General features: G+C 61.8%; 52 protein-coding genes and 1 tRNA gene (1 of these 53 running past the window's edge). 23 read left to right on the top strand and 30 right to left on the bottom strand.

Annotation, left to right across the window (positions count from 1 at the left end):
* Both ABIC09_RS26930 and ABIC09_RS26925 read left to right on the top strand, forming a co-directional pair.
* Positions 1-2930, top strand: partial view of an acyl-[ACP]--phospholipid O-acyltransferase gene (locus tag ABIC09_RS26930; RefSeq protein WP_354111142.1) — the 3' portion only. 478 nt of this gene lie to the left of the window's left edge; only the last 2930 of its 3408 coding nucleotides appear in the window; its start codon lies beyond the left edge, outside the window; its stop codon occupies positions 2928-2930.
* Entirely contained in the window at positions 2923-3612 is a 690-nt protein-coding gene (locus tag ABIC09_RS26925) for an alpha/beta hydrolase (protein ID WP_354111141.1), read from the top strand. Before ABIC09_RS26930 ends, ABIC09_RS26925 begins: the two co-directional genes overlap by 8 nt.
* Before the next feature lie 4 nt (positions 3613-3616).
* Here ABIC09_RS26925 and tcuB read toward each other — a convergent pair whose 3' ends face one another.
* Together tcuB and tcuA are read right to left on the bottom strand one after the other, a co-directional pair.
* A complete protein-coding gene (gene tcuB, locus ABIC09_RS26920) occupies positions 3617-4717 on the bottom strand; it encodes a tricarballylate utilization 4Fe-4S protein TcuB (RefSeq protein ID WP_354111140.1) in 1101 nt (366 codons plus the stop codon).
* Complete coding sequence (tcuA, locus tag ABIC09_RS26915) at positions 4704-6095, bottom strand: FAD-dependent tricarballylate dehydrogenase TcuA (protein ID WP_354111139.1); 1392 nt, start codon at positions 6093-6095, stop codon at positions 4704-4706. Before tcuA ends, tcuB begins: the two co-directional genes overlap by 14 nt.
* A gap of 157 nt (positions 6096-6252) precedes the next feature.
* On the opposite strand from tcuA, the gene ABIC09_RS26910 reads away from it, so the two are divergent.
* Positions 6253-6960, top strand: coding sequence for a GntR family transcriptional regulator (locus ABIC09_RS26910; RefSeq protein ID WP_354111138.1), 708 nt, complete (start codon positions 6253-6255; stop codon positions 6958-6960).
* Positions 6961-6970: 10 nt separating this feature from the next.
* Here the strand turns inward: ABIC09_RS26910 and ybaK are convergent, their stop codons facing one another.
* The 8 genes from ybaK to mobB form a co-directional block, all read right to left on the bottom strand.
* The gene (gene ybaK, locus ABIC09_RS26905; protein ID WP_354111137.1) at positions 6971-7444 is read right to left on the bottom strand and encodes a Cys-tRNA(Pro) deacylase; all 474 of its coding nucleotides are present in this window, start codon (positions 7442-7444) and stop codon (positions 6971-6973) included.
* Positions 7445-7610: 166 nt separating this feature from the next.
* Positions 7611-10376, bottom strand: a complete 2766-nt coding sequence (gene fdhF, locus ABIC09_RS26900) for a formate dehydrogenase subunit alpha (RefSeq protein WP_354111136.1) — start codon at positions 10374-10376, stop codon at positions 7611-7613.
* Complete coding sequence (locus tag ABIC09_RS26895) at positions 10373-12076, bottom strand: NADH-ubiquinone oxidoreductase-F iron-sulfur binding region domain-containing protein (RefSeq protein WP_354111135.1); 1704 nt, start codon at positions 12074-12076, stop codon at positions 10373-10375. Before ABIC09_RS26895 ends, fdhF begins: the two co-directional genes overlap by 4 nt.
* Before the next feature lie 154 nt (positions 12077-12230).
* Positions 12231-12515: a hypothetical protein gene (locus ABIC09_RS26890; RefSeq protein WP_354111134.1), complete on the bottom strand. Its 285-nt coding sequence runs from the start codon at positions 12513-12515 to the stop codon at positions 12231-12233.
* Between the two features lie 80 nt (positions 12516-12595).
* Complete coding sequence (locus tag ABIC09_RS26885; protein WP_354111133.1) at positions 12596-14251, bottom strand: OFA family MFS transporter; 1656 nt, start codon at positions 14249-14251, stop codon at positions 12596-12598.
* A gap of 317 nt (positions 14252-14568) precedes the next feature.
* Entirely contained in the window at positions 14569-14832 is a 264-nt protein-coding gene (locus tag ABIC09_RS26880; protein ID WP_148755395.1) for a sulfurtransferase TusA family protein, read from the bottom strand.
* A 44-nt stretch (positions 14833-14876) separates the two neighbouring features.
* A complete protein-coding gene (locus tag ABIC09_RS26875; protein WP_354111132.1) occupies positions 14877-16133 on the bottom strand; it encodes a molybdopterin molybdotransferase MoeA in 1257 nt (418 codons plus the stop codon).
* A gap of 9 nt (positions 16134-16142) precedes the next feature.
* Positions 16143-16670, bottom strand: a complete 528-nt coding sequence (gene mobB, locus ABIC09_RS26870) for a molybdopterin-guanine dinucleotide biosynthesis protein B (RefSeq protein ID WP_148755393.1) — start codon at positions 16668-16670, stop codon at positions 16143-16145.
* A gap of 209 nt (positions 16671-16879) precedes the next feature.
* On the opposite strand from mobB, the gene fdhD reads away from it, so the two are divergent.
* Positions 16880-17770 (top strand): formate dehydrogenase accessory sulfurtransferase FdhD, encoded by an 891-nt coding sequence (fdhD, locus tag ABIC09_RS26865; RefSeq protein ID WP_148755392.1) that lies wholly within the window; start codon positions 16880-16882, stop codon positions 17768-17770.
* Entirely contained in the window at positions 17760-18434 is a 675-nt protein-coding gene (gene mobA / locus ABIC09_RS26860; RefSeq protein ID WP_354111131.1) for a molybdenum cofactor guanylyltransferase MobA, read from the top strand. Before fdhD ends, mobA begins: the two co-directional genes overlap by 11 nt.
* On the opposite strand, the gene ABIC09_RS26855 is transcribed toward mobA, so the two are convergent.
* Genes ABIC09_RS26855 through ABIC09_RS26840 form a run of 4 tightly spaced genes read right to left on the bottom strand, consistent with a single transcriptional unit; the run spans position 18401 to position 23527 of the window.
* Positions 18401-19522, bottom strand: coding sequence for an FAD-dependent monooxygenase (locus tag ABIC09_RS26855; RefSeq protein WP_354111130.1), 1122 nt, complete (start codon positions 19520-19522; stop codon positions 18401-18403). The two genes, mobA and ABIC09_RS26855, sit on opposite strands and share 34 nt — an antisense overlap.
* 52 nt (positions 19523-19574) lie before the next feature.
* Positions 19575-21524 carry a molybdopterin biosynthesis protein gene (locus ABIC09_RS26850; RefSeq protein WP_354111129.1) on the bottom strand — a complete coding sequence of 650 codons (1950 nt, stop codon included), beginning with the start codon at positions 21522-21524 and terminating at the stop codon, positions 19575-19577.
* A 13-nt stretch (positions 21525-21537) separates the two neighbouring features.
* Complete coding sequence (locus ABIC09_RS26845) at positions 21538-22644, bottom strand: molybdopterin-binding protein (protein ID WP_354111128.1); 1107 nt, start codon at positions 22642-22644, stop codon at positions 21538-21540.
* Between the two features lie 55 nt (positions 22645-22699).
* Entirely contained in the window at positions 22700-23527 is an 828-nt protein-coding gene (locus ABIC09_RS26840) for an ABC transporter substrate-binding protein (protein WP_354111127.1), read from the bottom strand.
* A 69-nt stretch (positions 23528-23596) separates the two neighbouring features.
* On the opposite strand from ABIC09_RS26840, the gene ABIC09_RS26835 reads away from it, so the two are divergent.
* The 3 genes from ABIC09_RS26835 to ABIC09_RS26825 all read left to right on the top strand — a co-directional run bounded on the left by ABIC09_RS26835 (position 23597) and on the right by ABIC09_RS26825 (position 26150).
* A complete protein-coding gene (locus ABIC09_RS26835; RefSeq protein ID WP_354111126.1) occupies positions 23597-23914 on the top strand; it encodes a hypothetical protein in 318 nt (105 codons plus the stop codon).
* Between the two features lie 9 nt (positions 23915-23923).
* Complete coding sequence (locus ABIC09_RS26830) at positions 23924-24817, top strand: substrate-binding domain-containing protein (RefSeq protein ID WP_148755385.1); 894 nt, start codon at positions 23924-23926, stop codon at positions 24815-24817.
* A gap of 103 nt (positions 24818-24920) precedes the next feature.
* Positions 24921-26150: an ABC transporter substrate-binding protein gene (locus ABIC09_RS26825; protein ID WP_148755384.1), complete on the top strand. Its 1230-nt coding sequence runs from the start codon at positions 24921-24923 to the stop codon at positions 26148-26150.
* A gap of 19 nt (positions 26151-26169) precedes the next feature.
* Here ABIC09_RS26825 and ABIC09_RS26820 read toward each other — a convergent pair whose 3' ends face one another.
* Positions 26170-27147, bottom strand: coding sequence for a TAXI family TRAP transporter solute-binding subunit (locus ABIC09_RS26820; protein WP_354111125.1), 978 nt, complete (start codon positions 27145-27147; stop codon positions 26170-26172).
* A gap of 107 nt (positions 27148-27254) precedes the next feature.
* Between ABIC09_RS26820 and ABIC09_RS26815 the strand changes: the two genes are divergently transcribed.
* Complete coding sequence (locus tag ABIC09_RS26815; protein ID WP_187435340.1) at positions 27255-28229, top strand: Bug family tripartite tricarboxylate transporter substrate binding protein; 975 nt, start codon at positions 27255-27257, stop codon at positions 28227-28229.
* Between the two features lie 349 nt (positions 28230-28578).
* Positions 28579-28654, top strand: a tRNA-Ile gene (locus tag ABIC09_RS26810).
* Between the two features lie 552 nt (positions 28655-29206).
* Here ABIC09_RS26810 and ABIC09_RS26805 read toward each other — a convergent pair.
* The 6 genes from ABIC09_RS26805 to ABIC09_RS26780 form a co-directional block, all read right to left on the bottom strand.
* Positions 29207-30106 carry an SMP-30/gluconolactonase/LRE family protein gene (locus ABIC09_RS26805; RefSeq protein ID WP_354084955.1) on the bottom strand — a complete coding sequence of 300 codons (900 nt, stop codon included), beginning with the start codon at positions 30104-30106 and terminating at the stop codon, positions 29207-29209.
* A gap of 59 nt (positions 30107-30165) precedes the next feature.
* Positions 30166-31203 (bottom strand): ABC transporter substrate-binding protein, encoded by a 1038-nt coding sequence (locus tag ABIC09_RS26800; RefSeq protein ID WP_354111124.1) that lies wholly within the window; start codon positions 31201-31203, stop codon positions 30166-30168.
* Between the two features lie 37 nt (positions 31204-31240).
* Positions 31241-32068, bottom strand: a complete 828-nt coding sequence (locus ABIC09_RS26795) for an ABC transporter permease (protein WP_354111200.1) — start codon at positions 32066-32068, stop codon at positions 31241-31243.
* A 25-nt stretch (positions 32069-32093) separates the two neighbouring features.
* Positions 32094-32882, bottom strand: coding sequence for an ABC transporter ATP-binding protein (locus tag ABIC09_RS26790; protein ID WP_354111123.1), 789 nt, complete (start codon positions 32880-32882; stop codon positions 32094-32096).
* Between the two features lie 90 nt (positions 32883-32972).
* Positions 32973-34226 (bottom strand): CaiB/BaiF CoA transferase family protein, encoded by a 1254-nt coding sequence (locus ABIC09_RS26785; RefSeq protein ID WP_354111122.1) that lies wholly within the window; start codon positions 34224-34226, stop codon positions 32973-32975.
* Positions 34223-35275 (bottom strand): hydroxymethylglutaryl-CoA lyase, encoded by a 1053-nt coding sequence (locus tag ABIC09_RS26780; protein WP_354111121.1) that lies wholly within the window; start codon positions 35273-35275, stop codon positions 34223-34225. The genes ABIC09_RS26785 and ABIC09_RS26780 overlap by 4 nt, the downstream gene beginning before the upstream one ends.
* Positions 35276-35352: 77 nt before the next feature.
* On the opposite strand from ABIC09_RS26780, the gene ABIC09_RS26775 reads away from it, so the two are divergent.
* Together ABIC09_RS26775 and ABIC09_RS26770 are read left to right on the top strand one after the other, a co-directional pair.
* A complete protein-coding gene (locus ABIC09_RS26775; RefSeq protein WP_354111120.1) occupies positions 35353-36054 on the top strand; it encodes an IclR family transcriptional regulator in 702 nt (233 codons plus the stop codon).
* Between the two features lie 33 nt (positions 36055-36087).
* Entirely contained in the window at positions 36088-36627 is a 540-nt protein-coding gene (locus tag ABIC09_RS26770) for an amidohydrolase family protein (RefSeq protein WP_354111199.1), read from the top strand.
* A gap of 355 nt (positions 36628-36982) precedes the next feature.
* On the opposite strand, the gene ABIC09_RS26765 is transcribed toward ABIC09_RS26770, so the two are convergent.
* The 4 genes from ABIC09_RS26765 to ABIC09_RS26750 all read right to left on the bottom strand — a co-directional run bounded on the left by ABIC09_RS26765 (position 36983) and on the right by ABIC09_RS26750 (position 39398).
* Positions 36983-37183: a hypothetical protein gene (locus ABIC09_RS26765; RefSeq protein WP_354111119.1), complete on the bottom strand. Its 201-nt coding sequence runs from the start codon at positions 37181-37183 to the stop codon at positions 36983-36985.
* 220 nt (positions 37184-37403) lie between these two features.
* On the bottom strand, positions 37404-37913 hold the full coding sequence (locus ABIC09_RS26760; RefSeq protein ID WP_354111118.1) for a hypothetical protein: 510 nt from the start codon (positions 37911-37913) through the stop codon (positions 37404-37406).
* Positions 37914-38247: 334 nt separating this feature from the next.
* Positions 38248-38430: a helix-turn-helix domain-containing protein gene (locus tag ABIC09_RS26755; protein WP_354111117.1), complete on the bottom strand. Its 183-nt coding sequence runs from the start codon at positions 38428-38430 to the stop codon at positions 38248-38250.
* A 515-nt stretch (positions 38431-38945) separates the two neighbouring features.
* Positions 38946-39398, bottom strand: a complete 453-nt coding sequence (locus ABIC09_RS26750) for a universal stress protein (protein ID WP_354111116.1) — start codon at positions 39396-39398, stop codon at positions 38946-38948.
* Positions 39399-39863: 465 nt separating this feature from the next.
* Here ABIC09_RS26750 and ABIC09_RS26745 point away from each other — a divergent pair, with 465 nt between their 5' ends.
* The 3 genes from ABIC09_RS26745 (at position 39864) to ABIC09_RS26735 (ending at position 43268) form a co-directional block, all read left to right on the top strand.
* Entirely contained in the window at positions 39864-41111 is a 1248-nt protein-coding gene (locus ABIC09_RS26745; protein ID WP_354111115.1) for a sensor histidine kinase, read from the top strand.
* A gap of 35 nt (positions 41112-41146) precedes the next feature.
* On the top strand, positions 41147-41770 hold the full coding sequence (locus tag ABIC09_RS26740; protein WP_354084958.1) for a response regulator: 624 nt from the start codon (positions 41147-41149) through the stop codon (positions 41768-41770).
* 472 nt (positions 41771-42242) lie between these two features.
* A complete protein-coding gene (locus ABIC09_RS26735) occupies positions 42243-43268 on the top strand; it encodes a helix-turn-helix domain-containing protein (RefSeq protein WP_354111114.1) in 1026 nt (341 codons plus the stop codon).
* A gap of 140 nt (positions 43269-43408) precedes the next feature.
* Here the strand turns inward: ABIC09_RS26735 and ABIC09_RS26730 are convergent, their stop codons facing one another.
* Both ABIC09_RS26730 and ABIC09_RS26725 read right to left on the bottom strand, forming a co-directional pair.
* Positions 43409-44851 (bottom strand): GntP family permease, encoded by a 1443-nt coding sequence (locus ABIC09_RS26730; RefSeq protein ID WP_354111198.1) that lies wholly within the window; start codon positions 44849-44851, stop codon positions 43409-43411.
* Between the two features lie 189 nt (positions 44852-45040).
* Positions 45041-46450: a ferredoxin reductase family protein gene (locus ABIC09_RS26725; RefSeq protein WP_354111113.1), complete on the bottom strand. Its 1410-nt coding sequence runs from the start codon at positions 46448-46450 to the stop codon at positions 45041-45043.
* Between the two features lie 202 nt (positions 46451-46652).
* On the opposite strand from ABIC09_RS26725, the gene ABIC09_RS26720 reads away from it, so the two are divergent.
* Together ABIC09_RS26720 and ABIC09_RS26715 are read left to right on the top strand one after the other, a co-directional pair.
* Positions 46653-47375, top strand: coding sequence for a cytochrome c oxidase assembly protein (locus ABIC09_RS26720; protein WP_354111112.1), 723 nt, complete (start codon positions 46653-46655; stop codon positions 47373-47375).
* Positions 47339-47884, top strand: coding sequence for a HemJ family protein (locus ABIC09_RS26715; RefSeq protein WP_354111111.1), 546 nt, complete (start codon positions 47339-47341; stop codon positions 47882-47884). Before ABIC09_RS26720 ends, ABIC09_RS26715 begins: the two co-directional genes overlap by 37 nt.
* On the opposite strand, the gene ABIC09_RS26710 is transcribed toward ABIC09_RS26715, so the two are convergent.
* Positions 47848-48315, bottom strand: coding sequence for a DUF2231 domain-containing protein (locus ABIC09_RS26710; protein WP_354111197.1), 468 nt, complete (start codon positions 48313-48315; stop codon positions 47848-47850). The genes ABIC09_RS26715 and ABIC09_RS26710 overlap by 37 nt on opposite strands.
* A 99-nt stretch (positions 48316-48414) precedes the next feature.
* Between ABIC09_RS26710 and coxB the strand changes: the two genes are divergently transcribed.
* The 5 genes from coxB to ABIC09_RS26685 all read left to right on the top strand — a co-directional run bounded on the left by coxB (position 48415) and on the right by ABIC09_RS26685 (position 55045).
* The gene (gene coxB, locus ABIC09_RS26705; RefSeq protein WP_354111110.1) at positions 48415-49104 is read left to right on the top strand and encodes a cytochrome c oxidase subunit II; all 690 of its coding nucleotides are present in this window, start codon (positions 48415-48417) and stop codon (positions 49102-49104) included.
* The gene (gene ctaD, locus ABIC09_RS26700; protein ID WP_354111109.1) at positions 49101-51641 is read left to right on the top strand and encodes a cytochrome c oxidase subunit I; all 2541 of its coding nucleotides are present in this window, start codon (positions 49101-49103) and stop codon (positions 51639-51641) included. Before coxB ends, ctaD begins: the two co-directional genes overlap by 4 nt.
* A gap of 508 nt (positions 51642-52149) precedes the next feature.
* Positions 52150-52383, top strand: a complete 234-nt coding sequence (locus ABIC09_RS26695) for a hypothetical protein (RefSeq protein WP_354111108.1) — start codon at positions 52150-52152, stop codon at positions 52381-52383.
* Between the two features lie 495 nt (positions 52384-52878).
* Positions 52879-54231, top strand: coding sequence for a metal-dependent hydrolase family protein (locus ABIC09_RS26690; RefSeq protein ID WP_354111107.1), 1353 nt, complete (start codon positions 52879-52881; stop codon positions 54229-54231).
* Positions 54232-54325: 94 nt separating this feature from the next.
* Positions 54326-55045 (top strand): carbonic anhydrase, encoded by a 720-nt coding sequence (locus tag ABIC09_RS26685; protein ID WP_354111106.1) that lies wholly within the window; start codon positions 54326-54328, stop codon positions 55043-55045.
* 217 nt (positions 55046-55262) lie between these two features.
* Here the strand turns inward: ABIC09_RS26685 and ABIC09_RS26680 are convergent, their stop codons facing one another.
* Positions 55263-55448, bottom strand: a complete 186-nt coding sequence (locus tag ABIC09_RS26680) for a hypothetical protein (protein WP_354084967.1) — start codon at positions 55446-55448, stop codon at positions 55263-55265.
* A 30-nt stretch (positions 55449-55478) separates the two neighbouring features.
* Complete coding sequence (locus ABIC09_RS26675) at positions 55479-55997, bottom strand: DUF1269 domain-containing protein (RefSeq protein WP_354084968.1); 519 nt, start codon at positions 55995-55997, stop codon at positions 55479-55481.
* 638 nt (positions 55998-56635) lie between these two features.
* On the opposite strand from ABIC09_RS26675, the gene ABIC09_RS26670 reads away from it, so the two are divergent.
* Positions 56636-57271: a response regulator gene (locus ABIC09_RS26670; protein WP_354111196.1), complete on the top strand. Its 636-nt coding sequence runs from the start codon at positions 56636-56638 to the stop codon at positions 57269-57271.
* Positions 57272-57497 lie beyond the last annotated feature (226 nt).

Genomic DNA, 57497 nt, shown 5'->3' with positions numbered 1-57497 from the left:
GCCAGTTCGTGGCGGGCTCCGCCCATATGGGCTGGGTCGCATCGGCCGTGGTCGTGCTGGCCCTGTTGTCGTGGGCCTTTGCCTCCCGCATTCCGCAAACAACGCCCTCCGCGCCCGATCTGCCCGTCGATGCCAATCCCTGGACCTCGACGTTCGGCCTGTTGAAGACGCTCCATGCGGATCACCGGCTGTGGGACGGCACAGTGATTGTCTCCTGGTTCTGGCTGGTCGGCGCGATCGTGCTGTCGCTGCTGCCGGCGCTGGTCAAGGACGTCGTCGGTGGCAACGAAGGCGTGGTGACGCTGTGCCTGGCGATCTTCGCGATCGGCATCGCCATCGGCTCGCTGTTTGCGGCCAGCCTGAGCCACGTTCGCCCCAACCTCGCGCTGGTGCCGATCGGTGCCATCATGATGGGATTTGCCGGCATCGACCTTGCCTGGGCCATCGGCGTCACCGTGAAGGGGAACGACATCGCCGCGGTCGATTTCGCAACCTCGTTTGCGGGCCTGCGCATGCTGATCGACTTTGTCGCCTTCGCTTTCGGCGGCGGGCTGTTCGTCGTTCCGTCCTTCGCCGCGGTGCAGGCCTGGTCGGCGCCGAACGAGCGCGCCCGCATCATCGCTGCCGGCAACGTGCTGCAGGCCGCCTTCATGGTGGTCGGCTCGCTGTTCGTCGCGCTGCTGCAGGCGGCCGGATTGCATGTCGGCTGGATCTTCCTCGGCCTGGGTGTCGCAAGCTTCGGCGCGGTGTGGTTCGTGCTGACGAAATGGGGCAAGGAGGGCGTGCGCGATTTCGGCGGGCTCTTCTTCCGCGCCCTGTTCCGCACCGAGGTGCGCGGGCTCGAGAACCTGCCGCCATCAGGCACGCGCATGTTGATCGCGCCCAATCATGTCAGCCTGATCGACGGCCCGCTGCTGCACGCCGTGCTGCCGATCGACGCGAGCTTCGCGGTCGATACCGGGATCTCCAAGGCGTGGTGGGCCAAGCCGTTCCTGCGTGTGGTCAAGCACTACACCATGGACCCAAGCAAGCCGCTGGCCGCACGCGACCTGATCAAGCTCGTGGCTGCCGGCGAACCGGTCGTCATCTTCCCGGAAGGACGCATCACGGTCTCCGGCTCGCTGATGAAGGTCTATGACGGGACCGCGATGATCGCCGACAAGGCCGACGCCGTCGTCGTGCCGGTTCGCATCGAGGGCGCCCAGCGCTCGCATCTCAGCTACCTCGACAGCAGCCAGATCAAGCGCTCGTGGTTTCCGCGGGTGACGGTGACGATCCTGCCGCCGGTCAAGCTTCCGGTCGATCCGGCGCTGAAGGGCAAGGCGCGCCGTAATGCTGCGGGCGCAGCGCTCCAGGACGTGATGATCGATGCGATGGTCAAGAACGCCATGCTCGACCACACGCTGTTCGAGGCGCTCGGCCATGCCTACCGCGACCGCGACACCGGCAAGGTCATCGTCGAGGACGCGCTCGGCACCAGGCTGACCTATCGCAAGCTGATCCTCGGTGCGCAGGTGTTGAGCCGCAAGCTCGAAGCCGGCACCTCGGCCGGCGAAAATGTCGGCGTGCTGCTGCCGAACTCCGCGGGCGTCGCCGTCGTCTTCATGGCGCTGCAGAGCATCGGCCGGGTTCCGGCAATGCTCAACTTCTCGGCCGGCCCGGTCAACGTCCTCGCCGCCATGAAGGCTGCGCAGGTCAAGACGGTGCTGACCTCAAAGGCGTTCATCGAGAAGGGCAAGCTCGACAAGCTGATGACAGCGATCTCCGCGGAGGCGCGCGTCGTTTATCTCGAGGACGTCCGCGCCTCGATCGGTACGGCCGACAAGCTCAAGGGCCTGCTCGCCGGCAGCGCGCCGCGCGTTGCCCGCCAGGCCAACGATCCAGCCGTCGTGCTGTTCACGTCGGGCTCGGAAGGTACGCCCAAGGGCGTGGTGCTGTCCCACCGCAACATCCTCGCCAACGCCGCGCAGGCGCTGGCGCGGGTCGACGCCAACGCCAATGACAAGGTGTTCAACGTGCTGCCGGTGTTCCACTCCTTCGGGCTGACCGGTGGCATGATGATGCCGATGCTCGCCGGCATTCCGATCTACATGTACCCCTCGCCGCTGCACTACCGCATCGTGCCCGAGCTGATCTACCAGACCGGCGCCACGATCCTGTTCGGCACCGACACGTTCCTCACCGGCTACGCCCGTTCGGCGCACGCCTACGACTTCCGCACGCTGCGGCTGGTGATCGCCGGCGCCGAAGCGGTCAAGGACCGTACGCGGAAGGTGTTCATGGAGCGCTACGGCATCCGCATCCTCGAAGGCTATGGCGTCACCGAGACGGCGCCGGTGCTGGCGATGAACACGCCGATGGCCAACCGTCCCGGCACTGTCGGCCGCCTCTCGCCACTGATGGAAAGCCGGCTCGATCCGGTTCCGGGCATCGAGGAAGGCGGACGCCTGTCGGTGCGCGGACCGAACGTGATGCTCGGCTACCTCAGGGCCGAAAATCCCGGCGTGCTCGAGCCGCTTGCCGAGGGCTGGCACGACACCGGCGACATCGTGGCGATCGACGCGGCCGGCTTCATCACCATCAAGGGCCGCGCCAAGCGCTTTGCCAAGATCGCAGGCGAAATGGTCTCGCTGTCGGCGGTCGAGAGCATCGCGACGACGCTGTGGCCGCAGGCCGTATCGGTCGCGGTGTCGATCCCCGACCAGCGCAAGGGCGAGCGCATCGTGTTGCTGACGACGGAGAAGAATGCCGAGCGCAGCACGATGCAGGCCCAGGCCAAGGCGATCGGCGCCTCCGAGCTGACGGTCCCCGCGACGATCATGGTGGTCGACAAGGTGCCGCTGCTCGGCACCGGCAAGACCGACTATGTTACGGCAACGACGATGGCCCAAGAGCAGGCAACGCCTGCGTCGGAGCGCGAAGTTGCGTGACACGCGGCCAACGGCCGTTGCACCAGCGCAAGCGCGGTGCGACGGCGTGGTGCTGCTGCATGGCATTGGCGTCGGCTCCTGGACGCTGAAGAAGTTGGATCGAGCGTTGCAGCGTCGCGGCTTCGCGACGCTCAATCTCGACTATTCCAGCCGCAAGAAGCCGCTCGAGGCACTCGCGGAGGAGATCCAGGCGCCGATCGCCGCATTCGCCGAACAATGCGACGGCGCGATCCACTTCGTCGCCCATTCCATGGGCGGGCTGCTTGCGCGGGTTTACATCGCGCGATACCGGCCGGCGCGGCTTGGCCGCGTCGTGTTGCTGGGCACGCCCAATGGCGGCAGCGAGGTCGCCGATCTCCTGAAAGACCTGTCACTCTACCGTGCCGCTTTCGGCCCGGCCGGCCTGCAGCTGACCACCACCCAGGACCCGGTGCTCGCCGACCTGCCGTCACCCGATTATGCGATTGGTATCATCGCCGGATGCCGCACCATCGCGCCGATCGCCTCGGCCTTTGTTCTGCCACGCCCCAACGACGGACGGGTTTCGGTTGCCAGCGCGAAGCTGGCTGGCATGGCCGACCACGTCGTCGTCAAGGCATCGCACACCGGACTGCCGCGTCACGCCGCAGCGATCGAGCAGACGATCGCGTTTCTGTGCGACGGTCGATTCAGTCCGTCCTGACGGCTCACGCCGACGTTCGCCGCTCCTGCGCGTAACGCACCAGCGCCGCGAAGCGGTAGATGCCATGCACGAACTTGCCATAGGGCATGGTGATGAACAGCGCGAACACCGCGCCGAGATGCAGCGCCAGCAGCGGACCCATGGCGGCGGTCTCGCGCAGGAGCAGAAGCAGCACGCCGGTGAGGCCGGTCAGGAACAGCATGGCGATGAAGCCGACATCCATGCCGTAGCTGGTCTCGTCGAGAAGCTCGGACGCGCGGCGCAATTTGGCGACGAGCAGCCCGATGGGGCCGACGACGAGACCGATGCCGCCGAGCGTGCCGAGCACGACCGGCAGATCCCACCACGGATACGGCGCCTCGCGGCCGAGCAGATAGTGATACAGCGTGGCAACCGAGGTTGCCGCAAAGCACAGCAGGAAGCCATAGAACGTCAGGTGATGGAAAAGCTTGCGCCGATCGGTCGGCGTGTCGTCCTCGTTGTAGCAACCGACCCCGCCGCCATGGAGATAGCGCAGCTCGCCGGCGTCGCGGATGGCCTGGAATATCGAGCCGCCGTCGGCCCGGCCGCCGATCGGTGCGCCGATGTCGCGCCAGAACGCGCGAACGCTCATGACCAGCGCGAGGATCGCATAGAGAAAGGCAGCGCTGAACAATGCGGCCATCGCATTATGCGGCATCAGCTTGTAGAACGCGCCGGGACCGGTGTGCACGCCAAGCAGCACGCCGCGGTCGTTGAGCGCCGCAAAGCCGAGGATGAAGGCGGCCATGCTGAGTGCGGCAACGATGCTGATGACGAGTCCATTGCGTGCGAAAGCTCCGGACAGCGCCTGCGGCCACGCATAAGCAGCATAGGATTCGGCGCGCGCCACCGCCAGCGTTTGGGGAACGTTGACGTTGAACTCGTGCGGCGGCGAGAACTGGCAGTCGACGTAGCAGGCACCGCAGGAATGGCAGAGGTTGGCGAGATAGTTGAGATCGCCATCGGAGAAGGCGCGTCGCATCTCCATCGCGGGAAACACTGCGCAGAGACCCTCGCAGTAGCGGCAGGAATTGCAGACCGTCATCAGACGGTCGGCTTCGTCCAAAATTCTAGTTCCGTGCATGTTTCGCCGCTTCCCGTCCTGCGATCCGCCCGAACACGCTGCCGATGGTCATGCCCATGCCCGCGGCATACCCCTTGCCGAGCACGTTGCCAGCCATGATCTCGCCGGCGGCGAACATGTTGGCCGACGGCTTGCCGTCAGCCATCAGCATCCGCGCCTGCTTGTCTACGCGCGTGCCGAGATAAGTGAAGGTGATGCCGGGCCGCACCGGATAGGCGAGATAAGGCGGCGTCTCGATCCGCCGCGCCCAGTGCGTCTTGGGCGGCGTGATGCCTTCGGTCACGCAATCGTCGAGAATGGTGTGGTCGAAGGTGCCGGGCCGCACTGCGGCGTTGAATTCGATGATGGTCTTTTCCAACGCGGCCGGGTCGAGGTCGAGCTTGGCTGCAAGCTCGGCGATCGTCTGCCCGGCGATCGGCGGGAACAGCGTCGGCATGAAGCTCATGACGACAGTTGAATCGAAGATGATGTAAGCAATCTGGTCGGGCTGCGCCGCAACCAGCCGACCCCAGATCGCGTAACGCTTCGGCCAGATGTCCTCGCCTTCGTCGTAGAAGCGCTGCGAATGCTTGTTGACGACGATGCCGAACACGACGGAGTCGTGCCGCGTGATGATGCCGCCGTCGAATTTCGGCGCGCGGGCGTCGATCGCGACCGCGTGGCACTGGGTGGGATCGCCGACCTCCTGCACGCCCTTGTCGAGCAGCATCTTCAGGATCGAGCCGCGATTATAGGGCGTGCCGCGGATCAGGAAATTGTCTGCCGCCTCGCCCCAATATTGCTTCAGCCATTCGATGTTGGCTTCGAACCCGCCGGCCGCGGCGACCAGCGAGGTCGCGCGGATCTCGGTCTCGCCGTTGATCGGCCGCTTCAGGCGCGCGGCGACGAACATGCCGTCCTCGATCACGAGGTCGGTGACCTCGGCGTCGTATTCGACGTCGACGCCGAGCCGTTCGGCGGTGAGATAGAGCGCATTCAGCATCGCACGGCCGCCGCCGAGGAAAAACGAGTTGGTGCGGCCCAGGCTCAGCGTGCCGCCGAGCGACGGCTGCCAGCGCACGCCCTGCTCCACGATCCAGTTCAGGATGTCCTTGGACTCCCGGATCATGTGGCGGGCGAGCACCTCGTCGGTCTGTCCCCCGGTGACGAGCAGGAGATCCTCCCAGAACTCCTGCTCGGTATAGGGACCGGTCAGGATTTCGGTCGCGGCGTCATGGGCGCAACGCATGTTGCGGGTGTGACGGGTGTTGCCGCCGCGATAGAACTTTGGCGCACCTTCGAGCACCAGCACCGAGGCACCGCCGCGGCGGGCGCTGATCGCTGCGCACAGCGCCGCGTTGCCGCCGCCGATCACCAGCACATCGTATTTGCTGCCCATGCCGTCTGTCCGATGCGACGAGGTTAGAGACATTCTGCCCGCGGGCCGCCCCGGTCAAGCCGATCCATCATTGCGTACTTTTGTATACAAAGATATACATTTGGTGCAAAGCGGCATCTGTGCATGGGCAGGATGCGCATTGCGAGCCCGAGGATTCATGGCCAGACGCCCGGCAAAGGCAGGCGGATCGATCGCACGTGGCGGCGGCGTGGCGCTGGGCGAAGCGGTGTTCCGCTCGCTCTGCGAGGCGCTCCAGGCCGGCAACTACCGCGCCGGCGATCGCCTGCGTGAGGAAGAGGTCGCCCAGCGCCTCAAGGTCAGCCGTACGCCGGTGCGCGAAGCTCTGGGCCGTCTCGCGGCACGCGGCTTCGTCGAGCCCGCCGGCGGCCGCGGGCTGATCGTCCGCAACCTCGACATATCGGAGGTGCTCGAGCTCTACGCCATGCGTGAGATCATGGAGGGCGCCGCCGCGCGCCTCGCCGCCGAGCACGCGTCTGCGCCGGAGATCCACGCGCTCAGGGATATCGAGCAGGCCTTTGTCGAGGCGCCCGAGACCGATGCCGCCGGGATGGCAGGAGAAATGGCAAGAGAAATGGCAAGGCTCAACCGCGCCTTTCACGAAGCCATCTGCCGCGCCGCGCGCAACCGCTATCTCGACAATGCGTCGCGGGAATTGCAGGACTGGATCGCCCTGCTCGGCCCCACCACCTTCACCGTGACGGGGCGCCCCTCGACCAGCCATGGCGAGCATCAGGCCATCATCGAGGCCATCGCCGCACGCGATGGCGACAAGGCCGAGCAGCTCGCGCGCGCGCATATCCGCGAGGCGCTGCGTTGCCGGCTCAAGCTGTTGCAGAAACAGTAGGGCAAGAGCCCTACGCGATCACGTCCGCCACGATCGCCTTCAACGCATCCCGCACATCGGTCGGCTTCATCCGCACCTGTAGGCCGCGCTGACCGCCATTGAGATAGACCAAGTCATGGGCGAGCGCGGTCTGCCCGATCACGGTGCCGACCTGCTTGCGCTGCCCGAATGGGCTGATGCCACCGACCTTGTAGCCGGTGACAAGCTCGGCCTCCGGCGGCTTCATCATCTGCGCCGACTTGCCGCTCACGGTCGCGGCGAGCTTTTTCATCGAGACTTCCTGGTCGGACGGAACGATGACACAGACCGACTTGCCGTCCACCAGCGCCATCAGCGTTTTCAAGACGCGCGCCGGATCCTCACTGAGCGCGGCGGCCGCCTGCCGCCCGATGCTTTCGGCCTCCGGATCGTAATCGTAGGCGTGGATGGTGAAGCCAACGCCAGCGGCGGTGAGCGCGCGGGTGGCTGGGGTGACTTTGGACATGGTTACGTTTACCACCGCCCTTGCAAACGGAAAATCCGGGCGCTGTGGTGACCATGCATTGATACAGGTGTTTTGCCCGACGCTGCAAGTCGTTTCGGCAAGACCGAAAATTCCCCAAGCCTTTCAACCCCCGTTCTACTGTGCATGGGGTTGTTTTCGCGGATTGCTATTCCGCCGCGTCCCGCATCTCCGCGCGTTCGGCCCTCGCCGCGCAGAACTTGAATTCCGGGATCTTGCCGAACGGATCGAGCGCCGGGTTGGTCAGCAGGTTCGCCGCCGCTTCCGCGTAGCAGAACGGCATGAACACCATGTTCTCCGGCACGTCGCGGTCGGAGCGAACCTTGACCTCGATCGCGCCGCGGCGGGTCTCCAGCCGAATGAAATCGCCGGGCAGCAGCTTCTTCTTGCGCATGTCCTTTGGCGACATGAACGCGACCGCCTCGGGCTCGATCTGGTCGAGCACCTGGGCGCGACGGGTCATCGAGCCGGTGTGCCAGTGCTCCAGCACCCGGCCGGTGGAGAACACCATCGGATATTCGTCGTCGGGCACTTCGTCCGGCGGAATGACATGGGCCGGCACGATCTTGCCGCGGCCGCTCGCGGTCGGGAAGCCCGTGGTGAAGATGATCTCGTTGCCGGGCTTGTTCGGATCGTCGGCCGGATAGGTGACGGCGCCTTCGCGCACCAGCCGCTCCCAGCTGATGTTCTTGAGCGACGGCATCAGCTCCGCCATCTCGGTGTAGACCTCGCCCGGGCCGGCGTAATTCCACGGCAGGCCCATGCGCTTGCCGATCTCCTGGATGATCCAGAGATCCTGCCGCGCATCGCCGGGTGGCTTGATCACCTGGCGCGCGAGCTGCACGCGGCGGTCGGTGTTGGTGAACGAGCCTTCCTTTTCCGCAAAGGCCGAGGCCGGCAGGATGACGTCGGCGTGGAAGGCGGTCTCGGTGACGAACAGATCCTGCACCACGAGATGATCGAGCATGGCGAGCGCCTGGCGCGCATGCTGCAAGTCAGGGTCGGACATCGCGGGGTTCTCGCCCTCGATATACATGCCCTTGATCTCGCCGGCGTGGATCGCGTTCATGATTTCGACCACGGTCAGGCCGCGGACGGGATCGAGATCCTGTCCCCATAGCTTCTCGAAACTGCCGCGCAAATCGTCGCGGCCGACCGGCTGGTAGTCCGGCAGGAACATCGGGATCAGGCCGGCGTCGGAGGCACCTTGCACGTTATTCTGGCCACGCAGCGGATGCAGGCCTGTGCCGGGACGGCCGACCTGGCCGGTGATCAGTGCGAGCGCAATCAAACACCGTGCATTGTCGGTGCCATGGACGTGCTGGCTGATGCCCATGCCCCAGAAGATGATCGACGATTTTGCCCGCGCATAGGTCCGGGCGACCTCGCGCAGCGTCTGCGCCGGAATGCCGCAGATCGGCTCCATCTTCTCCGGCGTGAAATCCTTGATCTTCTCCTTGAGATCCTCAAAGCCCTCGGTATAGCCGGCGATGTACTGGTCGTCGGTCAGGCCTTCGGTGATGATCGTGTTGATCATCGCATTCAGCATGGCGACGTCGGAGCCCGGCTTGAACTGCAGATGCTTGGTCGCATGACGCGACAGGCTCTGCCGGCGCGGATCCATGACGAAGAGCTTTGCGCCGTTCTTGGCCGCGTTCTTGATGTAGGTCGCGGCGACGGGATGATTTACCGTCGGATTGGCACCGATCACCCAGATCACCTCGGCATCCATAGCCGCCGAGAACGGCGCCGACACCGCGCCCGAGCTGAGGCCCTCGAACAGCGCCGCCACCGACGAGGCGTGGCACAGACGGGTGCAGTGGTCGACATTGTTCGAGCCGAAGCCGGTGCGCACCAGCTTCTGGAACAGATAGGCCTCTTCGTTCGAGCCCTTGGCCGAACCGAAGCCTGCCAGCGCCTTCACGCCCTTCTCATCCCGGATATTGACGAGACCCTTGGCGGCGATGTCGAGCGCCTCGTCCCAGCTCGCTTCACGAAAATGCGTGAAGGGGTTGGCGGGGTCGACCTGGTCGTTGGAATCCTTCTTCGCATTCGGCAGCCGCACCAACGGCTTTGTCAGGCGGTGCGGGTGGTGGATATAGTCGAAGCCAAAGCGGCCCTTGACGCAAAGACGGTTGTGATTGGCGGGGCCATCGCGACCCTCGGCATAGATCACCTTCTCGTCCTTGACCTCGTAGGTCACCTGGCAGCCGACGCCGCAGAACGGGCAGAGCGAATCCACCTTCCGGTCGGCATAGGTGACGCGCGTCTGCTTGTCGTCCAGCATCACGGCCGGCATCAACGCGCCGGTCGGGCAGGCCTGCACGCATTCGCCGCAGGCGACGCAAGTGGACTCGCCCATGGGATCGTCGAAGTCGAACACGATCTTCGAGCCATGGCCGCGATAGGCCATGCCGATGACGTCGTTGACCTGGACCTCGCGGCAGGCGCGCACGCAGAGGCCGCACTGGATGCAGGCATCGAGATTGACGCGCATCGCCGGATGGCTGGCATCGGCCTCCCAGCGCTCGGCGGCGGGGAAGCGGCTCTCGGTGACGCCTGTCGTCTCGGCCCAGTGCCAGAACTTCGAATCCGGATCGTGCGAAGTCTCGCGCGCCGGCTGGTCGGCGACCAGCAGCTCCATCACCATCTTCTGCGCCGACACTGCACGCGCGGATTCGGTCTTCACCTTCATGCCGACCGACGGCGTGCGCTTGCAGGACGCGGCCAGCACGCGCTCGCCCTCGATCTCGACCATGCAGGCGCGGCAATTGCCGTCAGGGCGATAGTCGGGCGCGGGCGAATAGCAGAGATGCGGAATCTCGCGGCCCTGGCGTTTGGCCACCTGCCAGATCGTCTCGCCGGGACCGGCTTCGACCTGCTTGCCGTCGAGCTCGAACGTAATTCTGGTCATTCGGCCGCTTCCTTGAACTCGTCAGGGAAATACTTGATCACGGTGGACAGCGGATTCGATGCCGCCTGTCCGAGCCCGCAGATCGAGGCATCGCGCATCGCCTGGCTCAATTCTTCCAGCAAGGCGCGGTTCCAGACCGGCTTCTGCATCAGTTGCGCCGCCTTCTGGGTTCCGACGCGACACGGCGTGCACTGACCGCAGCTCTCGTCCTCGAAGAACTTCATCAGGTTCAGCGCGGCTGCACGCACGCTGTCCTTTTGCGACAGGATCACGATCGCCGCCGAACCGATGAAGCAGCCGTATTTCTCCAGCGTGCCGAAATCGAGCGGGATGTCGTCCATCGACGCCGGCAGAATGCCGCCGGAGGCGCCGCCCGGCAAGTAAGCGTAGAACTGATGGCCGTCGGCCATGCCGCCACAATATTCGTCGATCAGCTCGCGCACGGTGATGCCGGCGGGTGCGAGCTTCATGCCGGGATTCTTGACGCGGCCCGAAACCGAGAAGCTGCGCAGGCCATGGCGTTCATGACGGCCATTGCCCTTCCACCAGTCGGCGCCCTTCTCGACGATGTCGCGCACCCACCACAGCGTCTCGATGTTGTTGATCAGCGTCGGCAGGCCGAACAGGCCGACCTGGAACGGATAAGGCGGCTTGTGCCGGGGCAGGCCGCGCTTGCCCTCGATGCTTTCGAGCAGCGAAGATTCTTCGCCGCAGATGTAAGCGCCGGCGCCGCGGCGCATGTGCAGCGTCGGCCCGCCCGCAGGCAGCTTTGCAAGCTCGCGCTCCAAGATCTCGCGCGACGCCGGATATTCGTCGCGCAGATAGATGTAGACGTCGGAGGCCTGCACCACATGCGCGCCGATCAGCATGCCCTCGATGAAGCGATGCGGATCGCTTTCGAGATAGTAGCGGTCCTTGAACGTGCCGGGCTCGCCCTCGTCGCCGTTGATCGCCATCAGGCGCGGACCGGGTTCGCCGAGCACAGCGCGCCATTTGCGCCCCGTCGGGAAGCCGGCGCCGCCGAGGCCGCGTAGCGAAGCGTCGTCGAGCCCTTTCAGCAGATCGTCCTTCGACAATTCGCCGGAGCGCAGGCGACCCAGCAGCTTGTAGCCGCCAACGGCGACATAGGCGTCGTAGCCGATATATTTCGGCAGATGCGCATGCGTGTCGCCGGCCTTCGCTGCCGCCATCACATTGGCGACGGTCGCATGGTCGACGAAATTGTGGCCGACCTCCGCGGCCGGCGCCGTATCGCAGCGGCCGACGCAGGGCGCGCGCACGACGCGAATGCCGGGCCCCGACGCGCTCTGCAGATCCTCAAGCAGCTTCTCGCCGCCAAGCATCGCACAGGTCAGCGAATCGCAAACGCGGATCGTCAGCGGCGCGATGTCAGACTCGCCTTCCTTCACCACGTCGAAATGCGCGTAGAAGGTCGCGGTCTCGAACACTTCGGCGAAGGCGAGCTTCATCTCGTCGGCCAGCGCGGCGAGATGCGCGGCCGAGATCTGGCGATATTTGTCCTGGATCAGGTGCAGATATTCGATCAGGAGATCGCGCCGCCGCGGGTGATCGCCGAGCAATTGCTCGATCTCGTGCGCGGCGGTCGGATCGACCTGCCGCCCCTTGGGCGTGGCCTTGGCTCGCTTGCGTCCCTCGCCCGGATGTTCGAACGAGCGGACCTCGTGCACGTCATGGCTCATCGCTGCGTCTCGTAAACCTTCTTTCGAACAGGTCCAATCCTAGTCTTTGGCATGCCAGATGCCAATAGAATTCATACGTCCCAATAAGCATTTAAGGGACATGCAGCCAACAAGCCACGTGCCCCTTATCTCGAGCGGTTCGCGGAACCCGACCTCAGGTCTTGTTCATGCACTCTTCGATGTAGAACCAGCGGTCATCGCCGGCTAGGCCCTTGGACTTCACCTCAGTGCGGCAGGCCTTCAGCTTCGGCTTGTTGGCCGCCCACTTTGCCTTCATGTCCTTCAGCTTCTGCATGGTGAACTTGATCTTGCCCGGCTTAGCTTCGGTCGTTGCAGCAGGCGCCGGGGCAGCGGGAGCCGTTGCTGTCTGCGCTGAGGCGGAGTGGAGCGCTCCGGCAACGAGCAGCACGGCGGCGACATTAGCGAAGTTGCGAACCATCGAAATCCCCCAGATGTTCTTTTTTACGGTGTGGCGACCGCGGCGCGCGCGAGCGGCGCGCCGCGGCGATCATATTACGATCAGAAGATCTTCACCGCGCTCTCCAGCGTCTTCCACACGCCCCAGGCGAGCGGCACGCCGACAAAGGCCCAGAACAGCGCGGCCCTGACGTCCAGCCCGCCCTTGCCGATACCGAACGAGCCGTGCTGGATCGACGCATCGCTCTTGGCGCTTGCGGCCTGGAGCTTGGCAACCTCGGCCTCGCTCATGTTCCACTTCGGATCGACCGGCTTGATCAGATAGTTGCAGATCAGGCCGGCGATCAGCATGGCGCAAAGGATGTACATGGTGGTGTTGTAGAGTTGGTCGCGAGGCACGCCGGCCGCGAGCTGGAACTCGCGAATGTAGTTCACGACAACGGGACCGATGATGCCCGCCGTCGACCATGCCGTCAGCAGCCGGCCATGGATGGCGCCGACGAACTGCGTTCCGAACATGTCGGCGAGATAGGCCGGCACCGTCGCGAAGCCGCCGCCATACATCGACAGGATGATGCCGAAGCCGAGCACGAACAGCAGTTTCGAGCCCATCGCCGCGAAGGTCGGCGCCAGCGCATAGAGCGCGATGCCGAGGATGAAGAACGTGTAGTAGGTGTTCTTGCGACCCATGAGGTCCGACATCGACGCCCAGAAGAACCGGCCGCCGATGTTGAACAATGACAGCAGGCCGGCGAAGCCTGCGGCGATCGCAGCGATCGCTGCCTTCTGTTCAACCGAGAGCTGGCTGAAGGTCAACTCCGGATGCCCGATCAGCTTGCCTGCGAATATCTCCTGCAGCATCGGCGAGGCCATGCCGATCACGCCGATGCCCGCCGAGACGTTCAAGCAGAGCACCCACCAGATCAGCCAGAACTGCGGCGTCTTGTGCGCGTTGTCGAGGTGCACATGGTGCTCGGTGATCATCGACTTCTTCTCGCTCGGCGGGGTCCAGCCTTCGGGCTGCCAGCCGGCCGGGGTCACGCGGTAGGCGAAGGCGCCGATCATCATGAAGACGAAATAGATCACCCCCATCGTGACGAAGGTCTCCCAGACGCCAACCGAGTTGGGCGTCTTGAAATAGTTGATCAAGAGGTTGGCCAGAGGCGCTCCAATCATGGCACCACCGCCGAATCCCATAATGGCCATGCCGGTCGCCATGCCGCGGCGATCCGGAAACCATTTGATCAAGGTTGACACGGGGGAGATGTAGCCGAGTCCAAGTCCCACGCCACCGATCACGCCGGCACCGAGCCACATGATCCAGAGCTGATGGACGTAGACGCCGAAAGCGCCGATCAGAAGGCCACCGCCCCAACAACAGGCAGCGACGGCGCCCGCCTTGCGCGGACCGGCGCGCTCGAGCCAGCCACCCCAGATCGCGGCGGATACGCCGAGCAAGACGAAGAACAGCGTATACATCCAGCCTAGGCTCGCGACCTTCCAGTCGCAGGTCGTGGTGAACAGCTCCTGCCAGAGCGAGATGTCCGGACAGGCCTTTGGCGCGGTCAATCCGATCGCGCGCGAGAGCGGCAGCCAGAACACAGAGAAGCCGTAGGCCATGCCTATACAAAGATGGATGCAGAGCGCTGCCGGCGGCACCAGCCAGCGATTGAACCCAGCGGTCGCGACGGTCCGCTCGCGGTCCAGAAAACCGGCGCCAGCGCCTGAGATTCTTCCAGCGCTCTCAATAGTCGTCATGCATTCCTCCCCTGCGGCCGCCCTTCTGAGCAGCCTGCCGCTACCATCCTGGTCCTCAGCCCATTGCGGCGCAGCTGTTGTCCCTGCTGCTCCGCACAATTACCCGACGCGCGCCAGGATCGTCACGCGCGTGTGAAAAGTTAACCCGTCGAGCGGGGCTCTATGCCCGATACGATTTGCGAGCTTCGTAAGTGGCCCGTTGATCTGCGTATTGCGGACAAGACTCAACCTCCGCGCCTGCACGGGGAAAGTCAATTGGGGCAGAAGCCGTGGTCGATGTCGATAGATAAAAGGTCGGTATCAGCGCGGTAACGCGCTCAGGAACGCAGCGCAGCATTGGCAGCGTCTATCGAACCATTCGCTTTTTCTATCAAGAACACGATGCGCGCGTCGTTGCGCTCGGTGATCTCCACCGTGTCGCCCGTCTCGCGGATCAGGTTCGGAATGTCAATCACCGACAACGGGTCGGTGCAGTGCACTTCGAGCTGATCGCCCGGCTGCAATGGTTTCAACGCCTTGCGCGTCTTCAAGGCGGGCAGCGGGCATTTCAGCCCGGTGAGATCAAGCGTCGTTCTGGTCATGAGCGCAACATGGCGGGAGGGGTCGATGACGTCAACGCGTCGCCTCAGATCAGATCGGCATAGGACAGGAAACCTACACTGTCGCCCGGCTCGACGCGCGTGATGTCTTCGCTGAGCTCAACGAGGCCGTCGGTCTCCACCAATGACGAGAGCAGTCCGGCGCCCTCGCGCGGGAACTTGACTGCCTCCAGCGCGCCGTCGTCTCCCGGTCGCAACGAGGCGCGAACATATTCGCGCCGGCCGATCTTCTTCTTGTAGGTGAAGGCCGCGCGCACGGGGATCGGCATGAGCTTTTCCGGCAGACTGCCGGCGAGTGTCAGCACGGTCGGCCGCACCACATGGACGAAGGTGACAAAGCTCGCGACGGGGTTCCCAGGCAGCCCGATCAGCGGCGTGCCGCCGATGATGCCCATCGCCACGGGCCGTCCCGGCTTGATCGCCATTCGCCACAGCACCAGCGAGCCGACGCTCTCGACCGCCGCCTTGACGTGGTCTTCCTCGCCGGTCGAGACGCCGCCGGTGGTGAGGATCAGATCGTGGCTGCTTGCGACCTGCTTCAATCCGTTGGCGAGCGAGGTGCGTTCGTCGCGCAGGATGCCGAGATCGGAGACCTCGCAGCCGAGACGGCGCAGCATTGCCATCAGCATGAAGCGATTGGAATCGAACAGCTGCGAGCCCGCGCGCGGCTCGCCGGGCGAGGCCAGCTCATCGCCGGTGGAGAAAACGGCGACACGGATACGCCTGACGACATCGAGCCGGGTCAGACCGTAGGCTGCGGCAAGCGCGACATGCTGGGGCCGCAGCCGCTGGCCGGCGCGTAACGCGACGTGCCCGACAGGAATGTCCTCGCCTGCCGGACGAACATTGGCGCCAGGCTTCAGCCCGGGTGGCAGCACGATCTTGCCTGAAGCATCGATGCTGACATCTTCCTGCATGAAGACGGTCTCGGCCCCCGGCGGCATCGGTGCGCCCGTGAAGATGCGCGCGGTGTGGCCGGGCTTGATCGGTGCTTGCGCAAGGCCGCCGGCCTGAATGCGGCCATCGAGCGGGAATGCCTGTTCGGTTTCTCGCGGAAGGTCGGCGTTGCCCACGGCGTAACCGTCGACGGCGGAGTTGGTGAAAGGCGGCAGCGGCAGGGGCGCCGCGATATCGCGCGCCAGCACACGCCCGTCGGCGTCAACGAGCGCCACTGTATCGAGATCGGCAATCGCACTGACGCGTGCCCTGATCAGGCCAACAGCCTCATCGAGCGACATCATCGGTCCACCGAAGGCAAAGCAATCGTCCGACAGTTGCGCCATGGTGCCTCGTCAGCGCGTCGCCGCGCTTCTTGCAACCGCTTCCTCGACCGGCATCGCCGCACGCAGCAGCAATGCAGCAACGGCCTCGATGTCATCGAGATGGACAGTCGGCAGCCGGGTTTCAACCGCGACGTCGGTCGCAATGCCGACAATGCCGGGATCGTCCGGGAACAGCAGCGGCTTGTCGTTGGCGGCGCGATGCACCTCGATCTTGCGATGCGGCTCGCGCTTGAAGCCTTCGACCACCACGAGATCGACCGCCGACAGCTTGTTCAACAGTTCCGGCAGCCGCGGCTCGGCCGCGCCGCGCAATTCGTGCATCAGGGCCCAACGGTTCGACGAGGCCACCAGCACCTCGGCCGCACCGGCCTCGCGATGGCGCCAGGAATCCTTGCCGGGCACATCGACGTCGAACCGGTGATGCGCATGCTTGATGACGGAGACGCGCAGGCCCTGCGCGTTGAAATGCGGGATCAGCCGCGTCAACAGCGTGGTCTTGCCCGCACCGCTCCAGCCTGCAAGGCCGATGACTTTCATCGCAACTCGATCTCCGCCGACAGCCTACCAGCCGATGGAACCTCCAGCCTCTCCCCGTCATTGCGAGCGCAGCGAAGCAATCCAGAGTGTCTCCGCGGATGCATTTCTGGATTGCTTCGCTGCGCTCGCAATGACGAACGGAGGCATTTCGTGCTCTCCAGTGCATGCATATATCGGCCTGACCCGAATGTCATGCTAACGTCGCACCCATGATGAAGATCGACAAAACCCCGGTGCCTCTGGTCATTCCGAACCCGGACGACCCGCGCCTGACCCAGAGCGTGACCGGGACCGACCAGACCGGCACCAGGGTCGAGATCAAGGTGCCGATGGAGCGGCCCTTGACGCTGTATCTGAACTCGCAGGAGATCGTCACCATGATGACGATCGGCGACTATCCGGAATATCTGGCGCTGGGCTACCTGCTCAACCAGAACATGCTGAAATATAATGACGCCGTCACCGAGGTCGAATACGACGACGACCTCCAGGTCGTGGTGGTGCGCACCGAGCACCACACCAATTTCGAGGCCAAGCTGAAGAAGCGCACGCAGACCTCAGGCTGCGCGCAAGGCACCGCCTTCGGCGACCTGCTGGAGGCGGTCGAAAGCGTCGCGCTGCCGAAAGCCGAGCTGCGCACCTCCTGGCTCTACCAGATGACACAGACCATCAACACCATGCCCTCGCTCTATCTGGAGGCTGGCGCGATCCACGGCTGCGTGCTGTGCAGGGAGGGCGAGCCGCTCTGCTACACCGAGGACGTCGGCCGCCACAACGCCGTCGACAAGATCGCGGGCTGGATGTATCGCCACGGCGTCGATGCGTCCGACAAGATCCTTTACACGACAGGACGTCTCACCTCGGAAATGGTGATCAAGACGGTGCGGATGGGAATCCCGATCCTGGTGTCGCGCTCCGGCTTCACCGCCTGGGGCGTCGATCTTGCAAGGCAGGTGGGTTTGACGCTGGTCGGACGCACGCGCGGAAAGCGCTTCATCGCGCTCGCCGGCGAGGAACGGATCGTCTACGACCAGAATCTCGATTACGTCGAAGAGGAATCGGCGAGGCACAAGCGTAAGGGCGAAGGTGGTGACGACTAGGGCTCCGGCAACGAGCATTCCATCAACTCTTGGCGTGCTGCTCGCCGGCGGCCTCGCGCGCCGCATGGGCGGCGGCGACAAGCCGATGCGGACCATCGGCGGCCGCACCATCCTGGAGCGCGTGATCGCGCGCCTATCGCCCCAGTGCGACGGATTGATCCTCAATGCGAATGGCGATCCAGCGCGCTTCGCCGCGTTCGGCTTGCAGGTCATTTCCGATGACGTCCCCGGCTTCCCCGGCCCGCTCGCCGGCATTTTCGCCGCGCTCGACTGGACCGCGGCGAACCGGCCGGAGATCGAATGGGTGCTCAGCGCCGCCGGCGACTGCCCCTTCCTGCCACGCGACCTCGTCGCGCGGCTGCATGAGGCCCGGGCACGGGGGAACGCGCAGCTTGCGGTCGCAGCGTCAGGCGACCAGTCGCATCCGGTCATCGGCCTCTGGCGTGTCGCCTTGCGCCACGAGCTTCGTCACGCACTGGTCGTCGAGGATCTCCGCAAGATCGACCGCTGGACCGCGCGCTACCCGCTGGCGACGGTGACGTGGCCGGCCGAGCCGCTCGATCCGTTCTTCAACGCAAATACAGTCGAGGACATCGCAGAGGCCGAGCGGCTCGCGGCGCTGGATGACGCTCAAGCCGCCAGCGGCACCGACCAGGCGTCGTAGCAGTAGACCCAGCTCGTATCTGTCCGCTCCTTCAGCCAGATGTTGGCACGTGAGGTCTCCTGCACCCGCGTGGTCCGCACCTTGCGCGTCGCCTCGAAGCGGCGAAAAGCATCCACGATGCCGTCGCGGTCGACACTTTCGAGACAGCGCGACAGCACCGCGGCGTCCTCGATCGCCATCGCGGCACCCTGTGCCATATAGGGCGTCATCGGATGGCAGGCGTCGCCGAGCAGCGTCACCTTGCCGTCGGCCCAGCGCTCCAGCGCATCGCGATCCATGATCGCCCATTTGTGCACGTCGGGACACGCCGCCAGCACCTTTCCGACCTGCGGATGAAAGCCTTCGAACGAGGCGCGCAGATCGCGCACGTCGCCCTTCGCCGACCAGGACTCGATCAGGAAGTTCGGCTCCGGCTGGCTGGTGACGAGATAGACCTCGCTACGATCAGGCTTGACGTAATAGATCACGATGTGGCGGTCCTCGCCCCACCACTTCGTGCAATCGTCGATTTTCTCGCCGAGCAGTGCGGCCGGATAGGTGGCGCGGTAGGCGATGCGGCCGGTGAATTTGACCGGCGTGGTGTCAAACAGAATGTCGCGCACCGCTGAATGCACGCCGTCGGCGCCGATCACCGCATCGGCAACAGCGCCGGTGCCGTCGGCGAAGCTCAGCCGAACGCCCTCGCCGGTCTCGTCGAGGCCGACGAGCTTGTGGTTGAGCCTCACACACTCATCCGGCACGACGCTCGCCAACGCTGCGTGGAGATCGCCACGATGCGCCAGCAGATAGGGCGCACCGAACTTCTCCTCCGCGCTCTCGCCAAAGATCATGTCGAACTTGATGTCGCCGCTCTTCCAGGCGCGGTTGTTCCAGGACCGCGGATAGAACGACTGGCTGCGCATTCGCGACTCCAGTCCCAGCGCGCGCAGCACCTTCATCGCGTTGCAGCCGATCTGGATGCCGGCGCCGATGCGAGCGAACTGGGAGGCCTGCTCGTAGACCATCACGCCGACGCGCCTGAGCGCCGCAGCGGTCGCGAGCCCACCCATGCCGGCACCGACGACGGCAACCGAAAGCGGCCTTGCCATCGCTTCCCCTACCCTATTGTCCGCGCGGCTTGAATGCCGCGTCGTCTATCGTTTACGCGGGCCGGAAGCCAGCGCGCTCCAGCGCTGCGCGGGCCTCTTCCGAGCCGAGTGCGTCGAGAAAGGCCTGCACAGCAGGCCGCTGCCTGCGCGCCGTCACCAAGGCAAAGTCATAATGCTCTTCCGCGAGCGGGATGAAACCGAGGCCGACCGCATGGGCGACCGGCGCAATGGTCATGCCCCAATCGGCGCGGTGCTGCGCGACGGCTGCGGCGACCGCATTGTGCGAGCGCGGCTGGTTCCAATAGCCGTCCGGACGGGCGCCCTCGAGCAGGCGGTCGATCAGGATCCGCGTGCCGGCGCCCTGATTGCGGTTGACCATGATGCAGGCGGGGTCGGCGAGCGCAGCAGCAATGGCCTCCTTCGCGCCGAGCCCCTCAAAACGCTTGTCGCCCCTGCGGTACACAATGCCCTGCATCCGCCGCCAGCCCGGCACGAGCTCGAGTCCCTCGGCGAGGTAAGGCGTGTTGTAGGTCTCGCTCTTGTCGTCGAACAGATGGATCGGCGCGAGATCGCATTCGCCGCGCTTCGCTGCCGCAAGTCCGCCGAGGCTGCCGACGGCGATCGAGCGCACGGTGAGGCCGGCATGCGCGAGCGGTGCGGTGACGAGATCGAGGCCGGTGCAATGACTGCCGACGATGACGAGATCAGGCACCCGCACATGCGGCGTAAACAGAGTGACCTCTGCTTCGGTCCCCGCCGGCATCTGGTCGGCGAGCGCGTCAATGCGCAAAAAGCCGTCGGCTTGCGCGAAGGACGTGATCGCACCAGAGCCTTTGCCGGAGGGATAGGCGATCAGGCCGTCCTTGCCCTCGACCAGCGAGACCATCACGAATTCGGTGCGGCCGAGCTCGGAAGACATGCGCACCGGCACGGTGACATTCACCTTGGCATCGGAGCGCGGCGGCAGGCCGGCCATCTTGCGCAGCGCCGGCACGATCATGTCGTGGAAGGTGAACATCGCCGAGGTCGGAAAGCCCGGCAGGATCACGACCGGCTTGCCGTCGCACACCGCGAGACACAGCGGCTTGCCCGGCTTGAGCGCAACGCCATGCGCGATGATGCCAGGCTGGCCGAGCCGGCCGATGATGCGATGGGACAGATCGCCCGCCCCCTTCGAGGTGCCGCCGGACAGCACCAGCATGTCAGCATCCGCCAGCGCATGGCGCATCGCGGCTTCGAGCTTGGCTTCGTCGTCGGGAATGGCGCCGAGGAAGATGGCCTCGCCGCCGTTCTCGTCGATCGCGGCCGCGACGATGGCGCCATTGGTGTCGTAGATCGCGGCCGGCGCAAGCGCCCCGCCGGGCTGCACCAGTTCGTCGCCGGTGGAGATCACCGCGACGCGCGGCTTCCGCGCAACCTTCACCTCGGCGATGCCACAGGCCGCCAGCATCCCGATCTCACGCGAGCCTATGATCGTGCCGGCGCGCAGCAGCGCCTCGCCGCGCGCGATGTCGGATCCGGCATAGGATACGAATTGCCCCGGCGAGGCGGCGCGACGAACATCGATCGCGTCGGGGCCGGCCGGCTGGGTGTGCTCGACCATGACCACAGCATCGGCGCCTCGCGGCACGGGGCCGCCAGTGGCGATCGGCGTTACGGTGCCCGCGGCGACTTGCAGCTTGGGCACGGTGCCGCAGTGAATGGTCTCGCCGTTCAGCGCGAGCCGCACGGATGCGCCTTCACCGGCGGCGGAAAGATCCGCCGAGCGTACGGCAAAACCATCGACATTCGAGCGGTCGAAGGGCGGCACGTCGATCGGTGCGGTGATGTCTTCAGCCAGTGCCGTACCGAGCGCATCGGCAAGCTTGCGCTGTTCGCTCGGGATCGCGCGCGGAAACAGGGCCGCCTCGAACCGCGCGAGCGCCTCCTCGCGTGAGAGGATCTTGAGGAATTGCTCCTGTTCGAGCGCGCTGCGATCTGGCGGTTTTGGGATCATCGTCATGCCGGAACCCATATCATTCCCGCATCAGATAAGCATCGACCGGCTCGTCCGCCGCAAATCCCTCATGGCTGGCGGGAATGAGCAGCCATGCATCCGCTCCGGCAATGGCGTGGAGCGGCCATTCACCGACTGCAAGCGGCATCCACGTTTTATGTTCCTCGGCCAGCAGAGCGATCTCGGCAATGCCGACGCTGGACGCGATCTTTCGCGCGAGCGGCAGGGTTATTTGGCGGCGCGGCTGCCGCGCCGACATTCTGTCGATGAGCGGAAGCACAAGCGCCAACCAGACCGCGAGGGCCGGAGCGGGCGCCCCGGGCAAGGCAAGGACGGGAACTTTTCCGAGCCGCCCAGCGGCTGCGGTGCGTCCGGGCTGGAGCGCGAGGCCGTGGGCGAATTCGGCTCCACGCTGGGCCAGCGCCGTTACCGAGGCATCCGCACGACCGGCTCCGCTGCCGCCGATCGTCAGCAGCAGATCGCAGACGGAGACATCGAGCGCCTCCGCAATCGATGTCGCATCACGTGAGCCGGCTTCATGCGCGGTCACCTCCAATCCCGCCGCGCGCGCGAGGTCGGTGATCATCTGCATCGTCGCGGTGGCGCCCGGCACGTTGACGATGCGCAGCCGCGGTCGCCTGATGCTCAGCCTTTCGACATCGGCGACACGCGCGAGCAACAGAGCCGTTGCATCGATGGGAAGTCCCGCTGTGGCCGCGGGCGAGCGGTCTGCGGTGTCGCCGCCGGCACGCCCGACGCCTTGCCCTGGAACGCCCTCGGCCAGAACCTGGGCGAGCGGGCCCGACACCTCGACCGCGCCGGCATCGAGCACGCAGTCGCACCCTGCCGGCATCGCATCGCCGGCGTCGACCCACACGGGAAGCCCGGTCAGAGGCAGCGGCGAATAGGAGGACGCACCGACCAGATCGTTGGCACGCAACGCCCAGCCATCTACGACGGCGATGTCGCACGGCGGATAGGCTGCGAGCTGCGGCATCCCCGCGGCGATACAGCCGACTGCTTCAGCCAGCGGCAACTCGACCGGCGCGACCGGACCGACGCCGCGCAGCAAAACAGCGAGCGCAGTGTCGAGCGGCGTCAGCGAGGGCGGCAGGCGCTGGGTCATGCCTCATGGTGGACCACGCATCGCTCGGTTTGGCAACCGCTCGTGCCTCGGCCAATCAGGGCTTGTCCGCATTCGGAAAGAACACCTGTTGCCCGTCGACCTTGAAGCCTGCGATCGCCGCCTGCCCTTCCGGCGAGATCAACCAGTCGACGAAGGTCTGGCCCAGCTCCTTCCTGACGTTCGGATGCCTCTCCGGGTTCACCAGCATCACGCCGTATTGGTTGAGCAGCCGCTTGTCGCCCTCGACAACGATGTCGAGATCGCCGCGATCCCTGAAGGCGATCCAGCTGGCGCGATCCGCGAGCACATAGGCATTCGCCGCGCGTGCGGCGTCAAGGGCGGCGGTCATGCCCTGCCCGCTCTCACGATACCAGGCGCCTTTTGTACTGGCGATGTCGATGCCCGCAACGATCCAGAGTGCAAGCTCCGCCGCGTGGGTGCCGGAACGATCGCCACGCGTGATGAACGGCGCACCCTTGGCCTCGATCGCCTTCAGCGCGGTGGCGATGTCCTTGCCCTTCACGCCGGCGGGATCGCTCTTCGGCCCGATCAGCACGAAATCGTTGTACATCACGTCGTAGCGCTTCGTGGCAAAACCGTCGGCGACGAATTTCTCCTCTTGCGGCCGGGCATGCATCAACACGACGTCGACCTCGCCCCGTCGTGCAACGTCGAGCACCTCGTCGCTGCGGCGTGCGATCACCGTCACCTCGATGCCGGTCTTGTCGCGGACAATCGGCAGCAGATAGTCGAGCAGGCCGGAGTCCTGCGTCGATGTCGTCGAGGCCAGGACGATCGCACGCTCCTCGCCAGACGAGGCCGCAATGCCTCCGGCGAGGCCGCAGAGAAGCGCAAATGCAACGGTCAGTCGGCGAACGGCCATGACGGGTTCCCATTGAACAAGACGCGATCATGATGCTCGATTGCGCCGCACTCGTGACGGACTTGCCAGTTGCCACAGCAACAGGAGATAGAGCTTGAGCCTGACCACCACCGAAAGGCAAGTTCACCACGCGTCGGCGAGCGGACGAAGACGAGTTATCCGGGAAATTTCGGCAATCAATCAACCGGTACGTTGACTGCAATCACGAGCGCAACGGCCGCAACGCCCGCACCATTCGAGCCCAGCAAGATCGTCAACCAAAATCAAAACACGCGTCAGGATGTGTTGCAAAGCAACGAGATCATCGGGCATGGTTCGCGCGGACAAAAATCGAAGTGCAGAATTCCACCTGCGTTTAACGTCAAAAAGAAGCAAGAATTTGCATAGGAATGCAGGATGGAATTCCTGACGACCAGTGAAGCCGCGGACTATCTCCGTCTCGGCGAACGCAAGCTTTACGAACTCGTCACCAATGGAGCGATCCCGTGCACCAAGGTGACCGGCAAATGGCTCTTCCCGCGGCACGAGCTCGATCTCTGGGTCCTGTCAGGCATGGCGCGTCCAGCTGGCATGCTGACGGCGGAGCCGCCGCCGGTCGTGGGCGGCAGCCAGGACGAGCTCCTGGATTGGAGCCTGCGTGAGTCCGGCTCGGGCCTGGGATCGATGACCGAAGGCAGTGCGCGCGGGCTCGAGCGCCTGCAACGTGACGAGGTGATGGCAGTCGCGGTGCACTTCCACAGCCTCGATGCCGAGGGCAATCTCGCCTCCGACGCCAGCGCGGCGGCGCTGCGGGACGCGCCTGACCTGCATGACGCGCTGCTGGTCGCCTTCGTGCGCCGCGAGCAGGGTCTCGTGCTGCCGCCGGGCAATCCGAAGCGGCTGCGCGGTCTCTCCGACGTGCTCGCGCTCGGCTCGCGGATGGCGACGCGGCAACAGGGCACGGGCGCGCAGATGCTGCTCGACGTGCTGCTGCTGCGCGCGGGCGCCTCGACGCGCGATCTGCGCCGGGTGGAGACGCCTGCCCTCACCGGGCCGGATCTCGCCGAAGTGGTCCGCGCCGGGCAGGCCGACTGCGGCGTTGCGACGCGCGCGGCGGCGCGCTCGGCGGGTCTCGATTTCGTGCCGCTGGTCTGGGAGAATTTTGACCTTGCGATGCGGCAGCGCAGCTATTTCCGCCCCGCCATGCAGGCCCTGATCCGGTTCCTCAGCGAACGGCGGCTGCGCCAGCGCGCCGAGGAGCTGACCGGCTACGATTCCTCCCCCGCCGGGCAGATCCGCTTCGCGGCCTGACATTGACGCCCGCCCCAAAATAGTTGCAAAAGAAACCAATTCAGCCGGGCCGTACCCGGGACAGGCAACTTCGGCCAACGAGCCGGATCAGGGGAGGACAAGCGTGAATCCAGCGAGATTTGGACTGCCGGTCGCGGCTGCCTTTATAGCGATGCCCTTGGCGGCGGCGCTGCTGTCGGGCGCCGCAATGGCGCAGGTGTCCGACGACATCGTCAAGATCGGCGTGCTCACCGACATGAACGGCCCGGCCTCCGCGCCGACCGGCCAGGGCTCGGTGACCGCGGCGCAGATGGCGATCGACGATTTCGGCGGCACGGTGCTCGGCAAGCCGATCAGCATCGTGATCGGCGACCACCAGCTCAAGGCCGATATCGGCGGCGGCATCGCGCGGCGCTGGTACGATGTCGACCAGGTCGATCTCATCGTCGACGTGCCGGTTTCCGCCGTTGGCCTCGCGGTGCAGAACGTCGCCAACGAGAAGAAGCGGCTGTTCATCACCCACTCCACCGGCACCGCGGATTTCCACGGCAAGTTCTGCTCGCCCTATGCGATACAGTGGGTGTTCGACACCCGCGCGCTCGCGGTCGGCACCGCGGACGCGGTGGTCAAGCGCGGCGGCGACAGCTGGTTCTTCATCACCGACGACTATGCCTTCGGCCACTCGCTCGAACGCGATGCCTCCAGCGTCATCACCGCCAATGGCGGCAAGGTGCTCGGCTCGGTGAAGCCGCCGCTGGCGACGCCGGATCTCTCCTCCTTCGTGCTGCAGGCGCAGGCCTCCAAGGCCAAGATCATCGGCATCGCGGCAGGTCCCCCGAACAACATGAACGAGATCAAGACCGGCTCGGAGTTCGGCGTGTTCAAGGGCGGCCAGCAGATGGCGGCGCTGCTCGCGCTGATCACCGACATCCACGGCCTCGGCCTGCAGGCAGCCCAAGGCCTGTTGCTGACGACGTCGTTCTATTGGGACATGGACGACAAGACGCGCGAATGGTCGAAGCGCTATTTCGCCAAGATGAACAAGATGCCGTCGATGTGGCAGGCCGGCGTCTATTCCAGCGTGATGCACTATCTCAACGCCATCAAGGCAACCGGCACCGACGATCCGCTCAAGGTCGCGGCGAAAATGCGCGAGACGCCGGTCGAGGATTTCTTCGCCCGCAACGGCCGCTTGCGCGAAGACAATCTGATGGTGCACGACCTCTGGCTGGTGCAGGTGAAGACGCCGGAGGAAAGCAAATATCCGTGGGACTATTACAAGATCCTCACCACGATCTCGGGCGACAAGGCGTTCGGCCCGCCGGACCCGGCGTGTCCGATGCTGAAGAAGTGACGAGCGCCTAAAGCGATCGTCACTTCACGACTCCAATCTCGCGAAAATACTGCATCACGCCCGGATGAATCAGCTCCGGCTTCGGTGCCGCCGCGACCGTGTTCGCCGCGGTGGTCTCGCAGGCCTGGGCGAGCTTCTTGCAAAAGATCGCTTCGGCGCCGTGCAGCGTCTTCGCAAGACGATAGGCGACATCGTCGGGCAGATCCTCGCGCGTCAGCACAAAGCTCCAGGAGCCGAGCGAGGTGATCGGCTCGGACTGTTTGGGATAGGAGCCGGCCGGCACGGTCAGGGGTTTAAGGAACGCATGCCTGGCGCGGATGCGCGTGATCTCTTCGGCAGAGGGCGCGATGAAGCGCGCGCCTGATGCGCTCGAGGCCACCGCCGCAAAGCCCGGCCAGCCGATGCCGGCGCCCCACAGTGCAGCCACGCGGCCATCCTCGACCATCGCGGGGCCGTCGCCGGCGCGGTCGAGATAAACAGCCTTGAAATCCTCGTCCTGCTTCAGCCCGAGCCCGTCGAGCACATAGCGCGCCAGGATCGGCAGGCCGGAGCCCTTTGCGCCGAACGCCACCGGCTGTCCCACGAGATCGCGGATGGTCCTGTAGGGACTGTCCGCACGAACCACGAACATGCCGGGGTTGGAATAGATCGCGATCAGAATTTTCAAGCGCGCCGGCGCGCGGCCGATGCCGGCGAAGGCCTCATAGGCCGGCTCGCCCGCGACCAAAGCGAGATCGAGCTCGCCTTTCTCCAAAAGCGGAATGTTCTCGTTGCTGCCCTTGGTGTTGCGCGGAGCAATGGTGAGCGTGCTATCTGCCGCGTTCATCACCTCCGCAAAGGCGTTGCCATAAAGCGGGAAACCGCCGCCGGGCGTCGCGGTGCCCAGGCTGATCGTCGTGGTGGAAATGGCATTGCCTCCGGTTTGAGCAGCAGCGGGGCTTGCAAGGAAATTTCCGAGCAGCGCCGCACTGATGAGAATCGTGATTGCGAATTTCATGGTCGTTCCGGCTGCCCCCGCGTCAACATCGACTTGAGGCGATGTAGGCAGCGGGCGGTTTTTGTGAAAGCATGCCCCGCAACGACAATAGAACAATGGGAGGCATCATGTTGCGAATTTTGCGGTACGCTGTTTTCGGGTTGGTTTTTCTGATTGGTCTTTTCGTAGCCTCCCCTCCCGCCTCCGCCGCCTACCCCGACCGCCCGGTGCACTGGATGATCGGCTTTGCCGCCGGCGGCCCGGTCGACATCGTCGCGCGCATCATGGCGCAAGCGCTGTCGGATCGGCTCGGCCAGCAATTCATCGTCGAGAACCGCGCCGGCTCCGGCGGCAACATCGCGGCCGGTGCCGCGATCAACGCAGCCCCCGACGGCTACACGCTGCTGTTCGTCGCGCCCAACAACGCGATCTCGACCTCGCTCTACAAGAAGCTGCCGTTCGACTTCCTGCGCGACACCGTGCCGGTCGCCAGCATCATGCAGCTCACCAACATGCTGGTCGTCTCCAACGCGATGCCTGTGAAGACGGTTCAGGAGTTCATCGATTATTGCAGGGCCAATCCCGGCCAGATCTCGTTCGCCTCGTCCGGCAACGGCACCTCGGTGCACATGTCGGCGGAGCTGTTCAAGGTGATGACCAAGTGCGACATGGTGCACGTGCCCTATCGCGGCTCTGCGATCGCCTTCCCGGACATCATCTCCAACAAGGTGCAGCTGATCTTCGACAACCTTCCTTCCGCGCTCGAGCAGTCGCGCGGCGGCACTGTCCGCGCCATCGGCGTGACCTCGCCGCAGCGCTGGCCTGGTGTGCCCGACGTGCCTGCGATCGCCGAGACTGTGCCGGGCTTCGAAGCGGTCGGCTTCTACGGCATCTCCGCGCCAAAGGGCACGCCGCCCGAAGTGGTCGAGATTCTCAACAAGGCCGTCGGCGACGCGCTGAAGGACCCGAAGGTCACCGCGCGGTTGACCGAGAATGGCGGCATCCCCAAGCCGATGACGCCGGCCGAGTTCGGCAAGCTCGTCACCGACGAGACCGAGAAGTGGCGCAAGGTCGTGGCATTCGCCGGGGTCTCGGTGGACTGAGCGGACAACCTGCCACGGGCCGAGAGCCCGCGAGTGAAGCGTGGTGAGGGGACCGGCGGGTCCCCTTCCAGCAAGAACTTGCGAAAACAACCCCATGCACAGTAGAAAAGCCAGGCGATTTCAGCGGGTTACAGAGGCGAAAGCGCGCAGCACCCCAAAACACTTTGACACGTCGGGCAAAACAGTGGCATAAGCCCAAGATCGCAAAATTCGGTTATTCGGAACATGCTCGGCGATACAGCGCCTGCGCTTGCGGTTCGCCAGACCCGGCATTGCACCCCCGCCTCCGGCCCTGTAAACGAACCGCGCACCGTTGCCGGCCGCGCATTCCCGCGGCCGTCCTGCGGCGGGGCCTGTAGCTCAATGGTTAGAGCCGGCCGCTCATAACGGTCTGGTTGCAGGTTCGAGTCCTGCCGGGCCCACCAGCCTTCGCTCGCTTCGCGAGCTTCGGCTAGGCAAGCCGGTGCCACACGTCAAAAGCGAAGCGAGTGACGGCTGCCGCGCCGAAGTTCAAGAGGCGAAGGCGGGCCTGCGCTCGGCAAGCTACCCATCGACAACGAACTGGCCTCGGCCCGCAAGCGCAAGAGGAATTCGACACCCCAAGATGTTTTCGATGAAGGCCAGGAAAAGGAAATCGCCGCACTCCGGGGCCAAGCTCAGCACGCTTGACGGTTCTTCCCTCTTGCCGCCACAGGACATCCTCGGAAATGCCCTATCACCGAGATAATCGTGTCTCACTTGAGGGGTGCAGTCCAGCACTGTCACTGTAAGTTTTACTGCGGCATTCCGCAGCGGACCCTGAGCGACGATTGCGAATCGATCCCGAGCATCAGCATAAGGAGCAAGAGGATCTGGAAACGGCAGAGAAGACCGGGAGCTGCGACTTCGCCAACCGATCGGCAGAGCGGCATGGGACTGAGGCTCGCAAGCAAGCATCCTATAGGCCGGATTTCTGGCTCAGACCAAGTGGGTTGGGATCAAGAAAGATCTTTGAGATCTGCAACTAACAGCGACCCCGTAGAGGACTCCGTAATGAGCAATGCGTTGTTGGCCGCATCTAAGGCGACGTTTGTGCAGGTCGCCCCTGCGCACGACTTGATGCGGGCAATCACTTCGCCGTTCGGCGCCAAGACGAACACGTGACCGAGGGACGCGTGCGCGACAAAGAGTCGCCCATCGCGATCCAATGTGAGTCCATCTGGTCCGCTAGTCCCGAAAAACGAACTGAACCGTCCAACCTTCGCGACGCCACCGTCGCGCATAAGCGGCATACGCCAGACGCTGTTGTCACGTGTCATCGCCACAAACAGCACGCTCTCATCCAAATTGAGCACTAGCCCGTTCGGGCTCGGCCCGTTTGAAACGAGGCAGTCCAAGCGGCCTCCAGCGCAAAGGCGAAACACACGGCCAGTCGGATCGTGCAAGCCAGTCTGTCCCTGATCTGTGAAATAGATGTCGCCGTTAGCCGCGATATGAAGATCGTTGCAGCCCCTGAAGGACTCGGAATTGCGGTGGCTCAGCAGGGGGCGGATTGTGCCGCACTCCGAGTCGAGCTCCATGAGACCGTTCATGTAATCGGCGACGATTATTCGTCCATCCGGAGCGATTTTCAGCCCGTTGGGCCAGCCGTCATATTCGACTATCAGAGACCAGGCGCCGTCAGGTGAAACCCGGAAAATGCGACCGAAGGGAATATCGACAACATATACATTTCCGGATTTATCGATCGAGGGTCCCTCGAGGAAGCAATCCACGGAACGGCCACCGCGATTGGCATCCGCCCATTCCGAGGAGACGCCGGGGCGACGAAACTGCGCCGGCATTGACGAGAGAACGCGCGTTTCGATCAACCGAGGTGGCTTGTCGAGATACATCATGAACTGCCGAACTGCTTGGACATCGTGCGCTCGTTGCGATAGAGGTCTGTAGTGAATGTCTATTTCAAGCGCCGTGCGGCCTCCTCCGCGAAGTGGTTTGTGTACGTTTTCGACAGATCGATCTTGAAATTCTCAATCTCATCGCTGCAGCCGGACAGAATCGCGAGTGGGATTCTCGTGCTTTCGGGGTCCGTGAAGCCATCAGCTGAAAACAACGACCTGGATGCCTCCATGATTTGAACGTTGAGGTCATGCTGGCCGGGCAGTTTCCATGCGTCTGGCAATGAGTGGACAATCTCTGCCGCGGGCGCCTGCTGAATGAAGCGTAGAGTACGGATGAACGCGTCGACGAGTCGTTGTGTTGTCTCTGGATTGGCTTCGATAAAGGCACGTGTCGCGTAGAGACAGGCAAACGGTGAGATTTTCCCGCCTATTGCCGATTCCGCACCTTCAGGCGTGCGCGCGTCCAAGAGGACCTTCACTGCCTTCTTCTGCTGAAGAATTGTAGCAATAGGATCCCAATAAATAAGTGCATCGACATTGCCGTTCTCAAGAGCAACCATTCCTGGTGGCCCGCTGCCCACAGCCACGATCTGCGCGTCAGCGGGCTTCAGGCCGTTGCGACGCAGATAGTAGCGCACCGTCATGTCCGCACTTGAACCTGGCGCAGTTATGCCGATCCTCAGGCCCTTGAGATCGCGACCGCTGTTGACCTTTTCAGCTAGACTGGCACGAACTCCTATCGAAAAGCCTGGTCGGGTGTTGAGCTGCGCGACGCAGACGATCTCCTTCCCTTTCGTCTGCATCTGGATCGTATGATCATAGGCTCCTACGGTGACGTCGACGGACCCGCCAATGAGCGCCTGCAGCGCTTTCGTGCCTCCCGATGCAAAATTCTGGACCGTTACGGTTAGCCCTTCCTTCTTGAACTCGCCGCGCGATTCGGCCAGGCCGACGGGCATGTAATTCATTATCATCGACCCGACGGCCAGGCTTACATTTGCCTTTTCGGGCTCGGTCGCCGTGGCCGTGGACGATGCCGCTCCGAACATCATGGCAGCACCGAACAGCGCATTCAAACGAGTTGAGTTGCTCATCTGCAATTTCCTTATAAAGGGAAAGTTCTGGTCGCGTTCAGCTATCGTGCTCGTGCGCAGTTACTGGACGCCAGACAAGAAGCCTGCGCTCCAGCGCGTCGACCAGCGCGTCGAGACCGACAACGAAGACGGACAGGATCACGAGGCCAGCAAAAACGCCGGTGGCATCCATAACCCCCTCAGCTTCGGATATCCGATGACCAAGACCTGCGGAGGAGCCGAGATATTCAGCGACAACTGCACCGAGCACAGCCATTCCAACGGACACGCGCAACGACGACAGGATGAAGCTGGTCGCTGATGGCAAATAGACATGCCGCAACAAAGCCCATCGGCTGGCCTTCAGCAGCCGGGCGTTGGCTAGCACTACGGGGTTCACTTCGCGAATACCCTGATAGGTATTGAAGAACGCAATGAAGACCACGATCATCAAGCCGAGCGCTACCTTGGAGGCGAGTCCCAGGCCAAACCAGATTACGAAAATCGGAGCGAGAAGTACGCGCGGTATAGCGTTCACGACCTTGATGAAGGGCTGCAAAACGTCGGACGCGAACCTAGATAGGCCGAGCCAAATACCAAGGCTCGTGCCCAGTGCAATACCGCCCAGGAACGACAAAATCGTCTCGAGCAGCGTAGTGCCAAGATCGGACCAAAGCTCAGCGGTTATCATCCAATCGCGGACGCGGCTTATGATCTGGGTTGGCGCCGGGAAAAAGAAGGGATCGAGCCAACCGGCTCGGACGCCGATCTCCCAAAATCCGACGAAACCGCCCAGGAGCAACGCCCGCGCAAGATGCACGCGCAGGCGATAGGACAAGGTGCTCCCGTGTATTGCCCGGCTTTTCTCGGGGCGTGTCGGCTTCATCGCGGGCGTTTCGAGGAGGGGCGCGTCACTGCTGGACATAGCTCTTCTCCACTTCGCTTCCTAGCAAGTCCCAGATGCGACGGTAGAGTTGGACGAACTCGTCGGTCGTTGTGAGCTGCGATACGTCCCGCGGTCGGGGCAACGTGATCTCCACATCGCCAACCACGCGGCTACCCGGCCCTGCGGACATGACGATCACGCGGTCCGCAAGCACGATCGCTTCTTCCAAATCGTGCGTGATGAAAATCAATGAGCGACGGTCTGCTTGCCACAAATCGAGGAGAATACGATGCATCAATCGACGTGTATGGACGTCGAGCGCCGAGAATGGCTCGTCCATCAGAACGATCTTCGGTTCCATGATGAGGGTCTGGGCCATGGCAACACGTTTGCGTTGCCCCCCAGATAGCTGGTGGGGATAGCGCTTCTCGAAGCCCTTCAGACCAACCTTGGCTAGCCAGATCCGACCGCGCTCGCGCGCCTCCTCCTTGCGGCAGCCCTGGAAGATGAGACCGAGGCCGACATTGTCTTCAGCGGTTTTCCAAGGGAGGATTGCCTCCTGCTGTAGCATGTAGCCGCTGTCAGAGTTAAGGCCGACGAGCGGTTTGCCGAAGATGGCAACGTCTCCTGCAGCGACCTTTAAAAGTCCTGTCACCACGTTGAGAATCGTCGACTTGCCGCAGCCGGTCGGACCGACGACGGCGACGAATTCTGCCTCAGCTACCGTGAGGTTCATTTCGGCGACGGCGGTGAAACCGCCGAACTTCACGGCGACATTTCGCAGGTCAACCGAGGGGGCAGCTGTGCCATGCATGTGTTTCTCCCGTTGTATTTTGTTATGATTTACTCGACACCCGTGCGAGCCAATGCTGTCTGCCGCGCGGGTTCTCTTCACTGCTGTGTTTCAAGCCGATACCGGCGCCTCGGTGCCGGAGCCTGTTCCACTGAGGGGGCGCGCTTCGGCAGCAAAGGGAGCCGAGAGCACGCCCTCGGCGAATAGCTCGTCAATTTCTGAATCGGGGTAGCCGAGTTCATGCGCGATCTGTACGCAGTGCTCGCCGATTGCCGGTATATCCAGCCGGCGGCCGAACCTCTTCCCGGACATTTCGATCGGCAACGCCGGAATCGGCAAAGTAGAGCCGCTTTCCAATGTGACCGGCACCATGGCGCCTGGCTCTGCCAGATGCGGATCATCGAAGAGTTCATCCGGCCGTTTGATGGGCGCGAAAGGAAGCCCGGCGGCCTCGCAGGTCTGCGCCGCCTCGGCGCGCGTCATGGCGCCGAATACCGTCCTTAGCTTCGGTATGAAAAGTTCACGGCTGGCGACGCGCTGTGCGTTGGTCGCAAGGCTCTGCTCGTCAAGAAGTTGGGGCTGATGGAAGGCTTCGCAGAATGCACGCCATTGTGTGTCGCTGACGACACCGACAAAGATTTGCTGTTGATCGGCCGTATCGAACACATCATAGACCGCCCACGAAGAAATCCGCGCGGGCATTGGATTCGGTGTTTGGCCTGTGACAGCCTTCTGGGCCATGTGTGGCGCAACGAGCCAAGCATTGTTCTCGAAGAGCCCGCTACGGACGAACTGGCCCTTGCCCGTGTGCGCCCGCCCCATGAGGGCTGCCATAATAGCGATCACAGCGAACATACCGCCCATCATGTCATTCACGGAGGCTCCGGCCCGCAGTGGCCGACCAACAGGACCGGTCATATAGGCGAGGCCGCCCATCATTTGCACGACCTCATCGAGAGCCGCACGCCCCTCGTAAGGGCCCTTGAGAAAGCCCTTGAGAGAGCAATAGACCAGACGCGGATGCGCATCCTTGAGGCTGTTATAGTCGAGGCCAAGGGGTGTCAGCGCGCCCGAGCGAAAGTTTTCGGTAACGACATCCGCGCGTGAGATGAGCTTTTTGACGAAAGCGAGGCCCCTGGACGACTTAATGTCGATCGCAAGACTACGCTTATTGCGGTTGAAAGTGGGAAAGAAGCCCGCACCCGAACCGGGCAATCGCCGCGTATTATCACCCTTGAGAACCGGCTCGATTTTGACGACGTCAGCGCCGAGATCGCCAAGGATGAGACCGCAACTCGGCCCCATGATCATGTGAGAGAATTCAACGACGCGAATTCCCGCGAGAGGCAACGCTTCCACGCTCACGCAGCCGCTCCTAGATCCTTGGCCCAAACGAAGCCCTTGGGAACGCCGGCATCCTGAACGTGGCCATAAAGAGGCTCGCCAGGAAGCCCGGCGGCGAGAACAGCTCTCGCGGCAATCAGGCGATCGAGATCGATTCCGGTCCTAAGCCCCATGGCTTCGAGCAGGAAAACCAAATCCTCTGTGACAATGTTGCCAGAGGCGCCCGGTGCATAGGGACAACCGCCCATTCCGCCCTGCGATGCGTCGAACGTGGCCACGTCAGCGTCGAGAGCGGCCACAACGTTGGCGAGCCCCTGCCCCCGCGTGTTATGGAAATGTCCGCCGCCAGCCTTTCCGCCTAGTTCGCGGCGCAATGCTTTGAACATGCGCTTGACTTGCGCTGGGTTGGCGGCCCCCACTGTGTCCGATAGGCCGACGGAGTCGGCGCCCGCCTCCGCACACATGTTGGCCAGCTTCATCACATAATCTTCCGAAATTCGACCTTCGAGCGTGCAGCCGAAAGCCGTGGAGAGTCCAACTTCGACTGCCGGACGTCGGTCGATGGGCAGAGTGTCACGGAGTTCGCAGACACGCGCCACCTGCTGAACGGCCTCTTCCGGTGTCATTTTGATGTTGGCTTGACTGTGTTGCCGTGAGGCAGAGATCGGCATCGTCAGCTTGTGTGTGCCTGCCTCGAAAGCACGCTGGGCGCCCTTCAAATTGGGTGCGAGGGCCAGCACGGTCAGTCCAGGGATCCGGACGGCGTCACGGATCACCTCTTCCGCATCGGCCATCTGGGGGAGCAGCCTCGGATTGACGCAAGAACCGACCTCGATCTCTTGCAAGCCAGATTCCGCCAGCGCCGCCACCCATCGCTGTTTGATTGCCGTCGGCATGACGCGCTGGACATTCTGCAGCCCGTCGCGCGGCCCCACTTCGGAGACAACCACATCGATGGCCTTAGACCTGCTCTCCATGGTTTCCTCATTTGCTGGCGGGTGCAGACTTCGCAGCCAGGCCCCGCTCCGCGTGTTTCTGTTGTACAGAACGCCATTCTGTTTGATAGACATTGGCACTGCGGCCGATGCCGTGTCAAGTGGCGCGTGAAGTCCGGTCGCAGGTGCAAACGACTAAAAGGTGAACGTCATTGAAGGAAACGGCCGAAAGTGGTGAACAACGCGTGGAGTCCGTAGAGCGCGCCTTCGCAATTTTGGAGGCGTTCGCAGACGGCCGCCCCAGGATGCCGCTCGCCGAACTGGCTCAACGAACTGGCCTTTATCGCAGCACTATCCTGCGGCTTGCGGCGTCGCTCGATCGCTGTGGCTATCTGCGGCGCGACGATGACGGACAATTTCGGCTAGGCCCAAGTCTGTTGCGCTTGGGTGCGCTGTATCAGAGTGCCTTCAGCCTCGCCGACTCTGTGCGGCCTATTCTGCGAGAACTCGCTGACGAACTGGGCGAAACAGCCGCGTTCTACGTGCGTGACCGCGACAAACGCATCTGCCTCTACAGGGTGAATTCAAGTCGGATCGTACGCTCTCACGTCGAGGAAGGAGCCGAGTTGCCACTGGACCGTGGCGCAAGCGCGCGGATCCTAGTTGCTTACACGGATGGCCATGGGCCGTTCTACGAAAAAATTAGGCAAAGCGGCGTCTACATATCGCAAGGGGAACGCGATCCGGATACTGCCGCAGTTGCCGTTCCGGTATTTGGTTCTCATCAAAAGATCGTAGGCGCGCTTGGCGTCACGGGACCGAGAAATCGCTTCACAAAGGAATTTTGCAAGAAGATGATTGAAGTCCTGACACAGAAGGGCAAAATCCTCAGCCGCACCATCAGCGGCCAATAGCTTTAGTTTTCATGGTTCGCGTTTTCCCATCAGATTCCTGGCGCGGAAGCGGAAGCTGAATCTGAAGAAAGAGGCCTTCAGAACGAAGGACGAGCGCGCATGAAAGCCCCTGGTGTCGGTTGGACCATGCAGGACGCGATGTATCTCGGAGGCGACCGCATCGTGGCGCAGACCGGCGAAGCTGCGCGCAGCATGCCACCCATCGCCACGACGTTGCGCATTGGGGTCCATGTCGGGGCGGGCACGGATGCGCATCGGGTCGCATCCTATCCGTTCGTGGCGCTGCAATGGATGCTCGACGGCAAGACCGTCGGCGGACTATCGACACGCGGCCCGGACGAAACACCCAGCCGCGAAGACGCCTTGCGCCTCTACACGGTCGGAAGCGCGTGGTTCTGCTTCGACGAGACGCGGCGCGGCACGTTAGAGACCGGCAAGCTCGCCGACTTCGCGATTCTCGATCGGGATTTCATGTCCGTCCCCGTCGAGCAAATTGGCGCCACGGCGTCTCTGCTGACGGTCGTGGGCGGCAAGGTCGTCTACGCAGCAGATGTTTTCTCGTTCGCGAAATAAGAGCTGGAGGGCCACCGTGCCGCTCATAACGGCCTGTTGCTGCTTCGAGTCCTGCCGCACATATCGGAAAATCGCCCGCGCTAGATTTTTGACTAGTTTCTGCCGCACCCTGCGACTCTGAAGGCCCATTACTTTGTACGCTTGAACTCCGCGTAATGGCTCGCCTCTAGGTGGGCTTCTTTTCTGCTCAGCCTCCCAGGGTGTTCTTCTAGTCAACCTCCAACTGCGGCTGCCCAGCTGAAGTCATAGTGAGTGCTCAACAACTTCATTGCGACAACAACAACGAGAACGCAGATGATCTGCAGCAAGGTTCTGGTCGAGAACACTCTGTTGAAGAGCGTCATGATGCCGCCATCTAGCGCTGGTGACCGAGCCGGATTCCAAGCTTGAGCGCCTTTTGGCGGAGTGAGCCTTCGGAGCGCTTTGTGAGTTTCGCAATTTTTGCAACCGGAGTCTTCGCTTTCGAATGAGCGCGCAGCTCCTTCACGTCAGCCTTTGTGTATTCGCGACGCACAGGTTTCTTCTTCGTAGGCGTCTTCTTTGCCTTCTTCGCCACTTTTAGCTCCTCGATTCGAGAGTCGGCGTACTAGCACAGCTGCATTGAGGCGCAACTCTCCATCAGTTGGCTCGATATGCTGGTCCGATGCGTGTGCCTCTCTCAGCAGATGCGGCCGATAGGCATAGTTGAGAGTGCGCACAGAGACACCATCAAGAATAGTGCCGCTATCCGTCAGGCGAAGGCTAGGATCGAAATGCTGAAGGATGCCGGGTGGCACCTATTCATCTGACAGCGTGGTCTTACCCTTGGGCAGCGGGTTGAACGGCCCATGCTGCAGCAGAAAATCCCGCCAGAATCGGATGACAACCTCGAACAGCATAGATACTTCCATGTTCTTGGGATCGGTCTGGCTTACTTCGATTGCGAGGTAGGACATGCCGTAGGACCCCTGCCCGAACCCTCCCATTCCGTAGCCTTGCACCTTCTGAGTACCGTTAGCGTTCTCGCGGATGAAGTGCTTGCTGCCGTTGGATATCGACTGGACCAGGCCGTACCAGACCGTCTGCCCGTCTATCCAAGCCATAAAGTCGTCTTTCTTCTTGATGCCTAGCTTGGCCTTCAGCGACGCATCGCCCTTCACGAAATCGCCCCACACCCAGTCTGCCATGTGATGCGCGGTGATGGCGCAGTTCATGGCGTGCCGGGCTGAGTCCGGCCGCGGCATGTAGTCGTCGAAATCGTCAAGTAGCTTCTGGTAGAAATCGCGGGCGTTGTTGATATCGAACACGTGCGCACCATCCCCCCGAACTCCGGAAGCACCATTATATTCCGGGCCCTCTACCTGTCCCAATGGACGAGGAATGCCAGGATTCAGCTGGCTGGAGGGCGTAGCCTGCGATCCACGTCAACGCTCCCTAACGAAAGCAGCAAGTGACAAGCGGATGCGATCTACTTCCGCATCAGGAGGCGAATTAAATCCGTGGCGCCTATACCCATGCCGCCGAATTCTGGCAAGAGCGCCGTGCTGATGATGCGGTGCTGGGAGCACGGTCGTGTCATCAAAATGAGTGCCTGAGGAAATGCGCGTTCAAAGTGGTGTTGCCCCTTAAATCGCACGTCGATTAGTTCGACACGTTGGTGTCAAGGAGCGCCAAAAGTGAGCGCACCACTACTAGTCGCCGACGTCCGATCGTTGTCGTGACGATACGCCCAGTTCCTATCAACTCGTAAAGTTTCGTGCGTCCCAAGCCAGTCACTTCGCATGCATCGTCAATCGTGCAGGTGAGCCGCTGGGCGAATGGCATCGTGCTCGGTTCTGTGGCATTCGGAGCGGACAGACTGACTTGTGACTGTTGTCCGCCAGTTTTCTCTCGTCGATTGTATCTCACGTGGCCCTCCTATTCGCACAAAGCTCGACAGGACAAGACTTTGTGCGATGAGCAACGTCAATGCGAACAGCCGAGGGCGCACGCGTATGACAGCGCACGTCAGCGGCGGTTTGAGTATTTCGGGACACCCAGGGCAGCGAGGACCTTTTTCGCGAAAGCGCCTGGCTCAGTGAGGCATCGCGACGAGGCTAATCTGCTAATGTCGGCAGCAAATTCCTCAAGCGTTCGCCGCTGTTCACCAGCGTCTCAATAGCTTAGCTGGTTTTCATTTCACAGCACGTCGGCCTCCGCACCAGAAAATGCCTCCCTTCGTTGCTCCCAATCGCACCCCGGCGGTTTGCAAAGTACTTATCCATCTTCGAGTTGGCTAGGATTGCTCCGGGCAAGCGTAGATTGGGCGGCATTTTCGCAAGAGAAGTCGCGGACCTTCCTTAGTGCACTACCAACACCGGCACGCTTCCGTTCGCCAACACCTCAGATGTTTGGCTCCCCAAAAACAGCTTCCTGAGACCGCGGCGCCCATGAGAGGACATGACGATTAAGTCGCAGCCTCTGGACTTTGCTGTCTCGACAATCGCAGTAGCCGCGTGCGCATTCGGAACGTGCAAGAGCACTGCAGTAATCCCGATCTGCTCCGCCATAGACAGCGCCTCTTTAAGCACTTTGCCCGCGCGTCCTTTGTGAGATGCGTCGTACCTATCCATCTCTTCCTGCGAGGGTATGTACCCCGACGCGTGTCCGCTTCCATAGTCGATGAACATCTGCTCCGTTACGGTGATGATTGTTGCTTTGGCGTTCAGCGCTTTGGCTAAGGCGAGCCCGTGCTCAACGCCTTTTTTCGCGACATCCGATCCATCCGTACTCAAGAGAATGTTGGCGTACATTCGGTGCCTCCCTTGCTTGTCGAACATTTTTCCCAAAAAGTGATCTTCACCAATATGGTCCGATCCACATCCTCGGTCTATCCGCTTTCATTTCAAGCCCGAGGTCACGATCACGGCCTTGGGCGGACCGATACTCCCGTGACGAGGGAAGCGCGCGGCCAGGACGTGTGGCGCAAAGACCGGGAGCGGCGAATACTGCATCGATATCGCGTTTGGATCGCTGGCGTGCCTGGCATCGCCCTCGTGACTGTATGGCAAAGTCTCATGGAGATAGTGCAATCTCGCACACGGCACGTGCAAATCGTGATCAGTTATGTTCGACTATCCGACCGTGCCGCAGATTCTGCGTTACGCGGCGACGCCGACCGTCTTTCAAGCACTACGGCTTACGCGAATGGAAGAGAGACCACTTTCGTCAGATGGGATTGCGATGTTGCAAGCCCCTGAACACAGAGAGAACGTGTCTTGAGGCAACATCTCGCCAGGGGAGCTCCATCCGTTCGGACCGATTTCCAGAAGCGTCCCGCAATTGGCTCCGAACAAGGCGACGAGCAGAGATATTGGACGATTACTACCGATTACCTCTTTGCCGTGCGCGTATTGCGCGGAAGAACATTCCTGTACGAGACCATAAACCCGGCTCTGAGAGCTGTCCTTGGCATTCCGTCGGACGTCGTCAGCGGGACGCCCGTCTCCGACTGTCTCGGCGCGGAAGATGCTCGACCCATCTGTAAAGCCTTTCGTACCTGCCTCGGCGAGGGCCGTCAGGTTTATGTCAGACATCGCCTCGCGTTTGGCGGATCCCTGCGCGATTTTGAGACGGTCGCTACTCCGGTTTTCGATCCAGATGCGGGCAGCGTCACCAAGTTGCTTGGAAGCCATCGAGACGTAAGCAGCTACTCATCCGGAAGCCTCACTGAATCGAGGCCTGACATCGATGGACGCGTCAACACAAGGCTGGTCCATATTCAGGAGGATATTCAACAGCGCATAGCATCCGATCTCCACGATTCGACGTGTCAGTACCTGATCGCTGCCAGTCTCAGCATGATGAGGGTCCGGACTGCCTTAGGCGACCCAGCCATGGTAGAGCGGCTTTTCGACGACATCGACACATCCATCGATTTCGCGCTCAAGGAAATAAGGGCCTTTGCCTACCTGTTGCATCCCCGCAATCTGACGGTCGATGGATTGAAGGTTTCTATCGAGCAATATGCCAGGGGATTCAGTGCTCGAACCGCGCTGAAAGTCAGAACCAAAATCTCACCTGAGATCGACAGACTACCTTACAAGGGCCAGCACTCGTTGTTGCGGATCGTTCAGGAGGCTCTCACCAACGTCTTCCGTCATGCAAGAGCGACGGAGGTCGAGATATCGGGTAAGATAGCAGACAACCATTTTGAGTTGCGGATCAGCGACAATGGGTGCGGAATCGCCGGCCGGGCGCCAGACGGCACCTCCGCATCGCTCGGCGTCGGAATTCCCGCGATGAGAGCGAGACTTCAGCAGATGGGCGGGCGGCTTGAGATATGGTCTGCACCGGGACGGCGACTTCCTGGTACCACGTTGTGTGCGATTGTCCCGTACCATTACAAACGACGAAAACTCAACCAGCCAACTGTCGCGACAGCCATCGGAGCTCGGCCAAGAACTGAAATAAAGGTCCGGTCGCCGAACATGCAGAGCGGGGCAATTCGCTCGGCGCCAGACTAGGCAGACTGTGCGCGTAATGAGCTCGAGTTCAGACCATGAAGCAGATTCTTATCGCTGACGATCATACGGCTGTCCGATCCGGGCTACGAGCGGTCCTGGAACAACATGCCGACTGGCAAGTCGTTGCTGAAGCGAGTGACGGGCGCAACGCGCTGGCTGCAGTGATCAAGATCGAGCCTCATCTCGCCATCGTCGACTTCTCTCTCCCCGGCATGACCGGAATAGAAGTTGCGCGGCGGATCAGGGAGGCGTCGCTTCAGACTGAAGTTCTCATTTTCACGGCTTACAACTCCAATTTGCTCGCACGGCAAGCCTTTGAAGCGGGTGCCCGGGCATTCCTGGCTAAATCGGATGCGAACAAGTTGCTGTTGACCGCCGTTGCCTCGCTCTTGGCACACAAGCCGTTCTTCAATGGCACACTTTCGAGCAAATGGAACGATGGCCCGGCCGAAGAAGAATTTCAGATACTCTCGCCGCGAGAACAGCTCGTGGTCAAGTTGGTGGCGGAGGGTTACGGCAACAAGGGCATCAGCTCCATCCTGAACGTCAGCGTGAAAACGACCGAAACGCATCGGGCAGCGGCTATGCGTAAGCTGAATGTAAATTCGGTTGCAGGTCTCGTTCGATACGCGATCCGGGCTCAACTGATCGACGCTTGATCGCTCGGTCGGCATAAGTCGAACGAGCCCATGTGAGGTACGGCATTGTGATGCCGTACCTCACATCGGGACTCTTCATGTTCAGGTGATCAGCCCTCCAAGGGAGGAAGTCGCAGCGAGCTTGCCGTAATAGGCCGCGATGGGCGGATACCCTCGGCCGGGCAACGCAGGTTCAACCGGGTTGCGCCGTCTGCAGGCGTCATGTTCCCAGCCGGGTAGCTGATGGTTCAGCGACGCGTCGAGGGAATGCCATCTTCGCGTTGCTTAGCGTTGAAAGATTCCCGCAAGTTATTGGCGCAACTGGCCTTCTCGGCGATCAGGCGGGCGCCCGATTGGACCAAAACAGGCTGGGAACAATCGTGATCGCGATGGCAATTGAAGTGCGCAAGGTAGCACGATAAGGTAGCAAATGGGTGTTTGGACAATCTGGCTGATCTAGTGGCTGTTGGCGATCAGTAGGCGGCACCGTTGCATGCACAGGTCCCTGGATATCGATTTCAGAGTCATTGAGGATCAGCTTCGCGGGCGTAACTTTGTCCGTAGCAGCGAGATGCTGGGCCCGACCGAAAATCTCTTCAAGACCAAAGAGCATGGATATCGCCGCGTTGACGACGCCACATTCCTCCACGTGATGCACTTTGAGGCGGGCACAACCTATAGCCTCAGGATAACGCGGCCGGACTACGTTTGCATTCAGATTTCAGTTGGCGGAACGTATAATCGCTGGATCGATGATCATGTCGCCCCAGTGAAACCGGCAACGATCGATATCACCAATGCACCCTTGTCATTCTCGGATACGACGGCAGGAGCAAAGCTGCGTGGCGTTCTGATTGCGTGTAAGCGCGAATATCTCATCGATCATTTCAAGCTGAATGTCGATCGCGTCCCGGCTGTCTATCGACCGATATTCAATTCCGGAGCCGGGAGTCCGTCAGCCCTCACGCTGCCGGCAAATCCCGACGTCATGGTAGCGGCGGACCAAATATTATCCTGGAAACACCATGAGCCATTGAGACATCTCTATTTGAATGCAAAAGCGATCGAAATCATTTGCGAGGTCGTAGCGCAGATCAATGGTTGGGTCCCGCAAATGCGTCGCCCGCCTGCCAGCCAGAGCAAAAGAGTGGCGATCGAAGCGGCAGCGACGATTTATCGAAGGGAAATATTCAATGCTCCCACGATCGAGCAACTCGCGATGCGCGTCGGCCTGAATCGAAATGACCTCACAGAAGGATTTCGCGAGGTATTTGGCGCGACACCCCACGTCTATGGTCATTTGCTTCGCATGGAGGAAGCGCGTCTGATGCTACAAGACGGACAATTGTCGATCAGCGAAGTCGCACGACGGATCGGCTATGAAGGCTATTCCAGTTTCTCGAGGGCTTATAGTTCCCATTTCGGACATTCTCCATCCGTTGAGAAGCACCCTGCTCAACCCAGTGCTGGCTCGGATCTTCTACATCCGACACCACCGGTCCAAACCGAACAAAGATAGTCATGACGTCGGCAGCACGGTCGAGGTGCGCGCGAGAGCCCGACGTCTCGCCATTCCCGATTACGATGCAGTGAATGCCGCCACCTGGGTATTTTCCTCTTGGTCTACTTAGGCGCGCCTGAGACACTCAGAGGGATCGTCTAAAACGCCCCAAATAGCTTCCCGAGCGCAATGACAGCCGTCAACGCGATCAACGGCCCCACCAATCCCACCACCATGATCTCGCGGTAGCTTCCGCGTTGTGTCGCGTCGCAGATCGCCAGCAGAGTGACGACCGCGCCATTATGCGGGAGCATGGCAAGCGCACCTGAGCTGATGGCGGCGACGCGATGCATTAGCTCAGGCGCGATGCCGATCGCCGCGGCGAGATGGGCGTAGGTTTCACCCAGCGCGTTCAGCGTAATGATCAATCCCCCCGAAGCCGAGCCGGTGATTCCACCCATCACATTGGCAGCGACTGCAATCGACACGAGCGGGCCACCGGGCACCGCGAGAAATCCGTCGCGAACTACGGTAAAAGCGGGCAACGCCGCAACCACGGCACCGAAGCCCACCAGGCTGGCCGTGTTGAGTGCCGGCAGCACGGAGGCATTGGCGCCAGCATCGAGAGTTGCCCGCAGCTCCGGCAAATTTTTGCGCAAGATCAGCACAAGAATCAGTGAGGCGAAGGCCAGCGCCGTCACGACGGACCAGACCCCGCTCACCGCGGAGAGTGAGGTTTCGCCGAACCGCGGCTCAGCCAGAAAGCCCGTATATATTCGCGGTAGCACCACCATGCTCATGACAAGATTGACCGCCAGCACGATGACGATTGGCGTCGCCGCGAGCGCAAAAGAGGGCAACAGCTCGCTTCGATAGCCGTGATTCAATTCGCCAGGGTCAAAATTGTCGGCGCTTGCGGCTCGCGAGCGCACGAAGTGTTCGTCGGCAGGTATGTGAGCCTCGGCGTCATAGCCCTCACCTGCGCTTCGCGCGCGTCGCTCCATCACGCGCAACCACCAAAGTCCGAAGCCCAGGATGATCGCGGAGGCCAGGATGCCGAGACCAGGCGCCGCAAAGAGCGTTGTGCCGAAATACGCCATGGGGATAGCGTTCTGGATCGCCGGGGTACCGGGCAAAGCCGTCATCGTGAAGGTAAAGGCCCCAAGCGCGATTGCGGGCGGGATCAATCGATGCGGCACCTTCGCCTGCCGGAATAGCGCGCTCGCCACGGGGAATACGGCGAAGGCTACGACGAACAGGCTGACGCCGCCGTAGGTGAGCACGGCACAGGCCAACACGACTGCCATGATCGCACGGCTTTCGCCCAGCCAAGCGGTTATGGCGCGAGCGATGGAAAGCGCCGCGCCGCTATCATCCATGAGTTTGCCAAACACGCCGCCCAGCAGGAACAGCGGAAAGAAATTCCGGATAAAACCCGCTGTGCCTTGCATGAACGTCAACGTCCATTTGGCGAGCAGCGGCTCTCCCGAAAAAGCAGCCGCCAGCATCGCCGCTGCGGGCGCCGCCAACAGCAGTGTGAAGCCCCGAAAGGCGAGGATGATGAGTAAGCCGAGAGCGGCCGAAATGCCCAGAAGTTCGATCGCGTGAGCGCTCATGATCCTGCTTTCAAAACAGAGGAAAATCCACTCGCCAATGCGCTGCCAATCGCGTCGTGCTTTGGCCTTACCCCGCAATGCGCAAGAGCGCGAACAAGATCGACGTCATGATCACGATCACCCCCGTGGCCAGGACCAACCGGTCTGCAAACAAACGGCGCATTGGGAATCCCCCTACACGAAGCTGTAGCGTTCAGAATGATACTTCGACATCGGCACGTTCATCTCGCCGAGCGCTTTTTCGATCGCATCCATCATGATGTTTGGCCCACAGATAAAATATTCATGATCGGCATATGGCGGTGTCAAATAACGCTTGAACATTTCCGCATTGATAAAACCGGTTTCGCCGGTCCAGCCATCTGGTGGCCTTGAAAGCACGTAGACGACTGTCAGCCTGAGTCGCACCTTCAGCTCTTCGAACTCCTCCCTAAAGGTGATCGATTCCCAGTCCTGAACACCGTAGAGTAAGACGACGGGGCGGGGGTCCTCCCGGTCGGCAAGCGTGCGTATCATGCTCATCATTGGTGTTACGCCGATGCCGCCGGCGACAAGCACGTGCATGTCCGCCGGGTTGCCGATCGTGAATGCGCCGTAGGGTCCGTCGAGATACACGCGCTGACCGGCGGGAACTTTGTGTATATTGCCGGTAAAATCTCCCAGGTTTCTGATCGTCATCTCGACGCACCCATCCGCCGCCTCGGCGCTGGAGGAGAATGAAAACGGATGCGCCGTAATGGCGAACGGGCTCTCCCACAGCGTCAACCACCCGAATTGGCCCGGACTGAACCGAAAGCCAGGGTGCCTGTCCGGCCGCATCACCAATGTAAAGGTGTCACCGCGTTCCTTGCGTACTTCCGCAACGCGATACGGCCGACGCAGCATGAAGAGCGGCTTGACGATGCGCACATAGAACAGCAATCCGATCCAAAAGACCGTCAGGCCGATCCACAGCGACCGTTTCCAGGGATCAACGAGGTAGAAGCTCGAGCCGACCATGTGCACAATGCCGGCAATGATGGCGACGACCGCCAGCACGACATGGATAAGATGCCATTTCTCGTACGAAATCTTTAATGACACACGCCAAAGGGCCGTTACGACCAGCGCGATCACACAGGCAATCGATACGAGAGCGAAGTGAGCGGTCAACGGCGCTTCAAGCATATTGGACGGCGCAAGCAACTGCGGCTGAACCGCGACGAGAATGATCGGATGCGCAACGACCAGACCCGCCGCAACGAGCGATATCTGACGATGAAAATGATAGATGACGTCTTCGCCCCACGGTTCGGTGACGTAGCGGAAGCGCGCGGTGAGGCCGAACTGCAGACCCATCATCGCAAGGCCGGAATAGCCGAAAGCGACCGAAAGCTCCGTCCAAAAATCGCGCGACGGGGGATGCGAGCCCGCCAGGAGCGCGAACAAGGGAGCGAGAATGAACAGCAGATAGACAAGGAGCCAGACAGCCCCGCGCAGGCCGTAGAGAAGCTGCATGAATCCATCCCCTTCGACGCGATCGCGTTCGAACTTTACCATCACGGCCAGCGGATATCCCCTCGGGAACAACAGCCGATCGTTCAAGGACAACTACTGATTTTCGGATCGGGTCTTCGCCGGTAAGATGTCGGTTCGAACGACTTGAACGATGTGTCCGGTCTCTCGCATTGCGGCATGTCCGACTCGCCGACGAGCACTCTGCTTTTCTCTCTCGTTCCGATCTGCTAAGTTCCTCATCTTGAATGAGCATTGTTCGCGGCAGCGAACCCTCATTCCCCGGGGTGCCATGCCGGACTCCATGATCGCCTATTGTGGCCCCGCCGCACTTCCGGACGACCTCTGGACGCGCTGGAACCTGGATCCGTTGCTAATTGCCATGCTTGTTGCCTTGGCGATCGTGGTTGGCCGCGGTCGATCCTCCGACGTCCGAGCTGGTTTCGGGGCGATCGGGTTGATGCTGCTCATCTTTGTCTCGCCGCTCTGCGCGATGTCGTCCGCGTTGTTTTCAGTCCGGATACTGCACCATGTGCTGCTGATCGCCGCAGTAGCGCCGCTTCTGGCTCTGGCTTTTCCGCAACGGCGAGCGGGCTCGTTGCCAATCGTCGTGCTCGTCGCTGCACACGCGGTCACCCTCTGGCTCTGGCACACCCCGGGGCTCTATACTTGGGGCCTTGCCAGCGTGCCGGCCTATTGGCTGATGCAGATTACGCTTCTCGGAAGTGCCTGGTTATTGTGGCGGGCGATCCTGGTGCCGTCGCCATCCGGTCCCGCGCTCATTGCGTTGCTAGGTACCATCGGACAGATGGGCCTTCTCGGTGCGCTGATCGTTTTCGCGCCCAGGCCGCTCTATCTCGTACATCTGGCGAGCACGGCAAGTTGGGGGCTCGCGCCGCTTGCGGATCAACAACTGGCGGGCCTCCTGATGTGGGTCCCTGCGATGCTGCCTTATCTGGGTGTAGGAGTCTGGATTGCGTGGTCCAGCTTGAGATCGAGCGAACCGGCCCTGTGACAACCTTCTTGAAATTCGTGCATCTAGGTGCGATCGCGCTCTGGTCAGGCGGCTTGATCGCACTGCCTTTCCTGTTTTGGCAACGCCGGACGCTTGAGGCCGGCCTGGATCTCGACCGGTTGCACCGCGTCACGCGGCTGGTCTATGTCGAGCTGGCCTCCCCTGCGGCATTTGTCGCCATCGGCAGTGGAACGGCACTGATCTTCCTGCAGGCGACCTTCGCGGAATGGTTTTCGCTGAAGATGGTGTTGGTGGGAATCATGGCGATGCTGCACGTCGTCGCCGGCCTGATCCTCATGCAGTTGTTCTTGCCCCAAGGAAAGTTCACCAAGCTCTCCTACGTGTCACTCATGAGCGCTTACATTGCGTTGATCGCCGCAATTCTCTGGATCGTGCTGGCCAAGCCGCACATTGATTCCAACCAGATCGCCGCACATCTGTTCGAGCCTGGCGGACTCGGGCGTTGGGTGCATCAATTCCTCGGCGAGACCAGAATGCCGACACCATGATCGAACACGAGCTTGCCCCCGTGCCAGCCGGCAAAGCCGACCATCACCGATGCAAGAGCCGAGAGAGCAAGGCCATGCGGCAAGATCGATTGGGTATCGACGAGACGCAGCCCCCAATTGGCTCCGGCGATCGCGACGAGAGTCATTGCCGCCACGGCATGGGACCAGCTCGCTTCAAGAAGCCGGATACCGCGCACCAGCAACAATTCTCCGGTGCCGACGATGCTAGCGGCCACGCCGCTCCAGAAAGCCATGCCCGTCGACCAAAGGCCGACGCGCACCCAGAAGGCATCTCCCGACCACCAATAGAATACGTCGACACCGAGCGTCGCGATCACGAATGCGATCGGGAAATGCACCATCATGACGTGGATCGGGTGCCCGACCAATGCCACCGCGGATCCAACATCCAGCCGAAGCAAATCCAGCATGACCGCACTGTGAGGCTGGGTCGTGAAATCGTCTCGCTCTGTCATCGTTCGCTTCCTTCACGGTGGAAACAACATCGTTCGGGCTCGGATCGTAATCTAATGCGGCTGTCTGTCCAACTCGGAATGCTGCCAACCCTCTCCGGCTGCACGGGCTCGCTATCGACGCTGGATCCCTCGGGACCGGCTGGCGCTTCGATCGCCACGCTCTGGTGGGTGATGCTGACCGGCGCGAGCGTTCTCTTTGCGCTGGTGATGACGCTCTTCCTGCTCGTGATCTGGCGTCCAGGCTGGGGCGCGGGTGTATCGCCAGGACGCTGGCTGGTGCTCGGCGGGTTGGTTCTGCCGGGCGTCGTGCTGATACCGCTTGTCGCCTATGCCTTGATCGCCGGCGAGAGTCTCCTGCCGTTACCCGGACACACGCCGCCACGGATAGAAGCCGTGGCGCGCCAGTGGATCTGGACGTTCCGCTATCCCGATCATGGTGGAGTGGAGACGCGGAACGTCTTGCATGTGCCCGCCGGCACACCAATCGACATCCTGGTTTCCAGCCTGGACGTTATCCATGCGTTCTGGATTCCCCGCTTTGCCGGCAAAATCGACGCGGTGCCGGGGCACGTGAACCGCCTGCGCATTCAGGCCGATCAACCCGGCCGGTACGCCGGCCAGTGCAACGAATTTTGCGGCCTCGGTCACGCAGGGATGCGCTTCGATGTCATCGTCGATCGCCCGGAGGAGTTCTCCGCAGCACTTGCGCGGGCGGCCGCTGCAGAAGGGTCCGAGAAGAAATGAGTGAACCCATCGGCCCTCTGTCGCAGGGCACACCGGCATTGCAGCTGCATCGCCAGCTCTCCGCGATCTGGGCAACGGGGTCAGGGCTTCAACGCCTTGCTGCCGTCAACCATTCCATCATCGGCATGCGGATGATGATCACGTCTTTCGTGTTCTTTGCTATCGCCGGCGTGCTCGGGATGCTGACACGGGTTCAACTCGCGACTCCCAACTCCCCATTCATGGCTCCGGAGACCTACAACCAGGTTTTCACCATGCATGGGTCAATGATGTTGTTCCTGTTCGCCATTCCCATGGTGGAGAGCTTTGCAGTTTATCTGATGCCGAAGATTCTTGGCACCCGAGACTTCGCCTTCCCGCGACTGACGGCCTATGGCTACTGGTGTTACCTGTTCGGGGGCACCATCCTGACGGTAGCGTTGGTCGCTGGAGTCGCTCCCAATAGCGGCTGGTTCATGTACACGCCGCTGAGTTCGAACGTCTTTACGCCCGGCATAAATTCGGACGTATGGTTGCTTGGTGTAACCTTCGTTGAGATCTCCGCGCTGTCGCTTGCGATGGAAATCGTGGTCTCGATCTTGAAGATGCGCGCGCCTGGCATGTCGCTCGACCGGATGCCGATATTCGCCTGGTACATCCTGGTGACGGCGATGATGATGATCGTCGCCTTTCCGCCACTGATCCTCGGCTCGATCCTGCTTGAAGTGGAACGCGCCTTCGGTCTGCCATTCTTCGACCCGACGCGTGGTGGGGATGCGCTACTATGGCAACATCTGTTCTGGCTGTTCGGCCATCCCGATGTTTATATCATATTTCTGCCGATGGCCGGCGTGCTATCGACGATCATCCCTGTCTTTGCGAACCGGCCGCTGGTCGGCTATCGGGCGATTGTCGTTGCTATCATCGCGCTCGCCTTTCTGAGCTTTGGCATCTGGGTGCACCACATGTTTACCGTCGGCATTCCGCACCTCGCGCTCGCCTTTTTCTCCGCAGGTTCGGCGATCGTCGCGGTCCCAACAGCGGTGCAGGTCTTCGCCTGGCTTGCCACACTGGCGCACGGTCGGCCGCGCTGGGACGTGCCGATGCTCTATGTGTTCGGCTTCTTCTTCATCTTCGTGATGGGCGGCCTGACCGGAGTCATGCTCGCCATGGTTCCGTTCGACTGGCAGGCCCACGATACTTATTTCGTCGTCGCCCACATGCATTACGTGGTGGCCGGCGCGCTCGCCTTCCCGATGCTTGCAGCGTTCTACTACTGGATGCCATTGCTGACCGGTCGCACCGCCGTGCATCGACTTTCGGTACCGGCGTTCTGGCTGGTCTTCATTGGATTCAACATGACTTTCTTTATGATGCACCTGACCGGACTCCGCGGCATGCCCCGTCGAATCTATACTTATTCCGGCGACGAAGGCTGGAATTGGCTCAATCTGCTATCTTCGATCGGCGGCTTCATCATGACGATCGGCTTTGCGCTGGTGGTAATCGACCTGTTTGTCCAGCTGCGTTACGGGAAGCGTGTGCGGCGCAACCCCTGGGAGTCGACGACGCTGGAATGGGCGATGCCGATCCCGCCGGCGCCATATGCATTCGCGTCGATCCCGGATTTTGGCGCAACTCGAGCCGATTCGACCGCGGCAAGCGATCTCGCGCTGTCACTGGCGCGCGGCGAAGGCTATCTCGGCTTCGCACGCAACGGATGGCAGGAGACGCTGGGCGTGCATAAGACATCCGGCGTGCCGGACCAACTGATCGTGTTGCCGAGCCCGACCTATCTTCCGCTTTACACCGCACTCGTGACCGCCGCCGCGGTTCTGGCCATGCTGTTCAAATTCTATCTGCTGTCGCTTGCCTTTGCGCTCGTGACCGCCGGCTTGTTCGTGTACGCCGGGCAGAGCGCCGGTCTCGCCCGAGACTACGGTCCGCTACCTGTCGGCCGCGGTGTCAGTGTGCCGCCGCATACCGAGGTGGCCGACGCGCCGTCGTGGCTGGCGTTGATCTGCACGCTGGTCGCCGATGGCACGTTGTTTACATCGCTGCTGTTCGGAACTTTCTATCTCTGGATCTCTGCGCCGAATTGGACCGCGGCGGTCACACCCGAGCCAAGCCGTACGCTCGCCATCGGCGCCGTCGCGGCGCTCGCGGCAGCCGCTGCGGCGTCACGTGGATCGCTGCGAGCGGCCACCACCGGCAGCCCAGCGAGCGGCTGGATTGGTCTTGCCGTGCTGGCCCTCCTCGCAGCCATCGCCGCAGCCGTCGGGCAGATTGCCGATATTGTGCCTCATCCGCGCGAGCATGCGCTCGGAGCGACTGCAGCAGCCCTGATTGGCTATGTCATTTTACATGCCGGTGTCGGCCTTCTCTTCCTTGTCAGCAACACCCTGCGCCTCCGTGCCGGCTTCATTTCGCCGCGGCGCGTGCTGGATCTGCGGCTGACGCGATTATGGCTGGACTACACCTGCGTTACGGGAGCCATTGCAATGGGGCTCGTTCTCGCACTGCCCGCACTCGTGACGGTATTGGGGGCTCGACCGTGATCGAGCGGCCGATATCACCAGGGCGATTGTGGTGGCTGGCGGCGGGCTTTGCCGTCTGGTGCAGTGCGCTGGTTACTCTCTACGCGATACACGGTATCGGCTGCGCGTTTGCCTGGTCGACGGGCTCGTTGCGGTCATGGCTTGCCGTCGCTCTCCTCGCACATTTGTTCGTACTGGGCTGGATGTGGCGCGCAACTGGCCACGCGGGCTCTAATTCTGATGTCGGTCCGACCGGAGCGTTTCTACATTGGGCCGTCCTCGGGACGCTCATCGCCTCGCTCGTCGCGACCGTCGTTACCTTCGCTCCAGCGCTGTTGCTCACTGCGTGCATCTAACAGGCCTGGATTCGCTTTCTTGCGTGTCCGCTAATGTGAGGGGTGGTCTTCTGCATTCACTTCCTCGCCATCCAGGACACGTCGCGAGTGTTTTCGTATTGCGGGTATTATATCCTGATGAAAGTATCGCGCTCGATACGGTGGACATAAACCACGGGCAACAGGAGGTGTAAGTGCCGACTGAAATCAGGATCGAAGGCGACTCGCCATATCTGCTCCCGCATGTAGACCATATCTCGGCGATGGCCCACGGTGAAAACGTGGATTTGATAATGTACGTGGCGTTGCCTGGGCATGCGGATTTGGAGCAGGTTTATGTGCAACTGAGCCTTCCCGCTGCAGACGATTTCTTGGCCCAGTTAACTCGGGCCGTTACCGAGACCAAGAAGGATCGTTCGGAGCCATAGACGCGGGAAATGCTCCGCAAGGATGCGCCGCGCGCAGGTCGAAACCGCTAGCCGGTCAACGCGGTTCAGGACGCGACCAGTTTCTTGCGGAGCGCATGACTAGGGCCTGCCGTCAAACAAGGCCTCGATCGCGGAAATCAGGTGACGTTAGTGGCGCCATTGCGCCGCACGCGATTAACCGCTGGATCGACGATCACATTGATCCCGTGAGCTCAGGAACGGTCCACCTTACGCACGATTCTCGAGCCTCCTCGGTCGGGTACCTGCTGTTGATCATTTTCGCCCACTCGATTCTCCGCATGCACGGCTGCCGCGGAATGTCTGTTGGCGTGCTTCGAGCCGACGGCATTTTACCTGAGCCGCGGATAGGGATGCCCCGCACGTGCGCCCAGGGTTTCGCCGGATAGAACGAGGTTTGCAGGGCGTTACCCTTCTATGAGCCATCCGTGGCTAGGACGGTTAAAGCGCTGCGGCTGATTTGATGAGGGCGAGAAAATGTTGCGAAAACTGATCTGCGCAAGCGCCGTCTGCCTGGCGTATTCGGCCCCGTCCCTCGATGGGGCGCGGGCGCAGGAGCGATCCGCAGTCACTATCTTCGAGAATGTCCGTATCTTTGACGGGAAGAACCCATCCCTTTCTGCTCCGTCGAACGTCCTGGTTCGCGGCAACATCATTGAGCGCATTACCACAGACCAGATCCCAGCCGATCGGCGAGCGGATACCCAAATCATTCCCGGAGGCGGCCGCGTCCTGATGCCCGGCCTCAGCGACATGCACTGGCATGCGATGTTGGTCCGGCCCACGCCAGCTCAATTGCTCTCCAGCGATTTGGGCTACACCACCCTCCTGGCCGGCGCGGAAGCAACCGCAACACTTATGCGCGGCTTTACGACAGTCCGGGACATGGGTGGCCCAACCTTTTCCCTCAAACGGGCGATTGACGAGGGAGTGCTCCCGGGTCCGCGCATCTATCCTTCGGGCGCTATAATCACAATCACCGGAGGCCACGGAGATTTCCGCGAACTCGTCGATTTGCCGAGAACACCCGGCGGTCCCCTCAGTCGTGCCGAAGAGATCGGCGGAAGCATCATTGCGGACAGCCCCGACGAGGTTCGGAAGCGAGCGCGGGAACAGCTCATGCAGGGCGCCTCGCAGGTCAAGCTGACGGCCGGCGGAGGCGTAGCGTCCCCCTTCAGTCCGCTCGACGTGACCACGTTTACTGACGATGAACTCAAAGCGGCCGTCGAGGCGGCCTCCAATTGGGGTACCTACGTAGCCACCCACGCTTACACGTCAGCCTCGATTCAGCGTTCGATAGCAGCGGGCGTGAAAGTCATCGAACATGGCCATCTGATGGACGAAGCAACCGCCCGCCTCATGGCGGAGAAAGGCATCTGGCTGAGCACGCAACCGTTCACCGATCTGGGCGGCGCTGCGGTTCTTCCGCCCGCACAACAGCAACAGATGATGCAGGTCGTGAACGGGACCAATCAGGTCTACAATTTCGTCAAGAAGTATAAGATCAAGACTGCATTCGGCACCGACATCCTGTTTTCGAAGGCGCTTGCCGAGCGTCAGGGCCAGGGAATCGTCGATCTGACGCGCTGGTTCACGCCGGCTGAAGCGCTGATCATGGCAACCTCGACGAACGGAGAGCTGCTTACCCTGTCAGGCCTACGCAATCCCTATCCGGGCAAGCTGGGGGTTATTGAGCAGGGAGCACTGGCGGATGTCCTGCTCGTTGATGGCAATCCACTGGAGGACATCCGTCTCGTAGCGGACCCCGCGAACAAGTTCATCGTGATCATGAAGGACGGGGTCATTTACAAGAATATCGTCCCAAAATGACCGAAGGTTGTGCCGCGTCGGCTCTGATCCAGAGCTGTAACGCGTGTTGACGGCTTGACAGGCAAAGGTTGCTTTATCTTGGAGGAGCAGGGGTATGTGTGATGCATGTGCGAATACAGCCATCGGACGGCGTCGGCTAATGCAAGGCAGCCTGGCATTGGCCGGGATCTCCCTGATCGGCGGCTCATTGCTTCCGCCCGCGGCTCAGGCTCAGCCGGTGCGCGCCGCCGATACGCCGGACACGGCGTTGAAGCTGCTGGTGGATGGTAACGCTCGCTACGCTGCAAACCAGCCGAACGAGCGTGATTTCTCGGCGAACCGGGCCAACACCGCGAGCGGGCAGGCCCCTTTCGCCTCGATCCTTGGGTGCGCAGACTCCCGCGTTGCGCCGGAACTGGCCTTTGACCAACGGCCAGGTAATCTCTTCGTGGTCCGCGTCGCCGGCAACTTCGTGACAAATGAAGGCCTCGGCAGCCTTGAATTCGGCTCGGCGGTTCTGGGAACGAAGCTCATCATGGTGCTGGGACACACCGAGTGCGGTGCGGTGAAGGCCACCGTGGAAGCCCTGCAGAAGGGCAATCACCTGCCCGGCCATATCGCAGGGCTCGTCACTGCGATGAAGCCGGGAATTGAACCAGCGGTCAAGAAAGCTGGCACCGATCTTGTCGAGCAGGCAACAATTGCGAATGTCCGTTACAATGTCAAACGCCTGGTGAACGCGAGCCCGATCCTGACAGAACTCGTTGCGAAAAACCAGTTGCGTGTGGTTGGCGGTGTCTATGACTTGGCTACTGGCAAGGTAGCGTTGATATAGGTCGTCAGCACGACGTTCGCATTCTTCTGAACAATGCCTTCAATCGGGATGCATCGCATGCCGATTGAAAAAGTGGCTCGCGAGGCGTCGAGCAGCCGGATTGAATGTGTCACGGCTCGCGGCCGCGAAGCGACACGAACTATTCCGGACGAACCAGAGACGGTGAATCAACGCGCTGGTTCCGATCTTCCAGGAGTGCAATGCGCTCGACGATCCGTCACGTGTTTGACAGGGATCGATTTCGCCGGATGATTTTGAGAACGAGCAAGGCTGCGCCCGCGACCAGAAGCACCGCCCCCAGCACCGTCAAATCGCGGTATGAAAACGTCAGCCCGGTGGCCAGTAAGAGCAGGCCAATCACCAACAGCCCGACACCAGCCAGCTTTTTCAGAAGTAGCGACAACAATGCCTCCCCCGTTTGAGCGAACTCGTTCTAGGCCGACGGCGGCATTTCGGGTGGGCTTGCTGCCGCCTTGGCGAGCGCGTCCCGCAACTTCTGTTCCTTGGTGTCGTCCAGGGACGTCTTCAGGACCACCCCACCTGCGTCCTGAATTTCTCGCAGAACCTTGTCCGCAGTCATGTTCTTGATCAACAAGAACAAGGCTGCGCTCCCGGTATCGATCTTTCCAGAAACCTCCTTCATGAAGGCGTCATTGATACCGAAATCGGCCAATGCTCCCCCGAGTGCTCCCGACGCAGCACCGACCGCCACACCAATCAATGGGTTCAGAAAAACCATTCCGATCAGCAAGCCCCAAAGGCTCCCACGAGCCACGCCGATCGCGGTCGTATTGACCAGCTGGTTGAGCTTCACACTGCCATCCGCCCCCTTAACCGCGATCACCGCATCATTGATGCTGATCAGGTACTCTTTTTGCAGGGACAGCAAGCGCTGGCGGACTTCCTCTGCCTTTGCCTCAGACGGATATACAATGACGACCAGATCGGACATCTAGAACTCCCATTTATCGACGTTGGTAACGCTCGACGATAATGAACGCATTGATCGCGCCGGTCGCCGCCAGTTCTTGAAGGAGGGCTGCGCTAAACGGCCGGAAGCCCGGCAGATGGCACCTCGTCACCAAATCATCTCCAGCTGCGGCACTCTGTATCCGCTCCGTCAGACGACCTATCTGCAAGAACCGTAGCATCCCGCCTCCACCTGCCCTATCGGAAGAAACCCCGAGCTGAGGATAGGAATACTCGCTGAGCTACAGCAACGGGATATTGCAGGAGATCATTTGCTAGTCCGCGTGCCGAGGATCATGCGCGGAAACGCTATTGACCGGCAGCCTCGCCTCGATGATCTTTGCGAGCCCCCAAGAATACCCCATTGCGAAAGCGCCTGTCCAAGCCCCCGGCTATGCCAAGTTGCGGTTCAAAGAAAATGCGCTTAACGTCGGCTCCGCAATTCGTCCGGTTTGCGCGAGAGCCCCGAGGTTTTTTGCCTTTTGGGGTAGACCGCGAGCGAACATAAGGGTTTTGCAGGATAGCTCTTTGATGCGCGGCGGGTACAATCGGATGATTGCGCCGCCGGTTGCTTCCATCATGACCGGGCAGATCGGGAGCGCCGCAAACGGGAACGACGCTGTGAAACGCATCTTGATCGCAGATGATCATGAGGTTGTGCGTTCTGGGCTCCGAGCCATCATTGAGATGCGCTCTGACTGGGCCGTCAGCGGAGAAGCAACTAACGGCGAAGAAGCCGTTACGATGACATCGGAATTGCGGCCGGACATCGTCATCGCTGATTATTCGATGCCCCTGATCAACGGACTCGAGGTCAGCCGCCGACTCAAGGCGCTTGGGCTGCAAACCGAAGTCCTTATTCTGACAATGCATGAGAATGAGGACTTCTTGACCGAAGCTGTCCTCGCCGGCGTTCGCGGCCTGCTCTTCAAGTCAGACGCCAAAAAGCATCTGATCTCCGCAATTGAAGCGCTGCTCGATGGCAGACCTTACTTCACCAACACCCTGCTCGAAACGCTCCTCCACGATTACCAGGTCAGCAAGCGCAACAAGCCGGACAGGGTGCTGACTTCACGTGAGCAGGGAATTGTCCAGCTCATCGCGGAGGGCCACACCAACAGATCGATCAGCACGATCCTGAAGGTCAGCGTGAAGACGGTTGAGACCCACCGCGCCGCTGCGATGCGCAAGCTCGGCATGTCGTCGACGGCAGAGCTGATCCGCTATGCTGTTCGCAAGAAGCTGGTCAGCCCTTAGGGGCGACGAAGTAACGATTGGCCGGCACGCGCTCTTCGGGGTCAAGCTTCTGGGACACCTCACGCCTGACGTCCTCAAATATCTTGGCTTCGTGCCGATCTGCCTTTGCGGTGGCATCATCGGCCGCGCATCTAGAGCGTTAGCCCATCTGACTGAATCGTTGGGGATTCACAAATCAGCGTTTTGGTGATTCAAGCTACCCGCCGGGACGGGAGGCCGGCGGGCA

This window comes from Bradyrhizobium sp. S3.12.5, from assembly GCF_040548225.1.
Lineage (GTDB): Bacteria > Pseudomonadota > Alphaproteobacteria > Rhizobiales > Xanthobacteraceae > Bradyrhizobium > Bradyrhizobium cytisi.
The sequence above is the reverse complement of the archived record's forward strand: the minus strand, read 5'-3'. Positions and strand labels throughout refer to the sequence as shown.

What these genes read in the sequence shown, in the direction of transcription:
- tcuB (WP_354111140.1), bottom strand. Translation starts at nt 4,717, where the DNA reads ATGCACGGAACTAGAATTTTGGACGAAGCCGACCGTCTGATGACGGTC.
- tcuA (WP_354111139.1), bottom strand. Translation starts at nt 6,095, where the DNA reads ATGGGCAGCAAATACGATGTGCTGGTGATCGGCGGCGGCAACGCGGCG.
- ABIC09_RS26910 (WP_354111138.1), top strand. Translation starts at nt 6,253, where the DNA reads ATGGCCAGACGCCCGGCAAAGGCAGGCGGATCGATCGCACGTGGCGGC.
- ybaK (WP_354111137.1), bottom strand. Translation starts at nt 7,444, where the DNA reads ATGTCCAAAGTCACCCCAGCCACCCGCGCGCTCACCGCCGCTGGCGTT.
- fdhF (WP_354111136.1), bottom strand. Translation starts at nt 10,376, where the DNA reads ATGACCAGAATTACGTTCGAGCTCGACGGCAAGCAGGTCGAAGCCGGT.
- ABIC09_RS26895 (WP_354111135.1), bottom strand. Translation starts at nt 12,076, where the DNA reads ATGAGCCATGACGTGCACGAGGTCCGCTCGTTCGAACATCCGGGCGAG.
- ABIC09_RS26890 (WP_354111134.1), bottom strand. Translation starts at nt 12,515, where the DNA reads ATGGTTCGCAACTTCGCTAATGTCGCCGCCGTGCTGCTCGTTGCCGGA.
- ABIC09_RS26885 (WP_354111133.1), bottom strand. Translation starts at nt 14,251, where the DNA reads ATGACGACTATTGAGAGCGCTGGAAGAATCTCAGGCGCTGGCGCCGGT.
- ABIC09_RS26880 (WP_148755395.1), bottom strand. Translation starts at nt 14,832, where the DNA reads ATGACCAGAACGACGCTTGATCTCACCGGGCTGAAATGCCCGCTGCCC.
- ABIC09_RS26875 (WP_354111132.1), bottom strand. Translation starts at nt 16,133, where the DNA reads ATGGCGCAACTGTCGGACGATTGCTTTGCCTTCGGTGGACCGATGATG.
- mobB (WP_148755393.1), bottom strand. Translation starts at nt 16,670, where the DNA reads ATGAAAGTCATCGGCCTTGCAGGCTGGAGCGGTGCGGGCAAGACCACG.
- fdhD (WP_148755392.1), top strand. Translation starts at nt 16,880, where the DNA reads ATGATGAAGATCGACAAAACCCCGGTGCCTCTGGTCATTCCGAACCCG.
- ABIC09_RS26855 (WP_354111130.1), bottom strand. Translation starts at nt 19,522, where the DNA reads ATGGCAAGGCCGCTTTCGGTTGCCGTCGTCGGTGCCGGCATGGGTGGG.
- ABIC09_RS26850 (WP_354111129.1), bottom strand. Translation starts at nt 21,524, where the DNA reads ATGACGATGATCCCAAAACCGCCAGATCGCAGCGCGCTCGAACAGGAG.
- ABIC09_RS26845 (WP_354111128.1), bottom strand. Translation starts at nt 22,644, where the DNA reads ATGACCCAGCGCCTGCCGCCCTCGCTGACGCCGCTCGACACTGCGCTC.
- ABIC09_RS26840 (WP_354111127.1), bottom strand. Translation starts at nt 23,527, where the DNA reads ATGGCCGTTCGCCGACTGACCGTTGCATTTGCGCTTCTCTGCGGCCTC.
- ABIC09_RS26830 (WP_148755385.1), top strand. Translation starts at nt 23,924, where the DNA reads ATGGAATTCCTGACGACCAGTGAAGCCGCGGACTATCTCCGTCTCGGC.
- ABIC09_RS26820 (WP_354111125.1), bottom strand. Translation starts at nt 27,147, where the DNA reads ATGAAATTCGCAATCACGATTCTCATCAGTGCGGCGCTGCTCGGAAAT.
- ABIC09_RS26815 (WP_187435340.1), top strand. Translation starts at nt 27,255, where the DNA reads ATGTTGCGAATTTTGCGGTACGCTGTTTTCGGGTTGGTTTTTCTGATT.
- ABIC09_RS26805 (WP_354084955.1), bottom strand. Translation starts at nt 30,106, where the DNA reads ATGATGTATCTCGACAAGCCACCTCGGTTGATCGAAACGCGCGTTCTC.
- ABIC09_RS26800 (WP_354111124.1), bottom strand. Translation starts at nt 31,203, where the DNA reads ATGAGCAACTCAACTCGTTTGAATGCGCTGTTCGGTGCTGCCATGATG.
- ABIC09_RS26795 (WP_354111200.1), bottom strand. Translation starts at nt 32,068, where the DNA reads ATGAAGCCGACACGCCCCGAGAAAAGCCGGGCAATACACGGGAGCACC.
- ABIC09_RS26790 (WP_354111123.1), bottom strand. Translation starts at nt 32,882, where the DNA reads ATGCATGGCACAGCTGCCCCCTCGGTTGACCTGCGAAATGTCGCCGTG.
- ABIC09_RS26780 (WP_354111121.1), bottom strand. Translation starts at nt 35,275, where the DNA reads ATGTCTATCAAACAGAATGGCGTTCTGTACAACAGAAACACGCGGAGC.
- ABIC09_RS26755 (WP_354111117.1), bottom strand. Translation starts at nt 38,430, where the DNA reads ATGCCATTCGCCCAGCGGCTCACCTGCACGATTGACGATGCATGCGAA.
- ABIC09_RS26750 (WP_354111116.1), bottom strand. Translation starts at nt 39,398, where the DNA reads ATGTACGCCAACATTCTCTTGAGTACGGATGGATCGGATGTCGCGAAA.
- ABIC09_RS26740 (WP_354084958.1), top strand. Translation starts at nt 41,147, where the DNA reads ATGAAGCAGATTCTTATCGCTGACGATCATACGGCTGTCCGATCCGGG.
- ABIC09_RS26735 (WP_354111114.1), top strand. Translation starts at nt 42,243, where the DNA reads ATGCACAGGTCCCTGGATATCGATTTCAGAGTCATTGAGGATCAGCTT.
- ABIC09_RS26720 (WP_354111112.1), top strand. Translation starts at nt 46,653, where the DNA reads ATGCCGGACTCCATGATCGCCTATTGTGGCCCCGCCGCACTTCCGGAC.
- ABIC09_RS26710 (WP_354111197.1), bottom strand. Translation starts at nt 48,315, where the DNA reads ATGCTGGATTTGCTTCGGCTGGATGTTGGATCCGCGGTGGCATTGGTC.
- coxB (WP_354111110.1), top strand. Translation starts at nt 48,415, where the DNA reads ATGCGGCTGTCTGTCCAACTCGGAATGCTGCCAACCCTCTCCGGCTGC.
- ctaD (WP_354111109.1), top strand. Translation starts at nt 49,101, where the DNA reads ATGAGTGAACCCATCGGCCCTCTGTCGCAGGGCACACCGGCATTGCAG.
- ABIC09_RS26690 (WP_354111107.1), top strand. Translation starts at nt 52,879, where the DNA reads ATGTTGCGAAAACTGATCTGCGCAAGCGCCGTCTGCCTGGCGTATTCG.
- ABIC09_RS26685 (WP_354111106.1), top strand. Translation starts at nt 54,326, where the DNA reads ATGTGTGATGCATGTGCGAATACAGCCATCGGACGGCGTCGGCTAATG.
- ABIC09_RS26675 (WP_354084968.1), bottom strand. Translation starts at nt 55,997, where the DNA reads ATGTCCGATCTGGTCGTCATTGTATATCCGTCTGAGGCAAAGGCAGAG.